Source organism: Legionella quateirensis, from assembly GCF_001467955.1.
In the GTDB taxonomy this organism is placed as follows: domain Bacteria; phylum Pseudomonadota; class Gammaproteobacteria; order Legionellales; family Legionellaceae; genus Legionella; species Legionella quateirensis.
This window is the reverse complement of record NZ_LNYR01000041.1, coordinates 616-58,286: the sequence shown is the minus strand read 5'-3', so window position 1 is coordinate 58,286 and position 57,671 is coordinate 616. Positions and strand designations below refer to the sequence as shown.

The window sequence follows — 57,671 nt, the reverse complement described above, 5'->3', positions numbered from 1 at the left end:
AAGGCGGGTGGAATGGGAGCATATGATGCCGGCATCAGATTTTGGCCGCTATCATCAATGCTGGAAGGAAAAGATGTGCGTTAGTGAAAAAACAGGCAAAGAATATAAGGGGCGAAAATGCTGTGAAAAAATCGATCCTGAATTCAGAAGAAAGGAAGCTGAATTATATAATCTTTGGCCATCAGTAGGTGCTGTGAATCAGAAACGTTCCAATTACAGTTTTGGATATCTTGAAAATAAAAGGGGGTATTACGGGTGTGAATTTGAAGCCGACAAGACTTTAAAAATTGCTGAGCCGCCTGATAGAGCCAAAGGAATAGTGGCTCGTGCCAACCTTTTTATGGCAGATAGATATCAGGTGGAGATCAGTCCTGAACAAAGAGAACTGTTACTAAAATGGAACAGAGAATTCCCTCCAGATTTGTGGGAATTGGCCTGGGCTGCTGAGGTTGCCAATATTGTAGGGTACACTAACCCTTACATCAAAGTTGAACCAGTGTACTAAATGAATCCCCAATACCCGAGTCTTGCTCGGGCATTGGGTTGTCCTTTACTTTACTACACTGTATTTGATCTGCACTATATTATTTCCAAACGTTTCCGTCTTGAGCAGCTTCAAGTTAATATCTTCTTTAAGTGTACCAAACAAGGAGCGTCCAGAACCGATAAGTACAGGAATGTAGGTAATTGTTAACTCATCAATCAGTTTTTTGGCTAAAAAGCCCTGTATGGTGACTCCTCCATCAATGTACACATGCTTGACTCCCTGTGTACGAAGTTGCTCAATCAATTCTTCGGGGGTTTTTCTCGTTACAGAGACATGAGAACTTAAAGCTTCAGGAATTTGAATATTGTGACTGCTCATTACAATGACAGGTAATGTTCCGTAGGGCCATTCTTCGAAGGTTCTGATCTTTTCATAAGATGCCCGCCCCATAATCAGAGTGTCTACAGTGGCGATAAATTGTTTATAGCCACAATCCTCGCCTTGAGGAACCAGTTCGTGGGATTTCATTAACCAATCAATAGATCCGTCATCTCTGGCAATATAACCATCAAGACTTGTGGCAATAAAAACGGAACACTTGGGTTGTTGCATTGGAGACTCCGGCTCATATTTCGTAAGCTCTGTAGTTTAATTCAGTGTGGGGTCGAACTGTACTTATTTTTCTACAACATACAGTATTGAGAGCGTGACGTCTTAATATTATTGAGAATCGTCATCCCGAATGCTAAGAGGGAGCTCCTGAATGTGGTGATGTGTTTGTGTTGGGAGATCCTTCACTACGTTCAGGATGACGTAATTCAACCGTCATCCCGAATGAAATGAGGGATCTCCTGAACGTGGCGCGGTGGTTGCGTTGTGAGATCCTTCACTACGTTCAGGATGACGTAATTCAACCGTCATCCCGAATGCAATGAGGGATCTCCTGAATGTGGTTCGGTGGTTGCGTTGGGAGATCCTTCACTACGTTCAGGATGACGCAATTCAACCGTCATCCCGAATGCAAAGAGGGATCTCCTGAATGTGGTGCGGTGGTTGCGTTGGGAGATCCTTCACTACGTTCAGGATGACGTAATTCAACCGTCATCCCGAATGAAATGAGGGATCTCCTGAACGTGGTGCGGTGGTTGCGTTGGGAGATCCTTCACTACGTTCAGGATGACGCAATTTAATCGTCATCCCGAATGCAATGAGGGATCTCCTGAATGTGGTGCGGTGGTTGAGTCGGGAGATCCTTCACTACGTTCAGGATGACGCAATTAAACCGTCATCCCGAATGCAATGAGGGATCTCCTGAATGTGGTGCTTTGCCGGCATTAGGATTCAATGCGATAAGGATGACGAAATACCCTGATTTATTGGGAAGACTTCTGAGAGTGAGTTAACCCGGAGTAAATAATACCGTCTACCGCTATCTCTTTAACTGATTTGAACCTAGAATCATAAAAACCATAACATCTCACTATAAAAAATGTATATTGAATCCAACCAGCTCGTATTTTCCCCTTCCGATTTAACTCAATTCATGGAAAGTCCGTTTGCTTCATGGATGGAGCATTTGGCATTGACTAACCCCGATTTACTCCCTGCACCCGATGAACGTGATGCTCTTGGAGAGGTGTTACAGGATTTGGGAAATCAACACGAACGAGATGTCCTGGCTGATTTTCAGGAGCAAGGATTAACCATAGCCGATATATATCACAGCGAAGAACCAATTAAAGCAACTCGTGAGGCCATGATAAAAGGAATGGATGTGATTTATCAGCCGCGGTTGGAATTATTGCCTTTTAAAGGATATGCGGATTTTCTTATTAAAACCGAAGGGTCAAGTCGGTTTGGTGATTATCATTATGAATTGTACGATAGCAAATTGTCACAATCAGCGAAACCTTCTTTTTTGATTCAATTATGTTGTTATGCAGAAATGCTGGAAGCCATTCAGGATAGAAAACCCGAGTACATTACCGTTATTTTAGGTACTAAGGAATACAAACGATTCAGGACTGCAGATTATTATTATTTTTATCAAAGACTCAAAGAACAATTTATAGCTACTCATCAGCACTTTACTCCCGGAACTTGCCCTGATCCGGCTGCATCAAAAAGTTGGGGTAGATGGGGTAATTATGCTGAGCACCTGTTAAAACAGGCTGATCACCTGATTCAGATTGCTACCATTACTTCCGGTCAAATCAAGAATTTGATCAAGGCTGGAATTACCAGCATGACGGCTTTGGCGAATACTCAGGTGAACATGGTTAAAGGCATCAAGCCTGACATTTTAGAACGTTTGAAGCTACAAGCCAGAGTTCAAAAGCAAAGTGAGGGGAAGGCTGTACCTGATTTTCAATTCATTCCACTGGAGGCAGGAAAAAAACAGGGATTGGCTTTATTGCCACCTGCATCAGCCCGCGACATTTTTTTTGATTTGGAAGGTTTCCCTTTGGAAGAAGGCGGCCTCGAATATTTATGGGGAGTGACTTGGCTGGATGAGCAGGGTGAACGGCAATACACTGATTTTTGGGCACACCATCATGAACAGGAAAAAGAAAGTTTTCAGTCTTTTATTAAATGGGCATATCAGCGATGGCTGGATGACCCCGCCATGCATATATATCATTATGCCCCTTACGAAATATCAGCCTGTCGGAAATTAATGGGCAAATACGGTGTGTGCGAGTTTGAAGTAGATCAACTGTTGCGTAATGAGGTCTTTGTCGATTTATATAAAGTAGTAAAAGGCTCATTAATTATTGGAGAGCCACGCTATTCCATTAAAAATGTGGAGCATTTATATCGAGGCAAACGAGATACCGAAGTCGGTTCTGGTGGTGACTCGGTAGTCGTTTATGAACGTTGGCGGGAACATCCGGATGGAGATACCTGGCACACATCAAAAATATTAAATGATATTCGCGAATACAATATTGATGACTGCAACTCAACATATGAATTGGCCGTATGGCTCAGAACACAACAAATAAATTTGGGAATTACCTATCTTGGTAAAACTGAAGTTACTGAAAAAGAAATTACAGAAGAAGGTTCCGAGACGATTAAATTGCGAGATGCATTACTGACCCAGGCGGAACAGCTGAGTAATGACGGACATGAAGAACAGGCAAGGATTCATACCGTTCTGGCTTGGTCCCTGGAGTTTCATCGACGCGAAACAAAGCCTGTTTTTTGGCGCATGTTTGACAGGCTGGGTTTAAGTGAGGAAGAGCTTCTTCATGATATTGATTGTTTGGCTTATTGTCAGCGCACGAATAAACCCGGATATAAACCGAAACCTTCAGCACGTAATTTGGTTTATGAATATTCATTTGACCCGGATCAGGAATTTAAAGGCAATGCGAATGAATACTATATTTTAGGGAAGGAATATGAGGACGGTAAACGTGTTAAAGCCACTCATCATGCAATCGACAGCGATTTGGAGCATGGTTTAATCGCTCTGCAACTTAGGTCTGAGATTAATGAATTGATCACGTTGATTCCTGATGAATATGTGAATCCAGGCCCTATACCGGGGGCGATTGCCAAACAGGCTCAGGATTATTTCAAAGGAACGCTTTTGCAGTCCGCTCTGCTTGATTTTCTGGCCAGAACTACTCCCAGAATTAAATACCATCCTTCAGGTCAACCAATAGCGCCTAGCCATAGCCCTCAAGAGCGTATGCAGCAAATGATTCAGGCAGTAACTCATCTTGATAAAAGCTATCTCACCATTCAGGGACCTCCAGGCGCGGGTAAAACGTATACGGGAAAACATTTGATTGCAGAGTTGATTCAAAGAGGAAAGAAAATTGCCATTTCATCGAACAGTCATAAAGCAATTAATAATTTATTAATCAGTACTGCTGCCTATTGTGAGAAGGAAGGGATTAAAGGATATTTCTCTTGTACACGCAATACAGACAGTGCGATTGACGCACTGAATATTGAGGTATTGGAGACAAAAAGCATTATTGATTTTATCAGGCCAGGTTGCGTTGTCGGGGCTACTGCCTGGGGTTTATCTCGGGACGAACTGGAGCACCAGTTTGATTATCTTTTTATTGATGAAGCGGGGCAAGTGAGTGTTGCTAATTTAATTGCCATGAGCAGAGCTACGGATAACATCATCCTGATGGGCGATCAAATGCAATTAGGGCAACCCTCTCAAGGAAGTCATCCAGAAGACAGCGGCTTATCCATTTTGGATTATTTATTACACGATACCCCAACAATTCCAGAGAGCATGGGCGTCTTTCTTGGCACTACCTATCGCATGCATTCTGCTGTGAATCACTTTATCAGTGAAGCGATTTATGAGGGTAAACTCGAAACGGCGCCGGAAAATGACAAGCAACGAATCAGGATTCCAGAACATTATCATGGTCCTTTGAATAAAGAGGCCGGCATCGTCAACATTCCGGTGTTTCATGAAGGGAACACTCAGGCTAGTGATGAAGAAGTTGAACAAATTGTTCAATTGACCAGCGAATTACTGGGGCGAACGTTTTACACCCATGATGGAAGAGAACAGATACTTGGCTGGAACGATATTCTTTTTGTGAGTCCTTATAATCATCAGGTGAATAAACTCAAAACAGCTCTCGGTGAACAGGCGAAAGTGGGTAGTGTTGATAAATTTCAGGGACAGGAAGCTCCCGTTGTATTTTTAACTATGTGTGCCAGCAACGCGAATGAATCCCCACGCGGCTTAAATTTTTTGTTCGATAAGCATCGTTTGAATGTGGCGATATCAAGAGCCCAATGCCTGGTTGTGGTGGTGTACTCGCCTGCGTTATTGGAAACAGTGCCAAACAGTATTGAACAAATCGCTATGATTAATATGTTTTGCAGGTTAACTGGTTGATCGAAAGTCTATTTGAAAAAATGTAGGTCATTCCCGCGAAGGCGTGAATCCATGCATTAAATGTGCACCTGATTGTGCTTACTCAATGGAACAATGAGCTCATTTTAGTGAGATAAATAGAATAATTGTAAAATTTTTGCAAAAATCGTCAAGAACTTTAAAATTCAGAGATTCTCTTGTATTAATATAAACAACAGATTAATTCCAGGGTTAAATCATGCCAGTACAAAGGAAAAAACTAGAATCACCGAAAGAAGAACGCGCTCGTGCTATAGAGAATAATCCATGCAATATATGCCGTTCAATGGGTTTACCCATTTGCCGTGGACATGGCAGTGGAGGGGGCGGCGGAGCTGATAGTGACAGCCGTGACAGTCAATCTGATGAGGAGCAAACACATCATGAGATGATGTCTCTGTCATTAAAGAACCCCTCTTTTTTGGAGAGCGTTTTTAACAGTGAATTATGGCAATTGACTGCAGATTCCGATTTCATTTATGAATTTAATGATCCCTATGCTTTATTACGAATTACCTTGAATATGGAATTGGGTTCTATAGTGTTCGAGGCAAAAAAAGAGTTGTCAAAGGAGGATCAGGACGCATTGAATGATCTATTTGATGCAATTGAGAAAGAATTTGATTTGTTTAAAAAGTCACTGGATAAATCCCAGATTCCTCTGGAATCTATGACGCTGACTCGAGATGCAAATAAATTAACCATCAAGATTCCCAGTCCCAAATTCTACGACACGTTTGTACAGCAATTAATGGAGAAGAATTTATTGCCAACTAAAACATTCCCATTGCCACAACAAAACAAGACAGTAGGAACACCAGAGCTGGATCCAGCAGAAGAAGCCTTACAAAAATACACCTCATTACTGCCCAATCCTTTCGACATTCGCAATGGCCCAAAATTTACAGGAAGAGATTAGTATTGGAGTTTTACGAAGAAGTTAATCTCATCATTAAACTTCATAGAGCAAAAATCCAAACATCATGTTATCCCGGGCGAGAACAACTCCTCAGAAACCCGGGAAAACAACCCAGGATTCAACGCTTATAACACAATCCAGTCCTAAACCCTTGTTATTTTAACCCAACTTAGATATCATTCCCTACCAATCGGGGCGTAGCGCAGCCTGGTAGCGTACTAGCATGGGGTGCTAGTGGTCGAAGGTTCAAATCCTTCCGTCCCGACCATCTTCTAGAAAGTATTGAAATCCTCGGAGTACACTTTGTGGTAGACTTAACGAAAAGTGATATCAAACAAAGAGGACTTAGAAATAAACAAAAATTCAATTTATTTTAAAGCTGTTCTTGAATCAACTTTGATCTTTAAAATAAAAGGAACAGCAAAATCTCTATTTGATATCTGGGTAGAGCATGCCAAGCAACGATATCCTAATTATTTGTTCCAAGCTAAGGAAGAGATTCTAGCTGATGACTTAATAACCGCCTTTGCTAAAGGATTGGAATTTGTCTGGCGGAATGAGAACAAAACTAAACGCAATATGCCAGAATGGTCAGTTGGAGTTGTTTTAGATACGGCCTCTGTCACTCTAAATACTCACTGGTCTCAAGAGTACATTTATAAACAAACTCATGAATATAAGGATTTATGTCTTCTTATATCGCTTTCTCAGTTTTTAAAAGTGGATGCAATAGCTGTTAAAAGAATAGAGGCACTTTATAGACATAAGATGAAGAAAGAAATAAGTATTATAGAGCAAGAATCTGAAAAAAAAGATAAAATTATTGATCTGACGCAATTTAAAAAAAATAAAAAATCTGGTGCTGCTTTTAAAAAAAATATAATTGATTACCTGGATTCACTATATTACGAAAAACATTTCCTTATATTTGGTGATATTCTCAAAAATAAATCCAGTTTTGTATTAGCCGATTTCTTTAATCATGATGAGATGAAAAGCCTTATTGAAAGTGTCAATAGCCGTTAGGTTATCTCTTCTAATTTTTATCAGGAGCCTTGATGATTCTGGATCATGTTGGAATAACTGTTTCTAATTATGAGAAATCCAAACAATTTTATACTCGGATTTTAGCACCTCTTAGCATCGTACCTATTTCTGAACACGATGGCTGGATTGCATTTGGCAAAAATGGTAAAGCAGAGTTTTGGTTCGGTCCAGGTAAAGATACGAAATATTTTTCCCATATAACCTTTATAGCGGAAACAAAAGCATCTGTTGATCTTTTTTACAAGATAGCGATTGATGAAGGTGCTGTGTGTAATGGAAAACCAAAACTAAGACATGATTATTATCCTGGATATTATGGTGCTTTTGTGATTGATCCTGATGGTCATTATATAGGTGCTGTTATTCATAACTCATGATTTGGTTTTCGTAAAAATGTTGGACTTGACTCATTATTGGGTCAAGCAAGCTATGAAAAGATACGCCATTATTTTATCGTTGCTCTTTAGCAAGCGTGGCAACTGTATTCCCATTTTCATTCGTTATGTATGCTGTCGTGCCATCAGGGTTTAATGCAATTTCAACTGGGAAATTAAAGTCATTGCCTGTTGCTTGGCACATGCTTAGAGTAACATTGGGATTGATCGTGATCCATTAAATGTTTTTATTTGAACAGTAAGTGTGTTAAAATTAATCAGGTTGAATTTGTTGTTCCCGGTTTATTCTTAATAAACACAGTCTAGATGATTCTGTTTTATGTTCCGTGGTGTTTTAGCAAATTCAATGGAATTAACATAGACAGCATTTATAGGGGAACATTGTGATTTCATCACCAGAAGAACCATCTGTTATTTTTTCCAGCGAGGTAAACGAAGATAAGGGATATACTAAATTGGAACAACGCGGTGCTAACCTCCTGCCAACAAAAGCGGTATGGTTGCTAAGAGAAAGCTCTGTTCCTGGATTGATTACTTTATCTTATTACGTTGCAGAAGAAGGGCGCTATCTCAATCATCGAATGGGATTTGTCGACGGCAATTGGCGATTTGGCCCCGAAATCAGAGAGGCGGCTCTTGTTTTTGTACAAAAAGCAGCTCTTGCATTTAGCAGTAATTTACCAGCCGATAGTGCTGATAAACTCTTCACATTATTGGATGAGTACGGATTTGATCAGACCGGACTGATACGACCTGAACTGTTTGAGGCTACCCAAACTCCTACCTTTTTGGGATATAGACCTTCTGCTGTGAATAATGAACCCACTCATTCTGAAGCCGCTTCAAGTGTTCCTGAGTCCACACCAACCGCATCTACTTTGGGATTCTTTAGTGAACCTGAGGCTATGGACATTGACTCCAGTGATGATGATGTTTCCTATACAAACAGATATACACCTCTTTAATAAGCAGTAGCTTGGGCTACTCAACACCCAACAGGCATGAATGTCTTGTTGGGTGTTGATGCCCGGCTTATTCCGGATGTTCGAAAATCACTTCAGGACATGTTGTTCATTACGATTACGTTCCATTACCTTATATCCGATAGCAATATTAATAACATCGGCTCCATATTTGACTCTATATTCTTCAACTTTTTCATGATTATTGGCTAAGGCAAACCCTGTAGTACAAACTGAATACTGGCGTTATGGAGGGTTAAATATTCATCTACTTTTTTATGATTTCCAATAAGAGCATAACCGTAAGCTATGTGGTTCTTATCTACATTAAATTCATTCAAATAATAGTCTACGAATTGATCATTTCCTGCAATGGCAAATCCGGCTGCAATGGAATGGACGTTCGCTCCACATTGATGCATGTGTTCCTCTGCGCGAGTTTTATTTTTTGCTGCCAGTTTACCTGCGACGGAAAGGAATGGGGGATTGGGGGCGCCGACCCGGACACATCGATAACAGTTAACATGCATTTAGAGAATCCGGTGGAGTATCTAAATGCCTTGGACAATGAATAGCAACAGGGTCAGATCTTGCTTTTTGCTATGTTATATCCTGATAGCTGACCCCATTGGTGTGTGCTTGACCCCATTACTGAGCAATTTAATTATCTGTGATAAAATTTGCCAAAACCAGATTGATACAACAGAGGCAATTAATGGCTATAGCAAGCGTAGGTCGGGCCTTGGCCCGACAACTCCTTGATTCGAAATAATATTTGATTTATAAACGCAGATAATGGAAATGAATCAGGTCCAAACTCATATAATATAGGGGGGGCAGATCTTGCTTTTTGCTTTGTTATAGCCTGCAAGCAAAAAGCAAGATCTGACCCCCATTGTGTGCTTGACTCACTATTTCTGTTGTCTGGGGTCTGGTTATATAACCCCTTTTTCCGTCATGCGGGGTAAGTGGGAAGCATGGATAAGGTTGTAGTAAGGTTAAATCAATATTCCTTCTACCTAAGAGTCATGTTATTAGTAGGTTCAACCCCATGATCTTCTTTCACCTTAGCCACAAATTCTTTGAAAATGGTGTGAGCAGACTTATCAAATCTGTTATGCAACTTATTCGGATCAGAATTATGGCCATCTGCACCGTTATATGCGGCTTCCATTTTCCTATCACTGCTCACTTTTTTTCTGGCAGCAGTTAATTCTTCGATTTTTCTTGTATCGTTTTTATCAGTAGCTGAAATCAAGCGATCAATTTTGGCTTTTTCTGCTTTTCGCTCATCTGAAAGTCCCTTATGTATAGAGGCATAGTGAGGTATTACAGGATCATCAATGCGATTTTCTCTTATTTCTTTTCTTGATCTGACAGCAATATATTCTCTATATTCTTTGGGAATGTTTTTAAATGCATCAATGGCATCAATTTCCCAATTAGCTAAATTAACAGCCAATTTAATGATTGGTTTGATAATCCACCCTAATATTTTACCTCCAAAGCTTTCTTTATGACCTACAGCATCCCCGTTTTCATTTTTATCCAGACGCGTATGACCTACCAGAAAATCGGTGATATTTGAAAATGAACGGCTATTGAAGATATTTATAGGTTGACCTAGCTGATGAAAATGATAAGCAACCAAAGATCCAACCCCAGCGCCCAGTGAAAAGGTTTTCAAAGTGATATTTTGAGGTGAAACGCCTTTATCCAGTAAACGTTGTACCTGAGCAATACCATCGGTAACCAAATCATCTTTCGATAAAGCACGACTCGTACTCATGCCCACGCCTCGAAGATTAAAACCAACTATGTTCGCATCCAGTTCTACGGCATCCTGTCGCATTTCATCTACGATATGCTCGTAGCCCATGTCGTTTCCGACAAAATTGATAATATATTTTTGGTATTTAGGATCAACCTGCTTTTGCGATTTAAGTTTTATCTCAAAGGTATCAAGTTCTGCTCCATCATGAGTAACAACAGTATGCCGCTTACAGGAGATTTGATCGGTATTGAACCGAGAGGGATCTCTATACTTCCAAGTTGAATATGCGTTGTCTTGAGCTGGTAAAACCAGGCTACCGATAGCCTTGCCTGCTAACTTATTCACGCCAAGTTTTAATAGATCCCAGAGTAAAACAGGAGGAAAAACAGTGCGAAGGCCAATAAATTTAAACCATTGCCAATTGGTGTATTGAGGTTTTGGGGCTTTGTAAATCGTCATTGATTTTGTCCAAAGACATATTATATGCGTAAATTATAGACAAATAATATTAAGAGAATATTATGCTGCTCCAGGATTTTGATAGTTGAGACTTGGTGGTACACAGTAATAGGGGGCATGTGATTAGAGGGCGTTCGTCCGTTCTATTGCTCTTTAATTTTGACCGGAACATTTAAGAAATTTAAGGGGGCAGATCTTGCTTTTTGCTTTGTTATGGCCTGCAAGCAAAAAGCAAGATCTGACCCCCATTGTGATTATGTATAATCGACATAGAGCCATCTGTGCAATCTGTGATAAAATTTGCCAAAACCAGATTGATACAACAGAGGCTATTAATGGCTATAGTAAAAAAATTCTTGTTTATAAATACCCTTCCCTGTGCGTTAGAACAAATAAATGATGATTATGAATTCAATGATTTGAATCAAACTCGTGGCGACCGTATTATTTACATCCATCAACCAGTCACTGCGCCTCAATTAGGGATTCTAATTTGTCTGGATGGCGAAAATGAAATAAGTTCAATTGTTACCGAGCAAATTGAATCCACACCTGATATTTTGGATAGATTATATAAAGAGGACGGACATACCAAACAACTGGCTGTATTTATACCCGCTCCTCCTCTGATGCGAGATCGGGTAGCTGAATACGCCTGTAATCCTGATTTTACCTCATTTCTACATGATCAACTTCTTCCATTGCTTCAACGACCGCTATCTGAGGGAGGGCTTTTTGAATGCTCGACTGATCGCGAGCAAATAGCTATTTCTGGAGTAAGTATGAGCGCAGTTGCAGCCGTTCATACAGTGCTCAAGCATCCGAACACATTTTCTAAAGCCTTAGTTCAATCCGGCGCGTTTTGGTGGTATAGAGGCTGGGAGAAAGAGTGTTCATTTGACGCAGCACAACTTGATTTGAGCGTCGGAAAAATGGAGTGGCTCGATGCTCATGAATATCCCCCGTATCAACCAGATCTTCCAATTAGTTTTTATTTACAAGCGGGTAAGGAAGAGAAGGGTTTTGACGGTTTTCCAACTTTTGCGACCTTGCATAATGATTTAGAACAAAAGCTGATAGCAAAAGGTCATCAAGTTAAACATGAGCTAATTGATGGCGGTTCGCATAGTTATGACTTTTGGCAGAAGCATAAAGAAAGTGCTTTTCGGCAAATGGGATTTGCATCTTTAGGTATTAATTCAAAGTTAACAAAAGACTTCCATTCTTTTTGGAAGGCACCTGAAGCAGCTATAAGAGTCAAGGTTAGCGGGGGCCAAGAAGAATCTCGGCCTGAGTTTAAATAAAGAACTAACTTTAGTCTAATACGGATTATCTCCTCTCCCGGTCGTTATATATAACCTTAAAAGAGCTCTTGGGGTAGCGCAAAAGACAGGGCGCGACCCTATTGATCGTTGCGACCCCATAGAACCTTGATCCCCAAAGATTAGAAATTCTTGCGTAAAAAATAAAATACTGAATCTTTGAGGAATCCATGCCTTTCAAATTCAATCTTAAAACCAAGTGTTTGATAAAAATCAAGAGCTTCCCAATCAAAAGTATTGACGGAGGCAAAAGTACAGCCGTTTTCTTTACCATATTGAAGGGCTGCTTCTACAAGTGCTGCTCCCCAACCTTGTTTTCGTAGGATATCACTTACCCAAAGCTGATCGATATAAAGACATCCATAAAGTACACACCCATTACAGCCACCCACGATGGTATTGTCTGCATCTCGGATGAAGTAAGCAAAAAAGTCCAAAGGATTAAATCCTTTTTTCTGTGTAGCTTGTTCCATAATCGCATTACCAAGAACTTGAATGTCTTCCTGAGTTGGGTTGCTCTCAAAGGATAATTGATAAGTCATTGTTAAAGTTCACCTTAATTAAACTAGCTTTTTAATTGAGTCGTTTATACGCAATAGTGTAGGAATAACCTGGGTCACTTGTTCTATTCCCATTACACGCTGTTCGGAGTCTAGTGGGTTGCAGGAACGCTCTATGTTATAGGCGAACCAATTTATCCAATTTCCTAAAACACCATAGAACGATGCTTCATAATCTGATTTGTTAATAATGCCTCCAGCGTTTTTGTAGGTCTGAATCATTTTATTGAACAAGTCGGGATTAAATTGTGTCGTGATCCCACTCCAATCTAAACTGCTATTTACGATTTCATAAGTTGGATTCAATTTGCGAGCAGATTCCCAATCAATAAGAATTGGATTATTAGCCTTATCCCATAAAACATTTTTTTGGTCCAAATCACCATGACTAACAACATTATGTTTTTTAAGAATGGGAACCGTTTGAAGGTAAGCAGTATTTGAGCTGAGTAAATCTGCAAGATGCTTATTTAAAAGCGGGGAAAACGGGCAATCGTATTCTTCAGCTTTTTGAGTTAAGGCTATAAGATTATCGTTTGTATGAATAGCATATTCAGGCTCTAAAAACTCTGGAACGTGTAGATTAATCTCATGCAATCGAGCTAATATTAGTGCAATTTGCAGGGCATGAGGCTTCGATATAGTGTCTTTATCCAGTGCTTTGGCAATAACCCACGGATACACCAAAAAACCTACGTCATCGATAATCAGTAAATAGTTACTCGCTTGCCCTATGGCACAAACAGCGGGAATACCTTTTTGAATAAAGTTAGAAGCAATGTGTTCAGTAAGGTTATAATTTTCAATAAGGTGGTTATCAGAAAGATTGATGTCCCTGGATAACTGCTTTACTGCATAAAAGCCTTTTTCAGTTTGTAGTTGCCACATTATATGAAGCAGTCCCCCATAAATTCTATTGGGAGGCTTTATGGGCGTGCCTAGTTTAAAGTAAGAGCAAATAGACTCTATCTGAAAATTTTTCACACATTAACTCCATGAGACCACTTTTGAATGATCATTGTCTGCATTCATAGACAATAGACTCATCGTTTTTAGGGGAATTCCGCGGCGGGAAGAAGGGCCGTTTTCTAGTTTTATCTCGTGCAACTCGTTTAAAAATAATGCCAAGTCTTTAGCAAGAAGTTCATATTCCTTATCTTTTTCAAAATTTGGGTTATGTCCCTCATTCCATTTGGTCACAGTCCAAAACCAAGGATAGAATTCTTCAGGATTACCTTTGAACACAGGTTCAGAGATGGATATTTTCAGAAATTTAGCAATTTTTGGAATCCACTCATATTCTTTATTAATATTTTTATTGATACTTCCTGGAGCCCACTCAATTCGGGGAAGACGAACAACGTACTCACTGCCTAAACGAAATAACGCATTGTCCGTTCCACTTGATACTATAGGTTTTATAGACAGATTAGACCACTGAGGGCACTGATTTTTTATAAGTTTATGGACAAGATCTTCGTCTATCTCAAGTTCGTTTTCATGCATTTTTACCATGATGTGCTGTCTCTATGTCATATTATTTTTAACTGGCATTTTACTCATACTAAATAAAATGGGCCACTCTGGATTATAGGGAACAACTTCGATTATTCTTTGAGTACTCACAACGCATTATCCAGTTGTTTGATGAAAAAATTAATAAGTGAACGAATATCACGGCACTGATTTGAATGTGGACCATAGGAGCATCGTGCGAGGCAATCAAGTAAGGATGAAAGATTAAGTAAGTAAATACTAATGCGAAAGTCCGGTGGAAGAGTATAACCTTCCTTTAAACCTTTTAAAAATGCTTCATCAAATTGAACAGGCATTTGATGTGCATAACGGAGCATGTTGGCTACATCCCAAAGGGGTGATCCAGAAAAAGAAAATTCCCAATCTAAAATACCTGTAATTTCCCATTGCCCATTTTTTATATCAACCAAAATATTAGCGGGATCAAAGTCTCCATGAACCAAGTGATTCTCATGATCATCTGGAATATATGATTTAAAGTGATCTAGATGAAATTTTATCTTTGTAATGACTTCGTTGCCTAAGGCTTGAATCACAAAAGGATGATTTAAACTCTCTTGATCATAGTGCAGCAAGGCCTCTTTGGTGGTTAGTTCAGCTACCATCAATTCTTTATTGAAAAAACCAGCAGAGTCAAAGCGGTCGGCTTGAATAATGGAGAGCATCTTTCCTGCTGAAAACATAATCGAATTCATGTCGTAGGGTTGATTACCCAATAACAGATCTCTGAGTGTAATTCCGTGGATGAATTCGGTGATTGCAAAGCGATAATGTTCATAATCCCCAATAAAATGGACTTGTGGTATTGGAATGGTTTTTCTTAAAAGTAGGCTCAGGTTTTTTTCACGGTATGCAGCTTCTTTATCCCGCAAATAAATGCGCAATATATAGGTTGATTTATCTGCTTCCAGGTCGATTTGGATGTTGAGATTGGCGCAGCCACCAGAAATTATCTGATAAGAAGACATCTTTTTATTAGGAAAGGCCATCTTTACCATAGTTTCAATGGTCTGAACAGGCAGTTGTATTTTCTGGTCTACTTTTTCCCAGGTTGCTTTAAATGTCATGGTTCATTCACAATGTTCATAAAAAATTCCTTAGTAAACCAAAGCACTAAATCGTCATCAAGACAAACATCGGTACCTTGAGTCACATGATTGTAAAATGGGGGCGCGCCTTGCCTTTTGTCTTAACAATTCAATGAAATTAAATGTTATTAGAAAAACAAATACAGAAATTGCATAAGGGGGAAGGCAAAAGGCAAGGCGCGACCCCATTAGCGTTTTGGGACTAAACCTCATTCCGGTAGCGTATTGCAGAGAGACTGTCTGGAGAATATAAGTTCCATTCGATAGTGCCTAGAACCCCTTGACATCCAAGAATCGGGTCATAAAAACTGGAAGTATAGAATATCTCTGATTGATTTAAATTCAGGAGCGCATCTTCACCGTCTTTTGATAAAAAAGTAATTAATATCAACCAACCTTGCGCATAGGGTTCTTTTGTAACATTCCATGCAGAGTAGCAAGAAAATCCATCTGGACGCAGACCGCATAAAGTCTGGTCTGATGATTTGGGTAGGGGTAAATTGAAGTTATCTTCATTAAATTGAGTAATTCCTAATTCAGACAGGGTGGGGCATTGTATTGAATCATTTTGGGCATGTGACCCTATGGAGAAAATCAATATCCATATTATTATATTGATTTTAATCATTAATTTCATTGTACACCTCGGATTGCAGCTTAATTATTACAACTCGAATAGTCTTGTTGGCTAAGGAATTCTACAGTGTTGCACGTTAGCTCTCAACTTTAACTCAGGGGTTATATTTGTTTGGCTAGTTTGTTCTCTGCTTTGCAATTTTTCTTGAATTATAAGATTAGTACGGTATCTTATTGCCATCATTTTATGGCAAGTCATGATAAGGAGATCACTTATGTAAACATCCAACCAGTAATCTAGGCTTTAGGAAACAAGCCATGAGTCATTATTCTTATGGATGAATAATGAACCAACTTCGATTGACATTATGGATTGACCAATGAAAAAATCTGTTTTATTTATTTGCTTATTATTTGCAATCAATACTTATGCTTACAATGTCCGTTTGTTTTTTACCAATAATACGGCCGACACATTCAGGCCTCTGGCGGTAATCAATTATAACAAGGACGGTATTCCCTACGAAAAATATATCGAACCTGAAGTCCCTGTTATTGAGGCTTATGCTCAAAATGTAAAAATTGATAAAGATCACACAGGAATAGACAATTATATTTTAGTGTGGTTTGAGCTAAATGATGAGCAAAACCATTATAAAGACGCATGTCTTGACAGTTACTTACCGCTCACCAGGAGCAGTGATGTTTATTTTACTTTATCCCGTGATTCTGAAGCACCTTATCAATACTTGTGTAATTATAAAATTATTCCACGATAAAGTTACCTTTTCACATTGGGAAGCATGAGTGAGGTATACAGACTATAATTAGGGAATCGGTTAGATAATTGTATGCGTTGAGAAAGTTAATGACCGTTCGTGGATTTACTTTTATTGAATTATTGGTTGTGGTTTCTGTAATTGGAATTCTGGCTGTAATTGCTATTCCTGCTTATCAAGACTATACAATTAGATCGCGAGTAATAGAAGGTTTAAATTTAGCGGATACCGCGAAAATAGCGGTATCTGAATCGACTAATTCAAATGGAGTATTCCCTTTGAATGATCCCGGTGCAGGATATACGGCGCCTAATCCTACGTCTAATGTATCTTCAATTGCCATAGATAATGGGCTTATAACCATTACTTATACTCAAAATTCAGGTAATGGCACAATTGTACTAACCCCAACATTTGATGCTGTTTCTAGAATAATTACCTGGGATTGTACTGCGGGTACGTTGGCTGATAAATATCGTCCTGCAAGTTGTAGGGGAGATAATTCCAGCGGAAACAGTGGAAACAGTGGAAACAGTGGAAACAGTGGAAACAGCGGAAACAGTGGAAACAGTGGAAACAGTGGAAACAGTGGAAACAGTGGAAACAGTGGAAACAGTGGAAACAGTGGAAACAGTGGAAACAGCGGAAACAGTGGAAACAGCGGAAACAGTGGAAACAGTGGAAACAGCGGAAACAGTGGAAACAGTGGAAACAGTGGAAACAGTGGAAACAATGGAAACAACGGAAACCATGGAAACCATGGAGACAACGGAAATAATGGAAACAATGGAGACAACGAACAAGGTAATTAACTATACATTGCTTAATTTACTACTGAAAAAATGCTTATAACTGTGCTTGGCGTTTATAATGAATGTATGAACACTCTCGCCAAGCGGGTATCGATTAAAATGTACTATGCTGCGCATAGGCTTCCCGGATTTCGCTGTGCTTCATCCGGGCTACTTTTGATTGTCTCGTTGTTAGCTTGGCCTTCCTTTGCTATGCTCGTCCTTTTATAATTCCGTGCCAATATAATTTAGGAAATAAAAATCTTTTTAGGAGCCACAGGCTTCTGCGTTGCTTGGTCATATCGAATGGGAACGTTGGCATTAATGTTCCATCATAACCAAACTCAGCAAGAATTACTTTACCCTTATCAGTAATTATGGGGCATGCGGAATAACCATCATAGTGAGCTTTAGGGTCTTCGCCCTTGGCAACTGAGAGAAGATTTTCTACAACTATAGGGGCTTGTTGGCGAATTGCTGCTGCTGTTTTTGAGTTAGGAATACCAGTAACATCACCTATACCAAAAATATTCTTATAGTCGAGATGTTGTAGTGTATGCATGTCCACTTTCAGCCAATCTTTATGAGCGCCTGTTTCAACTGCGAGTCCTGATTCTTGAATTAATTTGGATGCAGCCATAGGTGGAACCACATGCAACAGATCAAAATGCATCGATACTTGATGGGTCTCTGATTTTATGACTCCGTCTTGTTCGTATTCACGGGTCTTTTCAAAACAGGCTAGGCGTTGTTGCGGATCAATTTTGGTCAAACGATGAGAAAATAGAGTGGTAATATCTTTTTGAGCAGCCACCTGTGTCAGGCTGTTTGCAAATGATGGTACGCTAAACATCACTTTTCCAGCGGTTGCAAAGGTTATTTTCGTCTGTTGACGTACCCCGTTTTTTCGGAAGATAAAGTCTGATAAATACATGATTTTTTGAGGAGCGCCAGCGCACTTAATCGGGACAGGCGGCATAGTGAAAATGGCATTTCCGCCATTAAATTGATCAATCATCTCTGCTGTTTTAGTTACTGATTCCTTATGATAAATACTACAAATTCCATTGGTTCCAATAAACTCGGAGCCTGGAATCAGGTCAAAACGAGTTTCCAGTCCTGTAGCTAGAACTAAAAAGTCATATCGCATCACGGTTCCATTAGCACACTGTACCTGTTGATCTGTAGGATCAATCTTTACGACGCGATCAGCGATCCACTCAACCCCTGATGGAATTAAATTCTTTTGTTGTTTGTGAGACGCAGCAAAACTGGTTATTCCAGCTCCTGCCAAAGTCCAAAGAGGTTGATAGTAGTGTGTACTTGAAGGTTCAATAAGTGCAATGGTTTGATTTTTTAATGTTCTTCTTAAACGTGCTGCAACTGCTAATCCACCGCATCCTCCACCAATAATCAGATAATTATAGTGTTTGTCCATTTAGTTCTCCTGAAAATAATCTATTCCACATTTTGAGTTCGCTGATTTGGCAAAATCCTTTTTAATTGGCAATGCTAACCCTATAGGGGCAGAGCCAAATTTTATATTAATAAACAATTTGATACACTAAAAAACAACCTGTTTTTTGCGTTTAAGGTCTATTCACAAGCTTAAATTAGCTTCCAGGGACATCATGATTTTTTAAGAAATATCAACACGATGGGGTTATTGGTTTCTTACTTTTTATAAGGCTGCTCTGCATCTTACAAGGAGTTTATATAATCATTTGATTTAATAATGAGTTTAAACTGGTTATCACAACATTAATGGTAACCTTAAAAATGCCTCATTAAAATTACCAAATATATTCACACTGAATACGCCCAAGTGGGGAAACTCCAAATTCATAATCATAAAAATCATAATCGATAATATAAGAGAAAATATTACCAAATGAATCCATGTTTGTTTTAAATTATCTCTAATTCGATACCCTGCAAGAAAGGAGCTTAAAAGTACAATACAAAATAAAAGTAAATAAATAACTAAAGGAGGGTGAATATGTTTATACAGTGTGACTTTATTTTCTAGTGCTACCATGTTATTTAAGGTATTCAGAAGCCCGTTACACGCACTAACCTTTCTTTGACTGCAGGTATCAACAACCAGATGCCATAATTTGTGTTGTGATTTCAAATAAACCCGTCTTTGGTTTTCTTTATCAGCTGCAGTTGTTCGATTTTGATACCATTTGATTTGCCCATTCAGGTATTGATTAAATACCTCCTGTGCTTCTTTACGTTCCGGCTGCGGCAATACATCTAAAAAATGGTAAGTGGCTATAATGGAATCAATTTGCTCTATAACTAGTTTACGTTGTTCATCCACCCTTAAATTGGCTCCAGAAAATGTAAATGCTATTAAAAGCCCCATTATGGTATAAATAGTCGCTTCAAACACTTTAATGTCTTCGGTGATCTTAGGTTTTTTTTGAGCCTGGACTGAAAATAGACGGAGTTTATGTGTGGCCAAATATCTGCCTAATAACAAAAAGAATAGAATAATGAAAAAAAACAACCAAATAGACATGGCGGAAAATAATAGATATTCTAAATATTCCATAGTTCTATCCCTATATATCAACCAAGGTAGCCTGTAGCGCCTGCCTAGTGAATTGAATTAAAATAACGCACTATCAATAGCATCATTGCACTAATTACAAACCCCGCTTGTTCATTACGATTCCCTTGATTTTTATTATTTATTGTCGTCTTAATTGATATTCTCTTTAATTAGAAAGATAGATCATGCCTCTATCCTTTGCTGTAATATCACGAAAATATACTTTGTAATTCTCCAGGGCATGCTTAACCACGCTGATTCGGTTTGCCGCTGAAAAAGAGAACATTCATCATGACTTTCAGGCCAACATGATTCAAATGCATTATGTTTTATCCTGGGTATATCTTGCGAAGTAGATGGTAGTTCTTGTGGTCAATAAACTAAGAATTAGAAAATTCAAAAAACAACATTCTTTCAGCGTCTGACAAATCCGAATCAAGTTTGGCGATAATGCTTTCCGTCCTATGTGCTAGATGTTCATCGGATTTTTCTGTGATTTTGGATGTAAACAAAAGTATTTTTCCTTAATCTACTTAAGTGTCTTCGATATAAAAATAGCATATATGAATCAACTTTGGGTTTCTATACCCACTTTGTGCTGCCAATATTCCTCTGAGAACTATTGGTTCCTAATGTAATTTCGCAATGTAATTATAGATCTTCTATGGTGAATCAGGTTCTTTAAAGACACATCATACTGTTTTTAAATAAGATATTTTGATCAGGCCCCGGTATTCAACCCCGTATGAAGTTAACTTTTAAACTGGTGATAAATTGTCATCGATTTGCATAGCATTGAATGCACCCAAACTTAGCTATAGCTGAAAATCGATGGGGTAAGACTCGATTGGTTCATAGTGTAATTTAGCGCATTCTGAGACAGGTACAATATGTTGCGTATTAGCAATCAAATCAATTAATTTATTATAATCTTCCCTGGCACTGGTATCTCTCTTAGAGTTCTTTATCCAAATTTCCGATGTTATTATCAAAAGTGTCCGAGTTAGAACTTGACGTGCCGATAAACCGGAAAGTTTGTCTCTGTAAAGACTATCTTCATTCATAACATCTATTAAGTATTTTTGCGCTATTTCTTCCGGATTGTGAAACACCCAGCTTTTCATCATAGTATTGCAATACTGCAACGTTTTTTCGTAAGAATCGGAGGTTTCTGCGATTGGAAACGAACGAGAAAGGTGTTTAATCTGCTTCAATAAATCAAGAGTTTCTGGCATTGTACCATTACTAAACAAACATAATTTTCTTGCTAATTCAGAGGGTAAGCTTACAGAAGAACTTGAAGTATCGACAGGCGATATGTCACTAGATGAAGCAGAACCGATGTTTGATGTAACAACAGTATTTACATAAGTCGAAAATTGTTCCCGAATTAGAGCATTGTCAACACCACTTTCACACAGCGCAATTATTGTATCAAAATGTGATTGAGTGAATATATCTGCGGTTAGTCGTTCCCACAAATGACCAGTTTCCTCATGTAATAATATATGCGAATTGACCAGCAATTGATCTATGTTTCTTTTGGTTGCCAGTCCGATAACCGAATTCAAATCACAAAGATCCTTGAGTAACTGGAAAGCAAGTTCAAATACTGATTGAGGATGGATAGCAGGGAACTCCCGAACTCTTGTGCAAAATGCAATACCTTCTTGTTTTAATAAGTTGAGTGCTGCTGGCAATCCGCAAAGGTAAGGCAAATTTGCCACGCGCTGCTGGTACTGACTCAGATTTGGAATACCACAAATCATTTCGAGTTGGCCTTGGAGCATGGATACTATTTTATGGGTGTCAGCAGTCGGGATCACCTGATACCATTTCAACAAGTCAGGTATAATTTGATTCACAGATTCTACAGCACTGGATATTTCTTTAATAGTTGGCATTATTTACATCTACAACTCAATAAATTTGAGTTGGATACTATCATACAATTTCAAAATCCACGAATTATTGATGGATATTCGTTCTATTGGAGCATTATTTGTTCTTGTTGGGTTTATATTGATCTATAATGGTTAATAACTACAGTGATTTTGAGTGAATCATGCCTGTTCGTTTTTTATCCGAAAATGCTCAAGCTATGTTACTTGACGGTCATAATCAAGGGAAAAAAAGACATGATCAAATCCCTTTAATTCACCGTAACTCAATAACCGGTTGGCCCCTTTTACAAGTTAGTCTCTTTTCTCCTTCAACAAAAGATACACAGATATATGAACATGCTTTAGGTGGTGGTAAGTGTCATTATTTTTATATCGGAGCCTTTAACCTGGCTTGTGCTTTAGCAAAAATACCTGGACCTATGGAGATTACAGCCGGATATGGTCTAACAGCTACAAGAGAACAGCTCACAACTGAAAATGTGGGATTATTCCTTGAGAGATTTATCATCAAACATAAGGTTATTAACACAACCATAGCCTCTGATTCAGGAGCATATGGTAAGACATTAACTGTTGAGTGCCCAGAGGGAGAATCATCAAAATTACAATTTGCATTAACTGATCTTTTTAGATTCGCAGTGAAGAAAGGTTCAGTTATTTCAGATATTGGTGGATGGAAAGATTCTCCAGGATATAGTGAAAGCGACTTAAGAAAAAATATAAATGATGAAGTTGCTGTATTTGCTGAGGGGCAAATTTTTGTAGATCTTGGCGACTTGCTAGAACGAGAAGTAAAAGATGTAGATATTTTAGATTTTTTTAAACATTTGTTTAAAGTGAATGAGTTTCTTGCGTTTAAGGAACAAAATCCGGAATTAGACACTCTTCCATCAGTTGTACACGTTGATGATGTGGTCGAATCAAAGCTAACTGCTTCGAATTTAATACCATCGTCTTCACTTGTTCAGGGGGATGAAGTACCTGAGCCATTAAAGAATAATCAAGATGTAACAGCGCCTCATCTGAGTGTTTCAAATCAACCTGATGTAAGGAAAAACGAAGACATTGCATTTGATGAGTTTAAATTAACCAACATACACCTAAAAAATATTTATTTTCAAATTAAGATAATGAGGGACTATGGAATTTCTTTAACAGCCAGTGATCTAGATAAAGGAAAAGAAGTTGAGTCTCTTGCTAACGCCCTAGAGACGAAGCTGGATGACTTTTATAAAAAATCTCTGGTAAAAAAACCGGATGAGCAGGAATTATTGAAATTTAAAGCGGATTTTAAAGGACTATTAAATAGTAAAAATGATCAGATGAGAGAACACCGAGAAATTTGGAAACCTATTGTTGCAAATATTCTAATCAGTTTAACTGGAATTGGCTTATTGGCCCTTGCCGGTCATGCTCTATATCAAGCAGTAAAATCATGGAACCAAAATGAAGAAATTACAGTGAATAAATTAATGTTTTTTGGACAAACTGAATCAGAGAAGAAAGTTGAAGATATTGAGCAGGCAATAGAATCTGCTCCCTCGGATATTAATAAAATAAAATAAAATAAAATAAAATAAAATAAAATAAAATCAATCAAGTCGGATCCCGTTGATCTTCTCATTAGTAATCAATTTAATACCTGTCTTTGCGAGCAACGCGAAGCAATCCAGAACGGAGCCTTATTGGAACTGTATTCTGGATTGCTTCGCGGTGCTCGCAAAGACGAAATTTTGTACTGAATAGTCGGTAATTATTCTCTCTAGAATGATGAGGGGATACCTCAGACCCTATTGATTCACTATTTTTTTAGCTATGTTCCGGTGGTACAATCCCTTCTCTCGCTATGCGGGTGAAGGGAGTAATGGGTAGGGAAGTGAAATAAAATTTCATCTAATTTAATGACTCAGGTTAATAGTCGGTTTAACCGCATGATCTTCATTCGCCTTAGCCACAAATTCTTTGAAAAAGGCGTGAGCAGACTTACCAGATCTATTATGCAGCGAATTCGAATCAGCATTATGACCATCCGCACTATTATATGCGGTTTCCATTTTTCTATCACTGCTCACTTTCTTTCTGGCCGCAGCTAATTCTTCGAGTTTGCTTGTATCGTTTTTATCAGTAGCGGAAATCAAGCGATCAATTTTGGCTTTCTCTGCTTTACGCTCATCTGAAAGTCCCTTATGTATCGAGGCATAGTGAGGTATTACAGGATCATCAATGCGACGTTCTCTTATTTCTTTCCTTGATCTGACAACAATATATTCTCTATATTCTTTGGGAATTTTTTTAAAAGCGTCAATGGCATCAATTTCCCAATTGGCTAAAATAACAGCTAATTTAATGATGGGTTTGATGAACCATCCTAAAATTTTTCCTCCCAAACTTTCTTTATGTCCTACAGCTTGCCCGTTATCATCTTTATCCAGGCGGGCATGACCTACCAGAAAATTAGTGATGTTTGAAAATGAACGGCTATTAAAGATATTTATAGGTTGGCCTAGCTCATGAAAGTGCTGTGCAACCAAAGATCCAACACCTGCACCAAGTGAATGGGCCTTTAATGTGATATTTTGTGGGGATACGCCTTGATCCAGCAGTCGTTGCACCTGAGCAATACCATCGGTTACCAAATTATCTTTCGATAAGGCACGACTCGTACTTTGGCCCACACCTCGAAGATTAAAACCAATTATATTCGCATCCAGGTCTGTGGCATCCTGTTGCATCTCATCGACGATATCTTCATAGCACATGCCGTTTCCGACAAAATTGATAATATATTTTTGGTATTTAGGCTCAACCTGCTTTTGCGATTCAGGCTTTATCTCAAAGGTATCAAGTATTGCTCCATCATGAGTAATAACTTGATGCTGCTCGCAGGAGATTTGAGGAGTATTATAGCGAGAGGCATCTCTAATCTTCCAATTTGAAAAATCTGAGTCTTGGGCTGGTAAAACCAGGCTACCGATAGTCTTGCCTGCTAATTTATTCACACCGAGTTTTAAAAGATCCCAGAGTAAAACCGGAGGAAAAACAGTGCGAAGGCCAATAAATTTAAACCATTGCCAATTGGTGTATTGAGGTTTTGGTGCTTTATAAATTGCCATTGACTTTATCCTAAGACATGTTACATATTTGATGTGTAAATTATACGCAAGAAACATTAAGAAAATATTATGTTGCACCTTTTTAGGGCGTGATCCCGGTGCTCCTCCAGGGATTTGATAGTTGGGACTTTGTGGTACACAATGATAATAACTCCCCAAATATCATGATACGAGCTATGATCACGCTATCTCCTGAAAAACAAGCCTTGATGGACGCGTTTCAACAACATGTTGATGCAGAATTAAGAAGAGATTTAAGCGCGACCCTGGGGACAATGACCGCCGATCCGCATTTAAATAATATTCCTACAGCAATAGGAGGCATGGGATTAGAGGGCGTTCGTCAGTTCTATAGTTCTTTAATTTTGACCGGAACATTTTTTCCCTCTGACACGGAAATGGTGCTAATTTCCAGAACAATTGATGAACACCAATTAGTGGATGAGCTTATTTTTAAATTTACTCATAATTCAGAAATTGGCTGGATGTTACCTAACATAGCCCCAACAGGAAAACGAGTAGAAATTCCTTTAGTGGTGATTGTGGGCTTTTCTCATGGAAAGTTGACACATGAGCATATTTATTGGGATCAAGCGAGCGTGCTTGTGCAAGTGGGGTTATTGGATGAAAGAGGGTTGCCAGTTAAAGGGATTGAGACAGCCCAAAAAATGGAAGAGATACGTCAAAGATGTAGTAAAGCTGGGATGGTATGAGACATTTGGAATGTCACTTATGAGACATAAAGACTTAAAATGAACTTTGTTGATCTAAATGAGAGCAAGGTGTAGAATCGATTCTTTTTATTGAGAAGTCAAAATGCCTAGTTTCTTGAATCTAAAATTATTTAATCCCGCCCTGGTCTATAGTTTTGAGCCAGAGTCTTCACCAGAAGCACTTCTCTATGGTGAGGGGTTGAATCATGCACTTTATAAAATGGAACAATATGAAGACATGCAAGCTGCTTATATTTAAGCAGAGGAAATTATATTGCCATGGATTCAAGCAAACGGTCTGGATGCGCTTACCCCGGAAATTTTTGAAGATTGGGTACTAAACATACATAAACGAATGGCTAAAACCCTGCTCTCTCTAAGCGAGGAAGGGAAGAGCGGAGAATATTCCAAATCGATGGTGATTCGTTGGCATTTCGGCAGCAATATGATGAATCATTTGGCTATGTATTTCGCAAAATTATTTAAACCTCAACTGTCCGAACAGGGATTTTTGAATATGCTTGTGAAAGAAAATCAGGGCCTTAAATATAACGATGCGAAACAGTTTTTACGTATTCTGAAACGACTAGAAAGGGATAATGCAGCCCCTATTCATTCTACTTTAAAAGAACGAATGAAATTGGAGGAGCCCTTAGCTGGTATCATTCTGGCTTTAAACCGATTAACCACAGCCGTGCATGATAATCTGTTGCCTAAACACGAACTTAAAGTTGTGGAGAAAATAGCCTTATTTGTTGATTATCCAGAACGTTTACCAGGCCAAATGCGCAATTTTGCTGAAACAATGGTTCCACGATGGAAACAACTTAACAATAATGATTTGGTGGCGGTGAGTGAGTTTTGCGCAGATCTTTTTTATCAGTTTACTCGTATTCATGCATTTCCGAATGGTAATGGTCGAACCGCAGCAGAATTGAATAATATTGTTTTAAGAAGTATCGATTTACCTGATATCCTTATGCGTAAACCCGGTGACCGTAATGCCAATACGGGTAGTTATGCGGAAGCTATAGCAAGCATAGAAAAAGACAGAGGGCCTTTAGCAGCACATTTACTTAAATGTATCATAGAAGCACAAACTAAACCATTCGCAGATCCTGACTTGGCAAAGTTAATTTACGCGAGAATGGCGATGCACAAAATTGCATCGCAAATAAAAGCAATTAAGCCAGATTTTGATTTGAATCGAATTACTGAATCATTAGTAGCTAAAAACCCCTTTCTTAAATATTTAGATCATTCAAATAATGCCCACTCGTTAATGGCTTGTCAGCTCTTGACAGCAACTGCTCAAGAGTTTTTAACAGGTCTAACGAATGAAGTCGAACGTAAAAAATCAGCAACTACTTCTGTATCACAGGTTTCGTTTCTTAAGCCTGTTTACGATCGAGTTGCTCTGCAAAACCAGATGGTGGAAATAACAGGATTTAAGGATTGGAAGATTCCTAATAAAGAACCCTTAACTATATGGCGTTACTGCACATCAGAAGCTGAAGCAACAGAAATCGTTAATGGTTTGAATCAGTTGAATTTTTGTGAAGCCAATGTTCGAACAACAGAAGTACAGGGTAAAAAAATCGTTCTGTGTAGCAACATTAATCTAGAACAAATGCAGCGTGCAATCCCATCACAAGCACCTGCTTTACCTTAATACTCTTATCCCTAGAGCAAAACAATCAGCCAAAAGATTATTTGGCTGATTGTTATTTTATTTATAATGATACACGCCTTGTGAACGAATTTTTAGAAATTATCTTCAAGATACCCATGTCAACACACCCTAACACTACTGAAAATATAAATCCTCTTATGTCATGTCATTAAAAATGAACTTATTAAATTCATTTAATGAGTGCTATAAATCAGGGGAGTTTGACCTTATTTGACACCATCATTTGTAATCAATTCTCCAGTTGCAAGACAGCACCAATAAGGAAGATCAATGTTCTCTTGTAACCAGGATAGGCCATCCCGACCTTTAAGTATGCCGATTGTAGCAATACTTCCAGCAATGATGCATTGATCTGCTAATACTGTTAATGAAGCGATGTATTCTTCGACAGGCCAACCGGTTTTGGGATTAAGGAGATGAGAATAACGTTTGCCTTCTATTTCAATAAAGCGTTCATAGATACCGCTTGTTGCAATACCTCCCTGTAATACGTCTAATTGTGCGCAAGATTTTTTTATTTTTTGAGGATCCTGTATATGCACGGTCCAAGTATCATGTTCCGGATAAGGGCCAATAATTCGGATGTCTCCTCCTAAATCAATCAGACCAGTATTAATACCATAATTGAGACATAATGTTGCAACCGCATCGGCACAATATTCCTTAACAATTCCACCAAAATCAATTTCCATATTTTTTTTAGGCAAAGCAAAAGAATCTCCCTTCCATAAAACTTTTTCCCAGCCTACCAGGTCTAATAACTCATCAATATATGACTGGGATGGTACAGTTTCTTTGTTTTGAACTACTTTAAAATTCCAGGCTTTACGGAGAACACCTGATGTAATATCAAATAATCCATCACTTTGTTGATAACACACATCCGCATAATTAATAATAGCTTGTGTCTCTGCATCCAAAACATTGAAATGACCGCTTCCCGCAGATTGATTGATTTGGCTGGTAACACTGTCTGGTCTATAGCGTGAATATTTATCATTCAACCGCCGTACTTCTTTAACGGCTTGCTCAATTACATAAGCACCAAGCTTTTGATCAACAGCCATAACTCGAATTTCACAAGGAGAACCCATTGAAGTAAAGCGTACAGCAAGTGGTTTTAATTTGCGTGCGATGGACTTACTAACCACAGCCACAACCTCCACCTCCCAGAGTGATGCCCCCACGTGAGGACTCCAGTGCTTTCTCAATGGTTTTGTTATTCATATATTCAGGAATAGACCAAGGCTGAAGAGACATGCTTGCTTTGGTGAAGTTGCCTTTATCCCAAGGTTCTACCTTGGAGCAACTTACACATCCTATAACTGCTAAAAAAAGAAATGCGTGCATTCGAACTGCCGAATAATTAAGCTTTTTCATAAAGAATACCATGTAGTGTAACTATTTAAGGCTAAGGATTGTGAGCCTGACTAATAATTCAAGACCCACCTTAATCATGGGTCTTGAATTGTTCATATTATTTTACCAATTCTCTGATTGCTTTTAAATTTGCCTCATTATATCCAGGAAAAATACCTATAACTTTTTTATTTGGCCCAATCAAATATGAAGTTGGTACTTTAGGCAAACCAAATTGTTGCGCCGATATGCCTTGGGTATCAAGCAGTTGAGTAAAAGATGCTGGGTATTTTTTTAGAAACTGCTTGGCCAACGCCGGATCTTTATCCAGGGAAATCCCAATAACCTTGAAGCCTTTAGAACCTAAGCTATTGGATAATTTGGAAAGAGTTGACATGGATACCCTGCATGGAGCACACCAGGAAGCCCAAAAATCGATTAACACATATTTTGAATTGATGCCGGCGACATTTACTTTTGCTGACGAATTAGAGACTAAAGGTAAAGTAATATTGGGTACAGAGCCGCCTACACCTACTGCAAAAAGAAGGTTAGAAACAAAGGCCATGGTAACAAACAAGAAACATCCGTATTTTTTCATTACATCCTCCAAAGTTATGTAAATCCTAATTAGTATACACCTTTTATTCCAATATAAACTTCAGAAATATTCATTTGTGTAAAGACAGGCTCATGCGGATTAGTAATTTTTGTACCGCCTAATCGTAATGAAGCTCTTCTTTTTCCATAGGAACCACCTACATAGATTGTATTTGCAGCACTAAGTTGTTTATTGACTTGCAGTAATCCAGAAATTTGTCCAAATGAAGCAAATTGATACAAATTGGTATAGTAAATCGATGTAGGTGGTAAGGGCGCAAATGGAGGCACTAACAAATTGTAGAATTTACTGCCATTTTGTGAATAATACCTCACGCCAGGCTCCAGTCCCCAGCCATTAGCTAAAGCGAGCCGAAAAATAGTCTTAAAAGTAGAGGAGTTTACTCCCCAGGTATCTCGATAATAACGATAATTCAGATCAATACTTCCCTCATGAAAGGTTGGAAAGTAATGTATGTACCGCCCTGCCGCAGACCAACCAATTTTTGAATCAGGTACAAAATTGGTCTTGTACGGATCGCGCAAATAACCTTTATCCAGAAAATAAGTAACGGCAATTTGCCCAATGGATTTATTATCAATAATTTGAGTCAGGCCACTCAATATTTGCCAATTAAAGTTAGTTCCACCAATTCTGGGCGTTACTGCCCCTAGTTGATCGGGTATTACATCATTAGATGTATAACTGGAGCCAAGGATTAAAACTGTATTTTTATTATTAATATCCAGATTGGTCTCACCACCAACAAAATTTGATTTATAATCATATTCTCGTGATGCACCGACTTGCAGTTTGGACGTTGCGTTATCACCATAATAATTTAAATCAACAATACCATCATTACGCTGATCCTTGACTGATGGTCCCGTAACTATTTGGCGTACATCTCCGGCAGAATTAATTTGAACATATGAAAAAGGAGTAGCGCTGGTTGTTGCATCTCGACCAACGGTTGCTTTAATATCCATTCGCTCTGTAAATGGGATCTCAAAATAACCATTGATGGTTTCAACTTGATTCATTGGATCAGGACGTAAGGGATTTAAATTATAAGCTCGGTTATTGTGATAGATATTTGTTTGAATAAAAGCAACATCAGCAAATAAATTCTTAACTGGCCGGGTTAGCCGGGTAAATACTTTTGAGTCCACACCAAAAACTGAATGACGATCATATTCAGAGCTTTCTGCATCAGTACCGGTGGTTGCATTGTCTCCAGTTGTACTTTCATCACCCGTAGTAACCGTTCCATCTCCGGCAATAACTGTACCATCCCCAGTAGTACTAACCACGGTTCCATTTACTGCAGTTTCCGGATCAGTACTTGTACTGTCTTTTTTAGCTGGATCACCTTCGACACAAAATATTTTTATGGTTTGTAAGTCCAATGTCTTCTTAACATAAGGTGCAATACATAAGTCTGGGGTATTATTAACTGAAGGAGCATTTATTAAGGGTTCATATTTTTTTTTAAATGCTGAAATATCGGTTGTTTTTGTATCTTGTTGTGCCATTGACGGCGTTGCATGATTTAAAGCAGGTAATAGTACAGCTGCTGCTGACAACGATGACAAAATTGATGGTTTTTTCATTACGCCTCTATCCATTAGCCTGAGATCATTGGTAAATCCATTTAATAATGCATATTTTAAAGAAATCAGGGGGTTAAAACTTGTATTAGCAAAAGTATTAAGGTGAATGGCATGCTACTTTTTTTGATAAATAAGTCAAGCACTTATATTTAATAAAATGCTTAATTGCGTGGAGTAGGATATTGACGAAACATTTTGAGCATCTATTCATCATGAATTTAGAATTCAGGGTAATAAGTCAGGCCTATTCAGCTGAGTTGACAATGCAGCTTTTGACGTCCCGCGAACAAGTCTGGAGAGTTAAAAATACATGTGAATAATCGCAAATTTGCATATTCTAAAAGCGTTTCAATCTAATTTTGTTCCTTTATTTTTTTAAGTAATAAGTATTGTTAAATGCGTGATGCATGCAAATCTCCTCTGTAGACTGTACAGAGTGAAAAACAGCTGGAGGAGCGTGTAAATCGTTTAAAAAAACCTCACCACTATAATGTGAGCCCTCACCTGCCAGCAGACCTGATTTCATTCCTAAAAAGGTAATAGTAGCTGTGGCAGGGAGTGCAATACCGGCGATAATACCAGAACTGGCTTCAACTCCTGTTGGAACTTCGAGTGCTAAAACAGGGATGTCACTAGCTTTCAATCGTTTAATAAGTAGCTCAATTTCGGCAGTTACCCTTCCTTGTAAACCAATTCCAAAAATCGCATCGACAATAAGTTCCGGCTCATCAAGATTCACCTCATTACTGTATGGGAGTAATCGAATACCTTGTTGATGGCAGGAACACATTACATCCCATACCTCCTGATGCATTTTTTCTGGTTTGGTTGGCGTCAAACTATGTCGCACTTGATAAACGGTCACATCAAGACCTCGTTGATGTGCTTGTTCAGCCAGCACATATCCCTGCCCCCCATTGTCCCCACGGCCACAAAAGACAGCTATTTTTTTGATGTTTGGCCAAAGATGCGTCAAAAGGTCACAAGCAGCAACTCCCGAGTCGTGCATTAATTTTAAACATGAAATAGGATATTGATTTTGAACCGCATCCATTAATTGTTGAAATTGTGCTACCTGGTAGACAGGGACGTGTTGTACTGGTGATTTCATGTCAATTCTCGTGAAGTTCGCTTAAAGTTTAAAAAGAACTGTTTGTCCCTCCTGACCAACTCATACCTTATTCCTTAAAATGAAAAATTTTTATTAATTCTTCAGACAATCTTTTTCCTGCGACCGGGTTGTCTTGATATGCCCGCTCCAGGGATTCAAGTTCCTCCTTGTCGAGAACTATATCAAGTGCCTTCATATTTTCAGCCAGATGATTAATTTTCGAGGTTCCTGGAATGGGTATAATATCTTCGCCTTGAGCAAGTAACCAGGCAAGGGATAGTTGAGCTGGGGTATATCCATTTTTTTTCCCTATCTCACTTATTGCCGCTACCAATGACAGATTGTGTTCGAAATTACCTGGATTGAATTGAGGTACAAGGGTTCTAAAATCAAATGATTCCAGTCCGAACGATTGAGGGTCCTTTAGTGTCCCGCTTAATAGACCACGCGCAATAGGACAATAAGCTACAAAACTTATCCCTAACTCGCGACACGCACCAAGCACTGCATTGGCTGGTTCTCTGATTAGAATTGAATACTCAGTTTGGACTGCTATAAGTTTTGAATCAAGCATGGAATGAGCTGCTCGAATGGTAGACGTATCAACCTCAGATAAGCCAACGAAACGAATTTTACCTTGCTGGATTAGATCGTGCATGACCATCATGATTTCTTCGATAGGAGTTTGATAGTCATAGCGATGCAAATAATACACATCAATATAGTCCGTTGCCAGTCTCCTTAAGCTTGCATCACAGGCTTGTCGGATGTGTTTTGGGGAGTTATTGACCGACATTTGATTGGCATGTTCTTCTCTAACTACGCCACATTTGGTGGTCAGGATAATCTGTTCTCGAAATGCTTTGACGGCTTTACCAACCAAGGTTTCATTATCGCCTTTGCCATAAATATCTGCGGTATCAAATAGAGTCACCTCATATTGATGATAGGCGGATTGAATAATCTGGATTCCAGATTGTTCTGACGTTGCGGCACCATAAAATTCAGATAACCCCATACAGCCAAAGCCCAAGGCTGAGACTATAGGACCATTTTTCCCTAAATGTCTGTACTTCATCGCGTCAGATCCCGAGAATCATAATAAGCATTATTATAGATATAGAATAAAATAATGGTTAAATCCATTTTGAATAAAGGGATTTACGCCTGCATTGATACGATTGATATTGAAGACGTAAATTACCAGTATCATGAGATTCAATATCCCATACTCTGAAAAATTTCGTGGTTTTGGATTTTTTAATTAATATGGGCAATAATGAATATTATGAATACATTTAATCCAACTGTTATTTTCAGATCCGAAGCAACCTTGGGAGAAAGCCCTCTTTGGTCAAAAGATAAAGGTGTGTTGTATTGGTTGGATTGTTTACAACCTGCGATACATTGTTTTAATCCTCAAACAGGTGCCGATGAGTTAATAGTTTTAGAACAAATTGTAACAAGTATCGCTTTATATTCTTCAGAGATGGTACTGGTTACTGTTGAAAACGGATATGCTTTTGCTAATCTTTTAACAGGTTCATTAGAACACATCGCCAATCCACAGGAAAATCAGGCAGTTATTTTAAATGATGGCAAATGTGACCGCCAAGGACGTTTTTGGTCAGGTACTGCAGCAAAAGATTGGTTATCGCCTATAGGGGTACTTTATCAATTATCTGCTGACTTAACCTTTAAATCCATGGACCATGGTTTCACTGTGTCCAATGGCATAGGTTTTAGTCCTGATAATAAATTTTTGTATTTTTCAGACTCATTGGCACTCACCATTTATCGTTATGATTTTGATTTACTTTCAGGAGCGATTACTGATAAAAAATCATTCATCAACATCCCTGAATCTACGGGATTACCTGACGGTATGACGGTTGATGCTCATGGCTTTTTATGGGTTGCCATGTGGGATGGATGGTGTATTAATCGCTATGATCCACAAGGTCAAAAAGTGAATACTATAAAGTTACCAATACCACGACCAACCAGTGTTGCTTTTGGTGATCCTCATCTATCAACACTCTACATTACTTCTGCTCGCATGGGGCTTAGTGAGGAACAATTACAACAAAGTCCTTTGTCCGGGAGTTTATTTGCAATGAAAACCCCATTTCGGGGTTTACCTGAACCTCACTTTATTTGTTCCACCGCGTTTTAAAATTAACTGGTAAAGAACGCAAGCAAGTCCTTGTTTACTTCATCTTTGTGTGTGGTACATAAGCCATGTGATGCGCCTTTATAAATCTTAAGTTGCGAATTTTTAAGTAATTTTGAAGACAACATGGCTGAATCTTCGATAGGAACTATTTGATCATCATCACCGTGTATAATCAAAACAGGTACATCAATCTTCTTTAAATCCTCTGTAAAATCGACCTCGGAAAATTGTTTAATACAGTCAAATACTCCTTTCATACCTGCCTGCATACCCATTAACCAGAAAAAATCGCGGACACCTTGCGTCACTTTACTGTCCTTCCTGTTCGCACCATAAAAAGGCTCACTTAGATCTTTGAAAAATTGAGATCGATCATTGATGACATTCGAGCGAATGCTGTCAAATACATTGATGGGTAAACCTTTAGGGTTTTCCTTTGTTTTCAACATCAATGGAGGGACAGCTCCAATTAATACAGCTTTTGCTACCCGTTTAGTACCATGGCGTGCAAGATAATGAACCACTTCACCACCGCCAGTAGAGTGTCCAACATGAATCGCATTTTTTAAATCAAGTGCTTCAGTAAGCTGAGCAAGATCATCGGCATAAGTATCCATATTATTACCGCTCCAGGGTTGATCTGAGCGGCCATGCCCCCGACGATCATGAGCAATACAACGATACCCGTGAGATGCTAAAAAGAGCATTTGATCTTCCCAGGCATCAGAATTAAGAGGCCAACCATGACTGAATACTATTGGCTGCCCGCTGCCCCAATCTTTGTAATAGAGTTTTATATCAACAGAATGCTCTTTGCCTACGGTAAGATATGCCATAATCGCTCTCCTTAATCAATCCCTTAAATGTCCGTAAATGGCAGTTTTGAATCATCATTTTACTATTCAGAATGAAGCTGCTCAAACGATACAATTTATTATGATATGAATTTTAGTACACTAAGTATAAATTAGCACAATAATTAATTTTTGCTTTTAACTAATATGATTTAAATCGATTTAATTTTGATATGGCAACTTGTTCATAAAGTACAAGGAATGCATTCATAGCCCTCGTGAAATGGCTGGAGTTGGATTCCGAATAAATCATGTTTTGGGTAAAATTCCTTTAGATTGCGGTTACCGTTATTTTTATTTAGGAAAAGGCAGTTTCTACAAAAACAATGATGAATGGTTAACTACATTGTATCAAGTGTGCAGTACTCATCTGCGCACTTTACGTCTTTGCAGTTATTCTCAAAATGTAGGCAGACTTGATTGGGGTACTTATTGAATAAAGAGTGTCGCTAAAACGTTTATATTGAATACCAGGGGCTGTTGGAAATAAAGAGATGAATTGTCAACACACCCTAAATAAAGTTTTTTGCAAATAGACATAATTTGATCTAAAAATAAATCTAATCCAGGGATTTAAAGCCAAACATTGAATGGCAAGGACGCACGATGAACACAAGAATAAGGGCGAATTTATTAGTTTATCCACCACTTTTGCTGGGAACACTGATCATTTTTTTCCTTATAGCTCGTCAGCAGCAATTAATAGTCCTTGCGCCGAGTCAGTATTTAATCGGTGGATTATTGATTTGTTTTAATTTATTTGTCCTGGCGTATCATTGGTTCGAAAATGCTCATCCCAAATACAGCATGAATAAACGCAGGGTTATCGTATTAGGTATTCATCTTCTCGGTGGCAGTATTGAATTAATTTGCTCTATTCTGGGCATAATGTTGCACTCGCCAGGCTTTGCCCTTGCCGCTGCTTTAAGCGCGCTTTTATTGCACCTGCCAGCCGCAGTCTATATGATTCCAGAAGTTTCTGGCGCCAAAGGAATTATGGTTCCCGCCTACATTTTTGTAGTGCTCTTAAATGGTTTCTTTGCTGTGAGCGTGTTGATGGATCCTTCACGATTGCCTTGGCTTGTCTGTTTGTTTTTCAGCTTGAACATTTATGTGCTTTGCCGTGTCTTTTATGTGGTCTTTCGTATAGTTGGATTGTTTCCTTACGCACGATATACGGCTGCTATTCTATTTTCCTGTTTTATGCTACTGCCTATTATTCTTGGTACTGCGGGTAATATTCTGTTGGTCTTTTTTATTCTGATTAATCTGTTTGCTTTTCAAAAACTTCTGCATCATTCACCGCAACAAACAAACGACATGTACCTCGAACATCAACGTACTGAACTGATCAATGGAGTTATTCCAGTTATCCTCGATAAAAATCGGGTGCAACAAATTATTCATCAGCATCCTGAGTATTCCTCCAACAAATCATTCACTGATATGCAGCTCGCCAGGTTATTCTTTGATTTAATGGATATTGATCAAAACAGTTACCTCTCCTCAGCAGAATGGCTGGTCATTGCCCAGGATTGGAAGGTTGAATCGCCTTTGAAGGAGGAGTTGTTTTCCCTGATTGCTCGTGAAGAGGGCATCGATTTCATGAGTTTTTATCAAAAAGTATGGTTAATGGGCTCTCATTTTAATAAACCATTCTCAATTACTACCCAGATGTCGATCAAAGATCAGGCTAATTTTGTCTTTCAACAACTTGATATTTATAATCAGGGCATCATTGGCGAGCTGGAATTTAAGCTGTTGTTAACTGAATGGGGATTGTGTGCCGATGAAATCAAGAAGTTCTTGCAAACGATTCCCAGTGGATTAAATTTTGAACAGTTTTATGCCTCTTGTCCGGCAATCTGGAAGTATTACTTATCATGAAACCCATACCCATAGTATTTATACCTGGTATAAAAGGATCACGACTACTTACTGACACGCATCAGTTACGTTGGCTGGGATTAAAACAAGTCTTCAATCTTGATCGTAAACCCCTTTATGCCAGTGAACCACTGCTCCCACAAGGCGTCCTGAAACGTATTTTATGGGAATCCATTTATGCTCCATTTTTGCATTTAATGCGCCAACGTACAGAGCATTTTTATATTTTTTCTTATGACTGGCGGGCACAAGGATTGATTGTGGCAGAAGAGCTGCTCCAATTTATTCGCGAGATTAATGCGCAACAAGGTCCGGTGTTACTTATTGCTCATAGTTTGGGCGGGTTTATCTCATTACCAGTAATTCGTAGTAACCCTGAGCTGTTTCACGCTGCTTTATTTGCTGGTTCGCCTTTTGGATCGGGGATAGATTTTGCCCGAGACATGCATCAAGGAACTCGTATTGGCTTGAATAATCGAATTTTGAATTATGAAGCTCATTTTTCCTGGTTCTCTCCCTATCTATTTTTTCCTCTTGACACAGAAAACAATCGAATTGTAGATCGCTATGGAAACACTGTTGCACATGACTGGTATGATCCTTTGTCCTGGGAGCGTTTGAATCTGTCGATATTTCAAAAAAAACTGTCATGGGATCAATTATCAAATGCTCGCCAACATCTACAAGAAGCGTTATCTGCGGCAAAAAGCTTTCGTAATGAGGTATGCAGAACGGATCAGGTCTCTGCCTTAGCAATGCCTCCCCTTGCCGTATTGGCAGGTCAGCATCACCCAACGCTTGCGCAGCTCATTTGTCAGGTTACAGCGCAAGGATATCAATGGGATTTTCAAAATGGCGTGAAGACCCCGGGCGATGGACGGGTGGAATTCACTGCCGCAATGCTTCCAGGTAATCTTCATGCGCACGTGTTTACTAGTAATCACGGGCATGGGCAACTTCTTAATGATCTAACGACCGTTGATCGGATTTTATCGACATTAATCAATCTCAATCTTTAAATATTCTTTGTAAGGAATTGGCAAAATAGGGCGTGTGTTGGATATGAATATAATTCAATAGTTCTTGTTTGCATTCTGGAGTTAATTCATCCTTGATGCGAATTGTTGCAATACATTGCAGTAGTAGCTTATTTTTCTTTATATCTTCATCAGCTTTTTTTTCAAAGTAATCAAGATTTTCAGGAGATGTTGCGAAGGGTTTGGAATCGTTCCAGTCAAGTACAGGATTTAAGCGAATATAAATGAGTTTGGGTAACTGATTCGTCGGTATTGTAGACATTTCATGTACCATAAAAAAACTTAAGTATTCACTAGCTGCCTGGCTGTTTGTCTCAGTAGCTGCGGCAATTAAATTGGGCATCCACTGGTATAAACCCCAATGATAACTTTCCTGATTGCTGCTCATTTCCGGATAATTTCCAGTTCCTAGTGAAAGAACCACATAATGGTGTACATTGGGACAGATTTTTGAAGCTAATCGGGTGGTCATATAAGCCGGATTATTGATAATAAGACCAAGATCCGCGATATCATATTTGATTTGATGATCAACCGTAGATAACATGATTGGGGCAAAAATTCCCATTACAGAAGTGGCTCCTGATACAATATCTGCAATTGAATATTGATTTAAAGAATTATCACATTTTATCCAATTACAAAATATGAGTATATTTTTGTGCTTTATGTCATAAGCAAAAAGTGCAACATGATTGGATAAATTCTTTAACGTAGAATTTTTAAAGTGTTCTTTAAAAAAATCATTTTTATTTTGCGAATTGAACAGAGGCAAAATCAGACCATTTAATGAAATTATCCTGTAAAGAAGACTCTGGGAAAAAAAATCAGGAGATTTTTTTCTATATAAATCGCTTATTTGTTTTGCGGTAAAATGATAGGAATCAGAGTGTTCAGATTGTTCTTTTGAGAGTGCGGCAGTAATAATGGCGCCTGTTGATATCCCTCCCATTAAATTAAAAATACTCGCTATACCGTCAGGGTTTTGTTGTTCCAGATATTTTAAATAGGCTAAAGGAATCAGGCCACGTGTTCCCCCACCATCAATTGTTAATATCGTATAGTACTCTTTGGGGCATATGGTTTCATTTGATGCTTGCTGAGATGGTGTTGTACCTTTTACTGGATAAACAGTGTTTTGTTCCAATATATGTGAAGAGATATTGTTCATTAATGCAACAAAAAGAAGTATAAGTGCTAATAGTAATGAAGACGCTACGAACATTTTCTTCATTCTCTTGGCCTCTTCATACTTTAATCCTTGTATAAATAATATAGTTAACGTGCTCAACTGGTGCCAGCTATCTGCTTAATTATTTCAGCAGGGGTACTCTTTTCTTTAATAAAAAGAGTACCAGCCTCATGGATTTTATAATGACATCTGATGAGAAAAGTTCCAGATCATGATGCCAAATCAAATCGATCCGCGTTCATGACTTTTGCCCAGGCAGCCACGAAATCCAGTACGAATTGTTCTTTGTTATCATCCTGAGCATAAACCTCAGCATAGGCACGCAAGATCGAATTGGATCCAAAAACAAGATCTACTCGAGTTGCTGTCCATCTGAGATTACCGGTTTTTCGGTCACGAATTTCATACAAATTGTTGCCTGCTGGTTTCCAGGTATTGTTCATATCGGTCAGATTGATGAAAAAGTCGTTTGTAAGAACACCTACACGATCGGTGAGTACGCCATGCTTGGTACCTCCGTAATTAGTACCCAGGACGCGCATACCTCCAATAAGAACCGTCATTTCAGGTGCGGTGAGTCCCATCAGTTGGGTGCGATCGAGCAATAGATTCTCTGAGTGGACAGCATAATCTGATTTAAGCCAGTTACGATAACCATCATGAAGGGGCTCCAGCACACTAAAGGAATCCGCGTCAGTCATCTCGTCTGTCGCGTCGCCTCGACCTGGAGCGAATGGTACGGTGATGTCAAATCCTGCGTTCCTGGCAGCCTGCTCGATACCGACATTACCAGCAAGAACAATCACGTCAGCCAAACTGGCGCCAGATTCCGCGGCTATAAGTTCAAGAACATTAAGTACTTTTGCAAGACGTTGTGGCTCATTACCTTCCCAGGCTTTTTGTGGCATCAAACGGATGCGCGCACCATTTGCACCGCCTCGTTTATCAGAACCTCGGAATGTTCGCGCACTGTCCCATGCGGTACAGACCATTTCATTGATGCTAAGACCGCTGGCAGCAATCTTTGCTTTGACAGAAGCAACGTCATAATTTCGGTTACCTGCAGGTACTGGATCTTGCCAAATCAAATCTTCTTTAGGAACGTCAGGTCCTATATAGCGTGCTTTCGGACCCATGTCACGATGAGTCAGTTTAAACCAGGCTCGGGCAAAAACTTCTGAAAAATACTCAGGATCTTTATAAAAACGTTCTGCAATTTCACGATAAACAGGATCCATTTTTATAGCCATGTCCGCGTCGGTCATGATTGGATTGTAACGAATGGAGGGGTCTTCAACATCAACGGGTTTATCTTCTTCTTTGATATTAATCGGTTCCCATTGGTTGGCACCAGCAGGGCTTTTCTTCAACTCCCAATCATGGTTAAGAAGCATATAAAAATAGCCATTATCCCATTGTGTGGGGTGAGTCGTCCATGCACCTTCAATGCCGCTGGAAACTGTATTACGACCAATACCTCTACTTGTTTTGTTAATCCAGCCAAGGCCTTGATCTTCGAGAGCAGCACCTTCTGGAGCTGGACCTAACAGTTTTACGTCTCCATTACCATGACATTTTCCGATGGTATGACCTCCTGCTGTCAAGGCAACTGTTTCTTCGTCGTTCATCGCCATACGAGCAAAAGTTACACGGACATCCTGCGCGGTTCGAAGCGGGTCTGGTTGGCCATTTACTCCTTCAGGATTCACGTAGATCAGCCCCATTTGCACAGCGGCCAGCGGGTTTTCCAGTGAATCGCGGTTTTGATCTTCATAACGTTTGGCGCCTAACCATTCTTTTTCCGAACCCCAGTACACGTCTTTTTCGGGCTGCCAAATGTCTTCACGTCCAAATCCAAAACCAAAAGTTTTAAGGCCCATTGATTCATAGGCCATAGTACCTGCCAGGACAATGAGGTCAGCCCAACTGATTCTGTTGCCGTATTTTTTCTTGATAGGCCATAGCAGTCGGCGAGCCTTATCTAAATTCACATTATCAGGCCAGGAATTTAATGGGGCAAAACGTTGATTGCCCGTACCCGCACCACCACGACCATCAGCGATACGATAAGTTCCTGCGGCATGCCATGACATACGAATCATCAACCCACCATAATGTCCCCAGTCAGCTGGCCACCATGCCTGACTGTCGGTCATTAGCGCACGCATATCACGTTTGAGTGCTTCTACATCAAGTTTTTTGACTTCTTCACGATAATTGAAGTTTTTAGTCATAGGATTAGTCTTCGTATCATGCTGATTCAATATATCGAGGTTTAAAGCGGCCGGCCACCAATCCATATTTGATGTACCTGTTGTGGTCATACTTCCATGCATTACCGGGCATTTACCCATTGTGCTCGTATTTTTTGTATCCATACCCATTTTTTTATACCTGATTTATTGAAAATTTAAATATAGCTTAAGAGAGGGGACGAAGCAATTTGATGAGATTTTATAAAAAACATATATAAATCAGTAAACTGAAACCTAAGATAGTTACTCTTCAATAACTCTGGAAAATGTCATCCCGAATGCTATGAAGGATCTCCTGAATGAGGCACTGTACCTGCATTAGGAGATCCTTCACTGCGTTCAGGATGACGATATTCTTGAAATAGAACACTTCACGTCATCCCGAATGCAATGAGGCACTGTGCCTGCATTAGGAGATCCTTCACTACGTTCAGGATGACGATATTCTTGAAATAGAACACTTCACGTCATCCCGAATGTAATGAGGGATCTCCTGAACGTTGCACTGTTCCTGCATTGGGAGATCCTTCACTGCGTTCAGGATGACGCAATAAAACCGTCATCCCGAATGCAGTGAGGGATCTCCTGATACTGGCATGGTGCCTGTTTTTGAAGATCCTTTATTGCGTTCATGATGACGAAACTCCCAAAGCATGTTGGACTGTTAACCCCATAACCATCTACATATTATGGAGTACTTTTGTCTTGCATTAACCATAGAGCCGGTAGCGTTAATAAAGCCAAAACGATTAAGTAAATCGAAAAAGCACAATTTATAAAAATATAATTTAAGAACAAAATAATCAGTGGAGCCGTGCCGCCAAATAAAGAATTGCTCAGGTTAAAAAATAAAGTAAAACCACTGGCTCGTTCTTCTGGCGGTAATAATTCCAGACTCGCAGTAAATACACTGCCAATATAAAGAGCGATGATAATCGCTAAAACACTGCAAGCAAGAGTAGCCTGAAGTAAAGAACCAACATTAACCAGGTAATTTATTAGCAATCCAGCAAATACTGTTGCAATCAAGCTGAGTGCTAATGGAGCTTTTCTTCCCACCACATCAGAGATAAATCCTGATAACAGCAGACAGATGCTATAACACATCATGGCTACCATAATGACATCCAGCGCTACGTTTAAGGCGTATCCCCGTTGTTGTAAATATGAAGGCATATAAACAAAAAGAGTATAAAAACTACCATTGCAATAAATTGCCAAAAGAAAAATCGCAATAATTGCTTTTTTCCGATAATGCCAGGCACTTTTTAATGGACGGTGTTGTTTTTTTGCATTTATTTTTGAAAAATCAGTTAATTCTCTGGTCTTCTTACGCAGATAAACTCCGACAACACCAACCAGTATTCCCATTAAAAAGGGAAGACGCCAAACGTAGATGAGATCCTGTTCAGAAAAAAATAACGAGCTAATTTTGCTGATGATGATTGCCAGCAACAATCCACAAATAGAACCCAAAGTGACAAAACTAACAGCAAACCCCTTATGACGCAGAGTCACATTTTCATAGATGTATATACTCGCCAATGTCATTTCTCCTGCCACGGAAATACCTTGTATTAAGCGACAGAGGGTTAGCAAAATTGGTGCGATAATCCCAGCGGTTTTATAAGTAGGTAATAAACCTATAAAGCTGGACGAAAAAGTCATGATCAGGAGGGTGATCGTCAATGTTTTTTTCCGACCTATAGTGTCGCCTAGACTCCCAAGCCAGTAAGCAGCAAATGGTCGAACGAGAAAACCAGCTGCAAAAATAGCAAAGGTCGCGATTAAAGCGATGTGTTTATCCGCATCAGGAAAAAAAACAGGCGCTAAAAATGGTGCCATAAAGCCGTAAATAGCGTAGTCATACATTTCAAGCATGGTGCCCATAGATGATGCGGCAATTATTTTTTTATTCATAGGGTTAAGGTATGCTCCTCAATTGAAACTGTTGGATTTACCTGATGAACTGCTAAAAACATCAGACTTTCCAACTTCCTTAATGTGCAGATCATTGATTTGTTTCTTTAACATAAAATATCACGTTTCAGTTGATGGGAGTATGTGGACGTACTCTTTATCTCTTCTTCAAAGAAATGAGCAATATATGTTGCACTATCTTTTAAAGGCTTGCTTGGTTCTCGTATATGAATGTCAGATTCCTTTCTGCGTGTTTTGGCGAATCAGATCCTTCTTTTTTCATCTGTTCTATGAAGAGATACAAGGAAAAATGATGCAAATCCAGGAAATTCCGGGATAGAACGCTATTTGCACAATAGTCATCACTTGATAACTGTGTTATAATTTACCTATAAGTGCAATTTGCACTCATTGATTGGGTCCTGATGATGAGCATTTATAGCTGTGCAGATGAAATAAAACTAATGCTTAAAAATGGAGTTCATGAACCACATACAGGAGTTATGAAGTATTTGTTGCCGTTTATCCCTCGATTACCCTGGATAACCGACGAACCTGTTCGACCATTGGAAGATCACGAGAGACGGTTTCTGGAGGATGTTCAAGCCAGGTTGAAATTGATAGGTAAAGATGGTTATAACGAAAGCAAAAAAACGGATCTTGGTGATTTAATTGAAGACATTAGAGCTTATAAAGAGAATCACCATGACATAGGACTAAATGCATTACTTCTACATATTATTAACGATTTAACAATCGTCAAAGACGGTAGAAAACCACTCGATCACTCTGATGAGCCTAATCCTGACCCTGAATCTCACAGCACTAAATTATCTCCGTCCCCTGAAGTTAATGAGCAATATCAGGCATTGTTAAACAGTCGCTTATTGGTGAGTAAACTGGCTCAAGGAACAATGAAAGAGCTGGGTACTTCCCGTGGTGAATGTAATGGTTTTACCATGAGTATGGCTGATTCGGATTTAAGTCCTTATAAAAACAACGGAATAAAACAAGTAGAATTTAATAAAACCATACATAAATATCAAAAAAATCAACTTGATCGAGAAAAAGATCAACAGTATATTAAAAAAACACGATTAACCACCAAGACCTTTTGTCCTTCTCTAACGGAACAGGCTGAAAAGTTGTATCAAATTGCATCCGAGCATGTAGGTGAGGATTTGTCTGTAATTCTGCAATGTAAAGTCGGTAGTCATGCAACCTATTTAAGTATTCAGGAAGATCAGAAAATCAGATATGCAGATCCAAATCATGGGGTATTTTTATTTGATAATAAAGAGCAATTTATCTCTGCTTATAAACTGATGTATCAATACCACAATCAAAAAAGACCTGATTTTGCATTTACGTTCTTTTCAGTGAATCAATTAAAGGAAGATAAAAACAACGAATTAGCGGAATCTAATACTCTGGCAGGTAAATGGCGAAGTCTAATGACGGGAACAAAATATAAATCAGATTCCGTCATTTCAAATCCCGACCTGATAATACCAACAAGCCTTGGGGCATTGGCAGGAGGGGCTGCAGGTGCAGTAGCCGGCGCAGCAATAGGCAGTGTTGTTCCAATAATCGGGACAGTAATAGGAGCAATAATTGGAGGAATTGCTGGCGCATCTCTAGGAGGCGCGGCTGGGGCAAGAGTTGTCAAACAAGCTCAAAGTAAAGGCCATTTCGGCTTATTAGGCCCCTATCATTATCTCAGAGAGAAACTGCATGATTTTAGTGAATCGGTTAAAGATAAATTAGGATTTCAAAGAGAGTGCGATGAAATTCCAGCACTGATTATTCCTGAATCTGATTCTCATTCCAAAATGCTTCTGAGCTTGTGTGGCCAAGGTATGACACATCCCTCCAGAACACAACAGAATATGAATACTGAAGAAGCGAGTACATCTTCACAAAACTCAAATGGGTTAATGATGGCAGAACAAAAGGCCGACATTCCAATTCCCGATGTTCCTGATACAACGGTTGATGAAGACACTCATCGTGATGAATACACTCATCGTGATGAAGATAATGATCAACATTATGTATCGTACTCTCCCAGATAAATGCGTCAATTCTATATCCCCCCGGAACATATCATCCCGAATACAATGCTGTCTATTGCATGCAAATCTGACTTCTCCCCAAGATTTCATATTTGTGACTAAGAGCCAGAATGCAATGAGGTCAATGTAATTAGCTTAACAAGTTCACCTCGAACCGAACGAGATTAAAATAGATAAAAACTCTTAACTTTTTTCAATAATCGATCTTGTCTCGCTTCAATGGCTCTGTTTCTTTCTTTTATGGTGTTGGTGGGTCTGTAGTAGTAAGGCCGAGAATGAGTACGCGAGCAGCTCATTACTTAAGAATCGGGTCATTAAAATTTAATATTCGCTATTAAAAATCAACAACGCCACTTAATAATAGATTAATTTTTAATCAATAAAATGGAAGTCGTAATAAAACAAAATCAATTGGAGTAAATTATGGCAGCTAGTACACACGATATTTCAGGGTTGATCGCACATGATATTAATCTCAATACTTACCCTGAGGTAGATCTTGGTTTGGATGAAGCAATCACGGAAGTTCAATTTGGCGATATGCATGGCAATACATTGAAAATGTTAGCATTATTAAAAACATCTGGAATCATTGATATCCCCAAAGATAAATACGATGATTTCGTAAAGCTCTACACAGATACTTACAATTTAATGGAAGATCATTCCAGAAAAGGGCAGACAGCCAATGGGGATTTACGTTACCGCGCCTGGAAGCGGTTTGCCAAGGAACATCCTGTATTCACCGAAGAGATGAACAAACAGTTTGATGCGATACTGGCTTCAATTCAGGTCATTAATAAAGAACGGCTTGTGACTTTTTTGGGAGATATTTTGTCAGATCGTGGGGCGAGTGATTATCTTACTCTTAAACTTTTGGCACATCTCAAAAAGGAAGGAATGCACTACCGGATTATTTTTTCCAATCATGATCTGGAGTTTGTCTGGCAATATGAGCGATTGTTGTCAGAGCCTGTCAGCCGCCTGGATGACCGAGATGATCAAATCATGTATCGATACGCAATGGCTACTGATAGGCATCAAGGTGCATCAGTACACCATTTACTCGCTTGTGTTCGTCAAGAAGTAATCTCTCTTGATGAGTTAACTCAAATTGTAAGAGAGGCGTATTATCCTCATTTGGAACTGTTTAGTTACTCATTGCAAAAAGAGGGAGATGGCCTCTATGTTCTAAGTCATGCTCCTATGAGTCTTAATGAAATGGCTTCGCAGGTCGAACAAAAGTTTGATATAACCATTAATACGATGGACCGAAATCAATTTGCCAAATCTATTGATAAATTAAATAAACAATTTAAACACATAGTAGTTAATGGTGAATTTACATTTACAGCTCCTTGGCAAGATGATGCCAGTAAAAGGAAAAATCCAATTTATCAAATAGTCTGGTCTCGCAATGTATCTTCTGATTCACGACCACTTCGTGAAACAGATTTTGATACGCTGAAGCCTGTTATTTTTGTGCATGGCCATAGTATGGATAAACGCGGAGCCAATCCAAGACCAGGAGTTCTGACTCTTGATGATGTTGTCGGAAAAGACATGTCTTGCCATAGTGGGATCGTATTTATTGCCGCATTAGCTCATACGGAGTTAAAAAGTACCCTTGAAGTATCAGAGGCAGCGACTCTTAAAGCGTCGAGGTTTCGCTTTCATTCATCAGAGGCAAGAAGACTCGAATCAAGTATCCTGTCTTCTGATGTCAATAATCAGCCAAGAATGTAATTGATTGTACCCTGTCTACAGGACGTCCAAATAACTTCGATTATTTGGACGTTCTTATCATGTTAATTTGAATAATTTTTGATCAGTGCTATTTTTTATTTATAAGCTGTAAATTTTGGGTGCGTATGTTCAGCAAGATTCGCGCGACTTCAGGGTACTCCAGTACTGAGCCATATTTGATTAAATTGGGCATTCTGATTAATAAATACAACGAAAATCAGGTGAACGGCATTGTTGATATCATCAGTCTTCAACAAATCAGTGCTGTGGCAGATAAGCTGTATCTCATGGTGAGAACTGATCCACCCAAAGATTATGGCTCAGATTTTATGAAGTGGTACAATAAAAAAGAGATTAGTCGCGAGTTAAAGAATTTATCACAAAGTTCAAATACAAAAAGCTCCAAAAAACAACGAATAGCTGATATTAGTGTGGCCGTGCCCTATCATAGAAAAGATTTTACCAGAGTCCCTACACCCAAAGAATTTAAAAACAGAGTGAAAAAAATATCATTTTTTTCCTCTGAACCCAAATATTATTCAGACATCAGATTGCTTTTGCATCAGTTTCACGAACTGGATCTCAACAAACCGGATTTTGATTGGGGAATGGCTATAGGTCAACTTGAATTATTACAACAAAAAATAGTGGAAATTCTAATTGACGATCTGGATTCAAAAGATACACCCGACAGGATCATATTATCTCGTTTGCTCATGGTAGTTAATCGTACAATGAACGAATTTTTTAGAATGAATTCTGAGTTAAGCAGTCGATTTCTGTTGCAGACTCCCAATCGTGTTTCTACGATTATTGATCCCTATGCCGACGACGATAGACATAATTTACGACATTTGGTATCGGAACTGATTTCAACACCCAAACCACTTGAAATCGATGAGTTTTCCCTAGAATTTCTGGGAGGAAATAATAATAAAAACTGGAAAATAACCAATCGAGAAAATCGTGCGCAATATACTTTACGTATAGAACGTCCGGAATATTATTTTGACCATGATTTACGGCACAGAGTCAAAACAAATCCCAACCTTAATAGATACATAGCACAGGAATTTGATTTTTACCCTACTGATGAAATAGCCCATCGTGGTTCGGAGAGCGAATACAATCTTTCGATCACTGAATTCTGCGCGAAAGGGGATGTATTATCTTATCGTCGCAGTATCAATGAGAGCATGTCCCAGGAAGATATAGTTAAAGCAGTGATTGACATGACGAGACAGATATCGGATTTTGCTCTTGAATTACAACGTGATCATTTATTTTATATGGATATTAAACCAGAAAATTTTCTTTTGCGTGATAATGGAGAGGTTTTTACTGCGGATTTGAAATCGATATTAAACACGCTCGATATTCAAATCAAGACCAATTTGATTGTCACGACCCAAGAAAACGCCCCACCTGAATACCCGTCTGCCCGTAGTTATGATTCTGATCGGTTTATGACCTATCAACTGGGCGTATTATTGTATTTGTTAATGGTTGGTCCTGATGCTGAAGGGAAAAGAGACATATTAAACCGTCTTGCAGAACATCAGTCTCTGGACTTCACACTTCCTGTATTCACAGTTCCTGGCGGGGAGGCAATGATTGATTTAATTCAAGTTGCAACCAAGCCGACTCCATCGGATCGGATTCCATTACGGTTTTTGAGTGAAGCAATCAACCTGGTTCATAATGAACTTAATAAGGAAGAACACCATGCTTTGGATACTGTAGTACCTATTTCTTCAAGATGAGAGTTTTTAGCTTCATTATATTGTTACACCCAAAATGGTTCTCAACCAAGCATTTCACCTTTTAATAACAATAATGGAGCCATTTTATAATGAAGAAGCTCTTATTCAACCAAAATGAAAAAATGAATTATCGCCAATTTAGATCAGCTTCAAGCCTTTCCAAATGATTAGGATACCTGTTATAGTTTTTCTTTTTTTAAATTAGGGTCTGTTGACATTTCCGATTTTGACGTCCCGCGACGTTGGAAATAAATAGATGAATTGTCAACACATCCTAGTGGAAGTTGTTGATTCAATTAAGGAAAATAAATGAGATTTATGGATTTAAAATGGACACATCTGTTAATTGCATCATCGATAGGTATTACTCAAAATGCACAAGCGCTGGTAATTTATGGATTGGATCGCGCAAAGGATTTTCATTCAAGAACCCATGGCCCATATACTATTCAGGTAGGTTCTTTTAAATCGGCACATAATGCCAATCAGCTCAGAGCTCAAATTGCTTCCAAAATTAAGTATCCAGTCTTGGTTCGATCTGCACATGCATTGCATACAGTGATTGTTGGTCCTTTACAAACAGCTGACGCTGTCCGAAGCGTAGGACGTATGCAAACTCAAATGAAACAGCAAAACAGATCGATCGTTAGAGCAACACAAGTTCAACATCCTGTTTTAAAAAGACCAGTACAATCTTTGGTAAAAAATAAAGAGCAACCATCATCAACGTTTAAGGAAATTCCAGCCATAAGCCCTCGAAGCCAATCAATTTATATTGGAGTTGATGTAGGGCAAGTCGACCCTAATACGCCCAAGTACATGACTGTGAATAATGGCTCAAATTATCCACCACCGGAAAATGTGGACCAATATTCTGTAAAGTTAAATAATATGAATCAAATGGGTTTACAAATTGGTTCCCGCTGGTTGAGAAATGAAAAATGGATTCCGGCCTATGCATTAGCATTGAGGTATCAACATCTCTTTAGAAAAAATATAGATGGTAGCATTACTCAATATTCATTGCCTGATTTCAATAACTATTCTTATCGTTGGGGTATCAGCTCTAATGTAGTGTCCGTGTACTCTAAATTGAACCTGGTTTCTTTGGGTCGGTTTATGCCGTATGTTGATGCTGGAGTAGGGGTAGCCCTCAATCAGGGAATGAACTACAGCGAAACAGCTTATCCCGATATTACGGCACGTGTTAGTCCAAGTTACAGGACTAATTCAACACGCCAGCTCTCTTATAATGTTGGCTTGGGTCTGGATGTTGCTTTGACCCAACAACTGTTGATGTATGTTGGATATGATTTTCAGTCCTATGGCAGGATGCAATCAGAAAATGGCATGTCAACATGGAGTGGTGAACGGTTAAGTTTAGGGACCTTTAATACCAATACGGGCTTAATTGGATTGACTTATGTATTAGGTGATTCATTTTCATAATCCTGATTACACGCATGTATTTTGAAGAACGGAGATTTATATGGATTTTTTAAAAGCCACTTTGGCTTTATTTTTATCGTTATTATTGACGAGCGCTTATGCTGCAATAGACCCGGTAAGTTGGTCTGTCAGTCCTGCAGGCTTTCCCCCAAACACTGTTAATGGCAATAGTTATTCTGTAACGTTTACATTTACAAATAATCTGCCTCGTCCGGTTCCTTTCGATGTAAGTTCTGTATTTGATGGCGGTTCATTTTCTGTAACCCATGGATGTAAAACAACACTAGCAGGAAAAAATCAGCCTAACAGCAGTTGCTTATTGCATTTGCAATTTCAACCAAGCTCACCAGGACTTAATACCGCAAAATTAAGTATGTTGTATCATAATAATGTGGTTCCACTTCCCACTTTATCTTCTACATCAACAGGTACAGTCGGGTCAATTCAAGGTTTTGTAAGCACACCTCTCCCTGGAGTAACTTATACTGGTGTGACTTATCCGGTTCAGTTTACTTATGTTAATCACGGTACTGTTCCTGTTACTGCTACAGCAGTTGTTCCCAGTGGGTTTAACCCTAACCCGGCCAATGGATGTACCGCAGCAATTCCTGTTGGTGGATCATGTACGGTATCTGGGACTTTTACTCCGGTCTCTGTAGGCCAAACCTCATTAGGTGTTACTTATTATTATAATGATGGAAGTACAAGTCGTTCGGTTCCATTAGTCACACAAACTGTGGTGAAGAATGGAGCGGGTTGCCATCAGATTAATGGTATGGCTGTTTTACCACTACCTGATAAAACCTACATCTACGCCGATAATGTTGTCAAATATGAGTTTACAAATTTTTGTCCTTCAACCGAATCTTTAGGTACTGTATCTTTAGCTTCTGATGGCACTGCCACCTTAACCAAAGGCACTGATACCTGCTCTGGAGCTACTTTGGCACAATCTCAAAGCTGTTCCGTTTATGTGTCTGTAGTACCTACTGTTACTGCGGCTGATCTTACTGTCAGTGCATCGATATCCTATCAAGGAGGATCTTTAAGTGCTTCCGCCCATACTAGCGAAGAAGTACAAGCCCTTACTCAAACGGATAGCAAGCATACAGTAATGTTTGTAAATCAGTGTGATTTTCCTGTGTGGTATGAGTTTTCAAATGGTAGTGGAACCAGTGCAGATCCGACTCCTGCAAATGCTCGTACCTTTGCTGACTATCAGATTAATCGGCAAGTTCGTGGAAATTCGCCCTATATAAAAGTTCTGATGGTAGATCAATATTTGAACGGTGCCATTTATGCGCGAACCGGTTGTGATGCAACAACGGGTGTTTGCCAAACAGCAAATTGTCCAGTGATAGCCGGGACAGCAACCTGTCAGCTTGGAGTACAACCAGTTCCCCCTCAAACCAAATTTGAATTAAACATGGGTACCGCTGGAAATGATGGAATTTATGATGTATCGGTGATTAACGGATTTAATGTTCCTGGAGAAGTACGCTCTTTGGCACCTGTAAATTCTGGACCACCACCTCCAGGTAACATTAAATTTCCGTTTAATTGTGGACAATCTACCGGAGCACTGATTCAACCTGCGAATACGGCGCTTGGCGCATGTCCCTGGACTTTTTCACCCCCATCTACCGCACCTGATGCACCAGCTAATTATATTTGGGTTACAGGGGGAAGTCCTGGAGTAAACTGCACACAAAATTCAGATTGCGCCTTGTCTCCTTTAGGTAAATATTGTGGCATGACTTCGCCTGATCCTGTTGATGGTAAAATATATCGCAGTTGTGGAAACTTTTTAGGCTATTATACCCTGGCCGATTACATAGGGCTTACTGCACCGGGTCAATGGGATCCCGCTTACGATCTCTATGCACTTTATGGAATGGGTAATCCGTTACAACCTCAGGGTACTGGGCCAACTGATTACGGTAATTTTGGAGGCGCGGCCGCAACCGTTGCTGCCATGTACGGTTGTCAAACCACTACAACCAATGCATTGAATACTGGTTATAATACACAGGCTCAAAACAATGATAAAGTGTGTGGTTGTTATAATTGGAATGATAGCCAAAGTCTTGCCTATACACCTCAGGTAACCGATTGTACAGGCCACAACATACAATGGCATGGTACAGTGTTCCCTCGAATATTGTGGTTGAAGCAAGCCTGTCCTACCGCTTACTCCTTTCAATTTGATGATAAGTCAACCCAATGGCAATGCAATACAAGCGGTGTAAAAACCAGCTATCAAATCACTTTTTGCCCTGGCGGTAAAACCGGAAAACCTGCAAGTTGATTTATGGTAACAAAGAGGGTAGTTTTTACTACCCTCTTTGAATAAACCTTGACTCATCAATTTAGATTCCGATAGAGTATTTTTTGAAGCTTATCACAAGGATTAGTTATGCTTTTAAATAAATCGAAATTATCTCTTATATCATTAGTTTGCGCTTGCACCTTAATTCCAGTATTTCCAATAAATGCACAAGATGTAGATCCTTGTGACAATATAACAGGAAAATGGTCTGGAGTAACTACCAGCTATAAATGTACCTGGGATGCCTCGGCTGAATTCAGAAAATATAAAAGTACGATTCGAATGGATTATCATTTGAAACCCAGATCAAAATGTGGGGATGAGTTGGATATTATTTACAGTGGAACATGTAGAAAGGCTTATCTTAAAATTGAGACTAATGTGATTGGTACTATTTTTGGAGATACAATATTTTTACGTGATGCAGATGGCACGGAAGTGAATCTGCAAAAGCAATAGTTGAGTGAGTTTTCCAGGAACTAGAGTACTGTTTTGAGTGGAAATTTCGTCATCCTGAGCTCAGCGAAGGATCTCCCTATGCAGGCACAGTGCCGCGTTCAGGAGATCCCTCATTGCATTCCGGATGACGTTTCCTATGGGAGTTTCGTCATCCTGAGCACAGCGAAGGATCTCCCTATGCAGGCACAGTGCCGTGTTCAGGAGATCTCTCATTGCATTCGGGATGACGTTTCCTCGTTTCGTCATCCTGAGCACAGCGAAGGATCTCCCTCTGCAGGCACAGTGCCGCGTTCAGGAGATCCCTCATTGCATTCGGGATGACGTTTCCTCGTTTCGTCATCCTGAGCACAGCGAAGGATCTCCCTATGCAGGCACAGTGCCGCGTTCAGGAGATCCCTCATTGCATTCGGGATGACGTTTCCTATGGGAGTTTCGTCATCCTGAGCACAGCGAAGGATCTCCCTATGCAGGCACAGTGCCGCGTTCAGGAGATCCCTCATTGCATTCGGGATGACGATTTCTATTTTATGAAGAGATAGGGAGTTGTCCCTAAATTCTGAACAATGTATTAGCCATGAAAACTCACTCCAAGCTCCGGACCATGCATGACGACATCCATTGCTGATCTGTTCTTGGCGTAATTTATTTTTAATACGCGATAGGCAATACCGAAATCAATATGCTCTTTATACGCGTAACTCAGGCCTGCTGTCGCGCTCCAGGTTTCTTTTACATGGTCAACATGAAATCCTCCCACGTCACCGCGTATCCAGAAATTAGATTTGGGAGACAAATCAGTTCTCAAACGAGCACCTACTATAGGAGCATTCATTTTTACGGTATCAGTTAATGATAATCTATCAACTTCCAGAGTATTCTTGATATCCAAATGGCGTGCGCCTCCAAGCACCTCCAGGGAAACATACTGGTTGTCTCTTATTGGTTTTGCAAAAAACCGATAGAAAATACCCGCATCAGCTAATAACATTTTGGTCGTGAATTTAAGTCCAATCGACTTAAAATGTTCCTCCTGGGAAAGTTTTAAATAGGTTGGATCAAGCATTAAACTCAATGGACCATAACCTGCTTCAAAATGTCCCTGGGCAGCAAAATCGAGATGTCTTAAAATTTGTTCAAAAGTTATGTTGAGATGTTTTGTGCGGCCTAGTACTTCCACGTCTCCATTAAGCGAACTGGCCCATAAGTATGGGGCGATAGAGTAATGCCAGGAATGTATCGGCTGAGCCGTCATTGCTGGTGCAGTATATCCAACGTTAGAAAAAGCCAGAACGGAGCTGATGTAAATAAACTGTGTCTTTAACTTATTAATCATTACCACATCCTTATTCGCTTTGTTATTTGTGGTTCGGGTTGTTCCTGAACGATCTTCATCTTTTATATGTTCTCCTCGCGAAAGCGGGGATACATTAAGCAAACATAATGAACTGCATCATTTGATTCCTGTCTTCCTCAGGAACAAGGCGCAGTCTGTCGAAATCGGAATTCTCAACACACTCTAATCTATCTTTTTTATTTTGATAATACCAGATGTTGGGATCCTATTCTTTAAATCTGACACCATTACAACATTTCGTAATTCCATCCGGGCATTTTTATCTCTCTGTTTCGCATCAATAATGTGTTCTTATTTTGTATTTATAAAACTCATGGTATATGCTTGATATTATTTATTGTTTCAACCTCATGCACATAATATCAAAAGGATGGATGATATGATTAAGCAAAAATTACTCTATGGAACCATAGGCTTGTTGTTAGGCTATTGTACTGTCCAACCAGTACTGGCTTGCACTGGAACCAAAGTTGAAGCTCAGGATGGGACTGTATTATTCGGTAGAACTTTGGAGTTTGGAGCAGAAATGCACTCCAACGTCATTCTGATACCCAGAAACTATCAACTTGTGGCTAATGCGTCTACTGAGCAAAATAATTTTACCTGGAAATCAAAATATGCTGTTTTGGGGATGAATGCCGAATCCCTTCCTTCAATTGTAGAAGGAGTCAATGAAAAAGGGTTGCGTGTAGGTCTCTTTTACTTTCCAGGATATGCGGGTTTTCAAACAGTCGCTCCAAACGAGGCACAAAACTCCCTTAGTTCTTATGATGTTGGCACCTGGATACTAACCAATTTTACGAGTATTGATGAAGTAAAAGCAGCCATACAAAAGATAAAAGTATCCAATGCTCCATTTAAAAACTGGGGCTTTGTTCTGCCACTGCATTACATTGTGAGTGATACTGCCGGGAACAGTTTAATTATGGAATATGTGGGCGGCACACTTAAGATGTACGATGATGCAACAGGAGTATTTACCAATGCGCCGGAGTTTAATTGGCAAAAAACCAATTTAAATACTTATGCCAATTTAACCCCTACAGAAGTAGTAGCAAGCGAGGTTCCAAAATTAAATCTTAAATCATTTGGTCTCGGTTCTGGGATGTTGGGACTGCCTGGTGATTTTACCTCCCCATCACGTTATGTTCGTATGTCTTTGTTTACAGCAACCATGCTGCCGGTTCCAGACAGTCAACTTGCAGTAAGCGGTATATTCCATCTACTGAATCTTTTTGATGTTCCTAAAGGTTCCAGTATAGAACAATACAAAGGATCCAATTTTTATGATTACACGCAATGGACGACTGTTATTGATGTAAAAAAACGTCTTTTGTATTTTACTACGTATAATAGCCGCAACATTAAAATGGTTGATATGTCTGAATTCGATCTGGATGCTAAAGACATTAAGGTGATAGATGTTGCTGGTGATACAACAATTGATGATGTATCAGAAAATAATAAAATATTCTCTCCGGCAAAACAGTAGTAATGATATCCAGACTCAAGCCCTCAGCGGATTTTCCTGGGGGTTTATCAAGGTCGGGTCGAGACCCATAGCCATCAGGCTAGCAAGAAAATTAAATGTAGCCCGGATGGAGCAAAGCGTAATCCGGGAAGCCCATGCGCAGCATGGTACCTTTTTAATCGGTGCCCGCTTCGCGGGACTTCCCGGATTACGTGCTCCACACTCCATCCAGGTTACTTTTTATATAGAAATTCCTTGCTGCGCAAAAATGACTTATAAAAAGTCAGGCTCCAAGGACAAGATGGTCACGAAGGGACTGTAGGCAGTTGTCAACAGACCCTAAATGACCTCACTAAAAACTCCTTTTGCCCCTTTCTTGAGGTTTTTCGTAAATCCTGTTGAAAACCCCTGTCATTAATTATTTATAAAAAATTCTACGAGTTCACTAATAAAAACAGGTTCCTGAAATAATACTCCATGACCCGCGTCTTTAACCTGAACTAACCAGGAACCGGGGATTGCCGCAGCAATTGTTACTGCGTTTTGCACCGGACTCAAAACATCATCGGTTCCACTAATAACCAATACCTTATTTTTTATACCAGGCAACAGGCTCCAAATACCTGGACCTTGATTTTCACCAGTTACTGCTGCAGCCTGGGCTTTCAACGCATCAGCATTCATTTTTTGAGGGGGAAATTGACTTAAAATATTCAAATAGGCATCTGCCTGTTTTGTAGCATCAGCAGGGAATAACAACGTTTTTATTTCTACTGCAGGGGATGTGTGAGGATCGGCCAGCATATTAAAATACATTGCTTCAGGAGCAACTGTTTTTTTACCTCCAGCTTTAGCGCCTATGACAATGATATGATCGTATTGAGTACCATACTGAGTAGTCATATAGAGTAATAAGCTACCCCCCATTGAAAAACCAAGCATATCAGGTTTATCCAGTTTCTGGCTTTCAATAAATGATTGGACCAACTTGGACAATTGATCCATGGTATTCGGATAACTACCTGTAGTAGTCGATTCACCAATACCTGGGTAATCAAACATGATGATTTGCCGAATTTTACTGATTCTTTTTAGAAATTCAGGATGCCACATTGACATGGAATCACCATGTCCCGTTATCATGACCAGTGGTTTTCCTTCTCCAAAACGATAATAGGCAATATTGGAATTACCTATAGTCACATGTTTCAAGGGGCCATAAAATTCGGGAAGAGAGTTGGCAAAAGGTGTAGTCATCCAGATAAGGCATAGCCCTAAAAACCATTTTTTCATGATGTATATCCTTATTAATAGCAGATTATAAATGCGGATTTCTCCTGGTTCAAAAATCAGCATCTCAGATCCAAGTATAGACAGTAAAGTTATTTAACCAAACTACACTAGGGGCTGTTGACATTTTCGATTTCGACGTCCCGCGA

At 39.2% G+C, this 57,671-nt stretch carries 47 protein-coding genes, 1 tRNA gene and 1 pseudogene (1 of these 49 running past the window's edge); 25 read left to right on the top strand and 24 right to left on the bottom strand.

Annotation, left to right across the window (positions count from 1 at the left end):
* Positions 1–505, top strand: the 3' portion of a protein-coding gene (locus Lqua_RS14295) for an endonuclease (protein ID WP_058474963.1). Its footprint begins 230 nt before the window's first position; the window shows 505 of its 735 coding nt (coding positions 231–735); its start codon lies beyond the left edge, outside the window; it ends in the stop codon at positions 503–505.
* 45 nt (positions 506–550) lie between these two features.
* Here the strand turns inward: Lqua_RS14295 and Lqua_RS14290 are convergent, their stop codons facing one another.
* Entirely contained in the window at positions 551–1,099 is a 549-nt protein-coding gene (locus Lqua_RS14290; RefSeq protein WP_058474962.1) for a dihydrofolate reductase family protein, read from the bottom strand.
* Between the two features lie 877 nt (positions 1,100–1,976).
* Here Lqua_RS14290 and Lqua_RS14285 point away from each other — a divergent pair.
* The 6 genes from Lqua_RS14285 (at position 1,977) to Lqua_RS14260 (ending at position 8,716) form a co-directional block, all read left to right on the top strand.
* Positions 1,977–5,372: a TM0106 family RecB-like putative nuclease gene (locus Lqua_RS14285; protein WP_058474961.1), complete on the top strand. Its 3,396-nt coding sequence runs from the start codon at positions 1,977–1,979 to the stop codon at positions 5,370–5,372.
* Between the two features lie 217 nt (positions 5,373–5,589).
* Positions 5,590–6,309 carry a hypothetical protein gene (locus Lqua_RS14280; RefSeq protein ID WP_058474960.1) on the top strand — a complete coding sequence of 240 codons (720 nt, stop codon included), beginning with the start codon at positions 5,590–5,592 and terminating at the stop codon, positions 6,307–6,309.
* A 191-nt stretch (positions 6,310–6,500) separates the two neighbouring features.
* Positions 6,501–6,577, top strand: a tRNA-Pro gene (locus Lqua_RS14275).
* Between the two features lie 56 nt (positions 6,578–6,633).
* Positions 6,634–7,335 (top strand): hypothetical protein, encoded by a 702-nt coding sequence (locus tag Lqua_RS14270; protein WP_058474959.1) that lies wholly within the window; start codon positions 6,634–6,636, stop codon positions 7,333–7,335.
* 32 nt (positions 7,336–7,367) lie between these two features.
* Complete coding sequence (locus Lqua_RS14265; protein WP_058474958.1) at positions 7,368–7,733, top strand: VOC family protein; 366 nt, start codon at positions 7,368–7,370, stop codon at positions 7,731–7,733.
* 401 nt (positions 7,734–8,134) lie between these two features.
* Entirely contained in the window at positions 8,135–8,716 is a 582-nt protein-coding gene (locus Lqua_RS14260; RefSeq protein ID WP_058474957.1) for a hypothetical protein, read from the top strand.
* A 206-nt stretch (positions 8,717–8,922) separates the two neighbouring features.
* Here Lqua_RS14260 and Lqua_RS14255 read toward each other — a convergent pair whose 3' ends face one another.
* On the bottom strand, positions 8,923–9,243 hold the full coding sequence (locus tag Lqua_RS14255; protein ID WP_058474956.1) for a hypothetical protein: 321 nt from the start codon (positions 9,241–9,243) through the stop codon (positions 8,923–8,925).
* Positions 9,244–9,728: 485 nt separating this feature from the next.
* Positions 9,729–10,946, bottom strand: a complete 1,218-nt coding sequence (locus Lqua_RS14250; protein ID WP_058474955.1) for an alpha/beta hydrolase family protein — start codon at positions 10,944–10,946, stop codon at positions 9,729–9,731.
* A gap of 335 nt (positions 10,947–11,281) precedes the next feature.
* Between Lqua_RS14250 and Lqua_RS14245 the strand changes: the two genes are divergently transcribed.
* Entirely contained in the window at positions 11,282–12,250 is a 969-nt protein-coding gene (locus tag Lqua_RS14245) for an alpha/beta hydrolase (RefSeq protein ID WP_133141102.1), read from the top strand.
* A 140-nt stretch (positions 12,251–12,390) separates the two neighbouring features.
* Here the strand turns inward: Lqua_RS14245 and Lqua_RS14240 are convergent, their stop codons facing one another.
* The 5 genes from Lqua_RS14240 to Lqua_RS14220 all read right to left on the bottom strand — a co-directional run bounded on the left by Lqua_RS14240 (position 12,391) and on the right by Lqua_RS14220 (position 16,089).
* On the bottom strand, positions 12,391–12,810 hold the full coding sequence (locus Lqua_RS14240; RefSeq protein ID WP_058474953.1) for a GNAT family N-acetyltransferase: 420 nt from the start codon (positions 12,808–12,810) through the stop codon (positions 12,391–12,393).
* Between the two features lie 18 nt (positions 12,811–12,828).
* On the bottom strand, positions 12,829–13,812 hold the full coding sequence (locus tag Lqua_RS14235; protein WP_058474952.1) for a phosphotransferase: 984 nt from the start codon (positions 13,810–13,812) through the stop codon (positions 12,829–12,831).
* A gap of 3 nt (positions 13,813–13,815) precedes the next feature.
* Positions 13,816–14,343 (bottom strand): phosphotransferase, encoded by a 528-nt coding sequence (locus Lqua_RS14230; protein ID WP_058474951.1) that lies wholly within the window; start codon positions 14,341–14,343, stop codon positions 13,816–13,818.
* A gap of 107 nt (positions 14,344–14,450) precedes the next feature.
* Positions 14,451–15,431: an aminoglycoside phosphotransferase family protein gene (locus Lqua_RS14225; protein ID WP_058474950.1), complete on the bottom strand. Its 981-nt coding sequence runs from the start codon at positions 15,429–15,431 to the stop codon at positions 14,451–14,453.
* Between the two features lie 223 nt (positions 15,432–15,654).
* Positions 15,655–16,089: a hypothetical protein gene (locus Lqua_RS14220; protein WP_058474949.1), complete on the bottom strand. Its 435-nt coding sequence runs from the start codon at positions 16,087–16,089 to the stop codon at positions 15,655–15,657.
* Positions 16,090–16,408: 319 nt separating this feature from the next.
* On the opposite strand from Lqua_RS14220, the gene Lqua_RS14215 reads away from it, so the two are divergent.
* Together Lqua_RS14215 and Lqua_RS19065 are read left to right on the top strand one after the other, a co-directional pair.
* A complete protein-coding gene (locus Lqua_RS14215) occupies positions 16,409–16,807 on the top strand; it encodes a hypothetical protein (protein WP_058474948.1) in 399 nt (132 codons plus the stop codon).
* 89 nt (positions 16,808–16,896) lie between these two features.
* Positions 16,897–17,301 (top strand): annotated as a pseudogene (locus Lqua_RS19065) (pilin); the annotation flags it as partial.
* 508 nt (positions 17,302–17,809) lie between these two features.
* Here the strand turns inward: Lqua_RS19065 and Lqua_RS14205 are convergent.
* The 3 genes from Lqua_RS14205 to Lqua_RS14195 all read right to left on the bottom strand — a co-directional run bounded on the left by Lqua_RS14205 (position 17,810) and on the right by Lqua_RS14195 (position 22,062).
* Positions 17,810–19,036 carry an NAD(P)/FAD-dependent oxidoreductase gene (locus Lqua_RS14205; RefSeq protein WP_058474947.1) on the bottom strand — a complete coding sequence of 409 codons (1,227 nt, stop codon included), beginning with the start codon at positions 19,034–19,036 and terminating at the stop codon, positions 17,810–17,812.
* Between the two features lie 315 nt (positions 19,037–19,351).
* Positions 19,352–20,158, bottom strand: a complete 807-nt coding sequence (locus tag Lqua_RS14200; RefSeq protein WP_058474946.1) for a bestrophin-like domain — start codon at positions 20,156–20,158, stop codon at positions 19,352–19,354.
* Between the two features lie 815 nt (positions 20,159–20,973).
* Positions 20,974–22,062 (bottom strand): hypothetical protein, encoded by a 1,089-nt coding sequence (locus tag Lqua_RS14195; protein WP_058474945.1) that lies wholly within the window; start codon positions 22,060–22,062, stop codon positions 20,974–20,976.
* Between the two features lie 161 nt (positions 22,063–22,223).
* Between Lqua_RS14195 and Lqua_RS14190 the strand changes: the two genes are divergently transcribed.
* On the top strand, positions 22,224–23,627 hold the full coding sequence (locus Lqua_RS14190) for a hypothetical protein (RefSeq protein WP_058474944.1): 1,404 nt from the start codon (positions 22,224–22,226) through the stop codon (positions 23,625–23,627).
* A gap of 333 nt (positions 23,628–23,960) precedes the next feature.
* On the opposite strand, the gene Lqua_RS14185 is transcribed toward Lqua_RS14190, so the two are convergent.
* Positions 23,961–25,253, bottom strand: coding sequence for an alpha/beta hydrolase family protein (locus Lqua_RS14185; RefSeq protein WP_274519363.1), 1,293 nt, complete (start codon positions 25,251–25,253; stop codon positions 23,961–23,963).
* Positions 25,254–25,351: 98 nt separating this feature from the next.
* Between Lqua_RS14185 and Lqua_RS14180 the strand changes: the two genes are divergently transcribed.
* The 3 genes from Lqua_RS14180 (at position 25,352) to Lqua_RS14175 (ending at position 27,560) form a co-directional block, all read left to right on the top strand.
* A complete protein-coding gene (locus Lqua_RS14180) occupies positions 25,352–25,888 on the top strand; it encodes a nuclear transport factor 2 family protein (protein ID WP_058474942.1) in 537 nt (178 codons plus the stop codon).
* Between the two features lie 103 nt (positions 25,889–25,991).
* On the top strand, positions 25,992–26,147 hold the full coding sequence (locus tag Lqua_RS18255) for a hypothetical protein (protein ID WP_157076152.1): 156 nt from the start codon (positions 25,992–25,994) through the stop codon (positions 26,145–26,147).
* A 15-nt stretch (positions 26,148–26,162) separates the two neighbouring features.
* Positions 26,163–27,560 (top strand): Fic family protein, encoded by a 1,398-nt coding sequence (locus Lqua_RS14175; RefSeq protein ID WP_058474941.1) that lies wholly within the window; start codon positions 26,163–26,165, stop codon positions 27,558–27,560.
* A gap of 227 nt (positions 27,561–27,787) precedes the next feature.
* Here Lqua_RS14175 and Lqua_RS14170 read toward each other — a convergent pair whose 3' ends face one another.
* The 6 genes from Lqua_RS14170 to Lqua_RS14140 form a co-directional block, all read right to left on the bottom strand.
* Positions 27,788–28,738, bottom strand: coding sequence for an FAD:protein FMN transferase (locus Lqua_RS14170; protein WP_157076151.1), 951 nt, complete (start codon positions 28,736–28,738; stop codon positions 27,788–27,790).
* Complete coding sequence (locus Lqua_RS14165) at positions 28,725–28,961, bottom strand: DUF4266 domain-containing protein (protein WP_058474939.1); 237 nt, start codon at positions 28,959–28,961, stop codon at positions 28,725–28,727. Before Lqua_RS14165 ends, Lqua_RS14170 begins: the two co-directional genes overlap by 14 nt.
* A 97-nt stretch (positions 28,962–29,058) precedes the next feature.
* Positions 29,059–29,541: a TlpA family protein disulfide reductase gene (locus Lqua_RS18015; protein ID WP_083501350.1), complete on the bottom strand. Its 483-nt coding sequence runs from the start codon at positions 29,539–29,541 to the stop codon at positions 29,059–29,061.
* 29 nt (positions 29,542–29,570) lie between these two features.
* Entirely contained in the window at positions 29,571–31,154 is a 1,584-nt protein-coding gene (locus Lqua_RS14150; RefSeq protein WP_058474936.1) for a DUF3570 domain-containing protein, read from the bottom strand.
* 367 nt (positions 31,155–31,521) lie between these two features.
* Positions 31,522–32,265 (bottom strand): NAD(P)H-hydrate epimerase, encoded by a 744-nt coding sequence (locus Lqua_RS14145; protein WP_058474935.1) that lies wholly within the window; start codon positions 32,263–32,265, stop codon positions 31,522–31,524.
* A gap of 67 nt (positions 32,266–32,332) precedes the next feature.
* Positions 32,333–33,343 (bottom strand): aldo/keto reductase, encoded by a 1,011-nt coding sequence (locus Lqua_RS14140; protein WP_058474934.1) that lies wholly within the window; start codon positions 33,341–33,343, stop codon positions 32,333–32,335.
* Between the two features lie 210 nt (positions 33,344–33,553).
* Between Lqua_RS14140 and Lqua_RS14135 the strand changes: the two genes are divergently transcribed.
* Positions 33,554–34,441 (top strand): SMP-30/gluconolactonase/LRE family protein, encoded by an 888-nt coding sequence (locus Lqua_RS14135; RefSeq protein WP_058474933.1) that lies wholly within the window; start codon positions 33,554–33,556, stop codon positions 34,439–34,441.
* 2 nt (positions 34,442–34,443) lie between these two features.
* On the opposite strand, the gene Lqua_RS14130 is transcribed toward Lqua_RS14135, so the two are convergent.
* On the bottom strand, positions 34,444–35,277 hold the full coding sequence (locus Lqua_RS14130) for an alpha/beta fold hydrolase (RefSeq protein ID WP_058474932.1): 834 nt from the start codon (positions 35,275–35,277) through the stop codon (positions 34,444–34,446).
* A 624-nt stretch (positions 35,278–35,901) separates the two neighbouring features.
* On the opposite strand from Lqua_RS14130, the gene Lqua_RS14120 reads away from it, so the two are divergent.
* On the top strand, positions 35,902–37,182 hold the full coding sequence (locus Lqua_RS14120; protein WP_058474930.1) for a hypothetical protein: 1,281 nt from the start codon (positions 35,902–35,904) through the stop codon (positions 37,180–37,182).
* Complete coding sequence (locus Lqua_RS14115) at positions 37,179–38,201, top strand: alpha/beta fold hydrolase (RefSeq protein WP_058474929.1); 1,023 nt, start codon at positions 37,179–37,181, stop codon at positions 38,199–38,201. Before Lqua_RS14120 ends, Lqua_RS14115 begins: the two co-directional genes overlap by 4 nt.
* On the opposite strand, the gene Lqua_RS14110 is transcribed toward Lqua_RS14115, so the two are convergent.
* From Lqua_RS14110 to Lqua_RS14100, 3 genes are all read right to left on the bottom strand, one after another.
* Positions 38,191–39,453: a patatin-like phospholipase family protein gene (locus Lqua_RS14110; RefSeq protein WP_083501348.1), complete on the bottom strand. Its 1,263-nt coding sequence runs from the start codon at positions 39,451–39,453 to the stop codon at positions 38,191–38,193. The genes Lqua_RS14115 and Lqua_RS14110 overlap by 11 nt on opposite strands.
* Positions 39,454–39,620: 167 nt before the next feature.
* Positions 39,621–41,789 carry a catalase/peroxidase HPI gene (gene katG / locus Lqua_RS14105; RefSeq protein WP_058475012.1) on the bottom strand — a complete coding sequence of 723 codons (2,169 nt, stop codon included), beginning with the start codon at positions 41,787–41,789 and terminating at the stop codon, positions 39,621–39,623.
* A gap of 564 nt (positions 41,790–42,353) precedes the next feature.
* On the bottom strand, positions 42,354–43,586 hold the full coding sequence (locus Lqua_RS14100; RefSeq protein ID WP_058474927.1) for an MFS transporter: 1,233 nt from the start codon (positions 43,584–43,586) through the stop codon (positions 42,354–42,356).
* Between the two features lie 425 nt (positions 43,587–44,011).
* Here Lqua_RS14100 and Lqua_RS14095 point away from each other — a divergent pair, with 425 nt between their 5' ends.
* The 6 genes from Lqua_RS14095 (at position 44,012) to Lqua_RS14070 (ending at position 53,407) form a co-directional block, all read left to right on the top strand.
* Positions 44,012–45,661 carry a YopT-type cysteine protease domain-containing protein gene (locus Lqua_RS14095; protein WP_058474926.1) on the top strand — a complete coding sequence of 550 codons (1,650 nt, stop codon included), beginning with the start codon at positions 44,012–44,014 and terminating at the stop codon, positions 45,659–45,661.
* Positions 45,662–46,084: 423 nt separating this feature from the next.
* Positions 46,085–47,407 carry a Dot/Icm T4SS effector Wip gene (wip, locus tag Lqua_RS14090; protein ID WP_058474925.1) on the top strand — a complete coding sequence of 441 codons (1,323 nt, stop codon included), beginning with the start codon at positions 46,085–46,087 and terminating at the stop codon, positions 47,405–47,407.
* A gap of 125 nt (positions 47,408–47,532) precedes the next feature.
* Positions 47,533–49,170, top strand: coding sequence for a hypothetical protein (locus Lqua_RS14085; RefSeq protein ID WP_058474924.1), 1,638 nt, complete (start codon positions 47,533–47,535; stop codon positions 49,168–49,170).
* A gap of 309 nt (positions 49,171–49,479) precedes the next feature.
* On the top strand, positions 49,480–50,619 hold the full coding sequence (locus Lqua_RS14080; RefSeq protein ID WP_058474923.1) for an SPOR domain-containing protein: 1,140 nt from the start codon (positions 49,480–49,482) through the stop codon (positions 50,617–50,619).
* A gap of 40 nt (positions 50,620–50,659) precedes the next feature.
* Positions 50,660–52,927 (top strand): thaumatin family protein, encoded by a 2,268-nt coding sequence (locus tag Lqua_RS14075; RefSeq protein ID WP_058474922.1) that lies wholly within the window; start codon positions 50,660–50,662, stop codon positions 52,925–52,927.
* A gap of 108 nt (positions 52,928–53,035) precedes the next feature.
* A complete protein-coding gene (locus tag Lqua_RS14070; RefSeq protein WP_058474921.1) occupies positions 53,036–53,407 on the top strand; it encodes a hypothetical protein in 372 nt (123 codons plus the stop codon).
* 568 nt (positions 53,408–53,975) lie between these two features.
* Here the strand turns inward: Lqua_RS14070 and Lqua_RS14055 are convergent.
* Positions 53,976–54,740: a hypothetical protein gene (locus Lqua_RS14055; RefSeq protein WP_058474918.1), complete on the bottom strand. Its 765-nt coding sequence runs from the start codon at positions 54,738–54,740 to the stop codon at positions 53,976–53,978.
* Between the two features lie 400 nt (positions 54,741–55,140).
* Between Lqua_RS14055 and Lqua_RS14050 the strand changes: the two genes are divergently transcribed.
* On the top strand, positions 55,141–56,253 hold the full coding sequence (locus Lqua_RS14050; protein WP_058474917.1) for a linear amide C-N hydrolase: 1,113 nt from the start codon (positions 55,141–55,143) through the stop codon (positions 56,251–56,253).
* A 106-nt stretch (positions 56,254–56,359) separates the two neighbouring features.
* Entirely contained in the window at positions 56,360–56,554 is a 195-nt protein-coding gene (locus Lqua_RS18390) for a hypothetical protein (RefSeq protein WP_133141105.1), read from the top strand.
* 92 nt (positions 56,555–56,646) lie between these two features.
* On the opposite strand, the gene Lqua_RS14040 is transcribed toward Lqua_RS18390, so the two are convergent.
* Positions 56,647–57,525, bottom strand: a complete 879-nt coding sequence (locus tag Lqua_RS14040; protein WP_058474915.1) for an alpha/beta fold hydrolase — start codon at positions 57,523–57,525, stop codon at positions 56,647–56,649.
* Positions 57,526–57,671: the final 146 nt, after the last annotated feature.

Coding starts and splice junctions, on each gene's coding strand:
- Lqua_RS14290 (WP_058474962.1), bottom strand. CDS start 1,099: ATGCAACAACCCAAGTGTTCCGTTTTTATTGCCACAAGTCTTGATGGT.
- Lqua_RS14285 (WP_058474961.1), top strand. CDS start 1,977: ATGTATATTGAATCCAACCAGCTCGTATTTTCCCCTTCCGATTTAACT.
- Lqua_RS14280 (WP_058474960.1), top strand. CDS start 5,590: ATGCCAGTACAAAGGAAAAAACTAGAATCACCGAAAGAAGAACGCGCT.
- Lqua_RS14265 (WP_058474958.1), top strand. CDS start 7,368: ATGATTCTGGATCATGTTGGAATAACTGTTTCTAATTATGAGAAATCC.
- Lqua_RS14255 (WP_058474956.1), bottom strand. CDS start 9,243: ATGCATGTTAACTGTTATCGATGTGTCCGGGTCGGCGCCCCCAATCCC.
- Lqua_RS14250 (WP_058474955.1), bottom strand. CDS start 10,946: ATGACGATTTACAAAGCCCCAAAACCTCAATACACCAATTGGCAATGG.
- Lqua_RS14245 (WP_133141102.1), top strand. CDS start 11,282: ATGGCTATAGTAAAAAAATTCTTGTTTATAAATACCCTTCCCTGTGCG.
- Lqua_RS14240 (WP_058474953.1), bottom strand. CDS start 12,810: ATGACTTATCAATTATCCTTTGAGAGCAACCCAACTCAGGAAGACATT.
- Lqua_RS14230 (WP_058474951.1), bottom strand. CDS start 14,343: ATGGTAAAAATGCATGAAAACGAACTTGAGATAGACGAAGATCTTGTC.
- Lqua_RS14225 (WP_058474950.1), bottom strand. CDS start 15,431: ATGACATTTAAAGCAACCTGGGAAAAAGTAGACCAGAAAATACAACTG.
- Lqua_RS14220 (WP_058474949.1), bottom strand. CDS start 16,089: ATGAAATTAATGATTAAAATCAATATAATAATATGGATATTGATTTTC.
- Lqua_RS14215 (WP_058474948.1), top strand. CDS start 16,409: ATGAAAAAATCTGTTTTATTTATTTGCTTATTATTTGCAATCAATACT.
- Lqua_RS14205 (WP_058474947.1), bottom strand. CDS start 19,036: ATGGACAAACACTATAATTATCTGATTATTGGTGGAGGATGCGGTGGA.
- Lqua_RS14200 (WP_058474946.1), bottom strand. CDS start 20,158: ATGGAATATTTAGAATATCTATTATTTTCCGCCATGTCTATTTGGTTG.
- Lqua_RS14195 (WP_058474945.1), bottom strand. CDS start 22,062: ATGCCAACTATTAAAGAAATATCCAGTGCTGTAGAATCTGTGAATCAA.
- Lqua_RS14190 (WP_058474944.1), top strand. CDS start 22,224: ATGCCTGTTCGTTTTTTATCCGAAAATGCTCAAGCTATGTTACTTGAC.
- Lqua_RS14180 (WP_058474942.1), top strand. CDS start 25,352: ATGATCACGCTATCTCCTGAAAAACAAGCCTTGATGGACGCGTTTCAA.
- Lqua_RS18255 (WP_157076152.1), top strand. CDS start 25,992: ATGCCTAGTTTCTTGAATCTAAAATTATTTAATCCCGCCCTGGTCTAT.
- Lqua_RS14165 (WP_058474939.1), bottom strand. CDS start 28,961: ATGAAAAAGCTTAATTATTCGGCAGTTCGAATGCACGCATTTCTTTTT.
- Lqua_RS18015 (WP_083501350.1), bottom strand. CDS start 29,541: ATGAAAAAATACGGATGTTTCTTGTTTGTTACCATGGCCTTTGTTTCT.
- Lqua_RS14150 (WP_058474936.1), bottom strand. CDS start 31,154: ATGAAAAAACCATCAATTTTGTCATCGTTGTCAGCAGCAGCTGTACTA.
- Lqua_RS14145 (WP_058474935.1), bottom strand. CDS start 32,265: ATGAAATCACCAGTACAACACGTCCCTGTCTACCAGGTAGCACAATTT.
- Lqua_RS14140 (WP_058474934.1), bottom strand. CDS start 33,343: ATGAAGTACAGACATTTAGGGAAAAATGGTCCTATAGTCTCAGCCTTG.
- Lqua_RS14135 (WP_058474933.1), top strand. CDS start 33,554: ATGAATACATTTAATCCAACTGTTATTTTCAGATCCGAAGCAACCTTG.
- Lqua_RS14130 (WP_058474932.1), bottom strand. CDS start 35,277: ATGGCATATCTTACCGTAGGCAAAGAGCATTCTGTTGATATAAAACTC.
- Lqua_RS14120 (WP_058474930.1), top strand. CDS start 35,902: ATGAACACAAGAATAAGGGCGAATTTATTAGTTTATCCACCACTTTTG.
- Lqua_RS14115 (WP_058474929.1), top strand. CDS start 37,179: ATGAAACCCATACCCATAGTATTTATACCTGGTATAAAAGGATCACGA.
- Lqua_RS14110 (WP_083501348.1), bottom strand. CDS start 39,453: ATGAAGAAAATGTTCGTAGCGTCTTCATTACTATTAGCACTTATACTT.
- katG (WP_058475012.1), bottom strand. CDS start 41,789: ATGGATACAAAAAATACGAGCACAATGGGTAAATGCCCGGTAATGCAT.
- Lqua_RS14100 (WP_058474927.1), bottom strand. CDS start 43,586: ATGAATAAAAAAATAATTGCCGCATCATCTATGGGCACCATGCTTGAA.
- Lqua_RS14095 (WP_058474926.1), top strand. CDS start 44,012: ATGATGAGCATTTATAGCTGTGCAGATGAAATAAAACTAATGCTTAAA.
- wip (WP_058474925.1), top strand. CDS start 46,085: ATGGCAGCTAGTACACACGATATTTCAGGGTTGATCGCACATGATATT.
- Lqua_RS14085 (WP_058474924.1), top strand. CDS start 47,533: ATGTTCAGCAAGATTCGCGCGACTTCAGGGTACTCCAGTACTGAGCCA.
- Lqua_RS14080 (WP_058474923.1), top strand. CDS start 49,480: ATGAGATTTATGGATTTAAAATGGACACATCTGTTAATTGCATCATCG.
- Lqua_RS14075 (WP_058474922.1), top strand. CDS start 50,660: ATGGATTTTTTAAAAGCCACTTTGGCTTTATTTTTATCGTTATTATTG.
- Lqua_RS14070 (WP_058474921.1), top strand. CDS start 53,036: ATGCTTTTAAATAAATCGAAATTATCTCTTATATCATTAGTTTGCGCT.
- Lqua_RS14055 (WP_058474918.1), bottom strand. CDS start 54,740: ATGATTAATAAGTTAAAGACACAGTTTATTTACATCAGCTCCGTTCTG.
- Lqua_RS14050 (WP_058474917.1), top strand. CDS start 55,141: ATGATTAAGCAAAAATTACTCTATGGAACCATAGGCTTGTTGTTAGGC.
- Lqua_RS18390 (WP_133141105.1), top strand. CDS start 56,360: ATGGAGCAAAGCGTAATCCGGGAAGCCCATGCGCAGCATGGTACCTTT.
- Lqua_RS14040 (WP_058474915.1), bottom strand. CDS start 57,525: ATGAAAAAATGGTTTTTAGGGCTATGCCTTATCTGGATGACTACACCT.